We start from the raw sequence: 55,423 nt of genomic DNA, 5'->3' as shown, positions 1-55,423 counted from the left end.
AGTCCGTTTTCAAACATCTGGCCACCGCCTGTCGGCGCCTTGCGCGCGACAATCGCGGAAACACGATGGCGATCGTTGCCGGAGCGATCATCCCGCTGACGGCGGTGATCGGGGGCGGGCTCGATATCGCCCGCGCTCATCTCGCCCAGTCGCGCCTCAGCCAAGCTTGTGATGCCGCCGCCTTGGCGGGCCGTCGCGCGATGTCCAACGAGGACATTGAGACCGCGAAACCCGAGGCGACGAAATTCTTCAATTTCAATTTCCCGCAGGGTTACATGGGAACTGCGGCATTCACGCCGACCATCACGCATCCCGATGTGGGAACGGTAAAAGTCGTGGCCGCAACGACTGTCCCGACAACCATCATGAAGATCTTCAGCCGCGCCAGCATTCCGATCAATGTCGACTGCGACGCGACCCAGAACTTCGACAACATTGATATTGTTTTGGTTCTCGACGTGACCGGTTCGATGGATAATTCCATCAGCGGCGAAAAGAAGATCGTATCACTGCGCAAAGCGGTGATGGCACTTTATGACGAACTAGCTGCTGCCCAGGCGCAATTGACGTCTCAGGGACTTCGCCTTCGCTATGCTATCGTTCCGTATTCTACGAACGTGAACGTCGGCAAGCTCGTTTACGCGGCGAACCCAAGCTACTTCCAAACGTCGCCGAGCTATCAAACGCGCTGGCCGAAATCGGGCGGTGGATACAACTACGGCTCCAAATCGTGGGACGTGACCAGCTATCTCGCTGGCACCAGCGTCAACGTGAAGAACTACATTGGCGGAAGCAATAATAACGCCACCTGGAACGGCTGTATTGAAGAACGACAAACGGTGAGCACGATAACGCCGACTTCGAGCACGGCCTATCCCGACATTCCGACAGGCGCGATCGACCTCAATATCGACAAGGTTCCTGATGGGAATGCGAATACCAAATGGGTCCCATCCTTTCCTAAGGTCATCTATGATCCAGACGGGAGCTATCTGGGCGACAATCACTATTGTCCGGTGGAAGCGAAGCGTCTCAACACGATGAGCCGCACTGACATGCAGAATTACGTTAATGGCCTGACGCCGACCGGTAACACCTATCACGACATCGGGATGATTTGGGGAGCGCGGTTCATTTCGCGCGGTGGCATCTTCGCTGCTGACAATCCCAGCACTTTCAACGACCGTCCGGTCAACCGCTACGTCATCTTCATGACGGACGGAATCTTGGAGCCGGATTCAGCCGGCTACTATTCCTATGGCGTGGAGAAGCTCGATCGCCGGATCGTTGGCGGAACGTACAATACCAACGTCACCGACGGAAACGGCAGCAACCTGGAGAAGCGGCATACTGCCCGCTGGCTGATGGCCTGTAATGCGGCCAAGCAGGGCGGAGCATCGATCTGGTCGATAGGCTTCGGCAGCAGCGTTCCATCCGCGCTGGCCGATTGCGCAAGCAATGATGACCAGGTCGCAGTGAGCACGAACAGCACCGAGCTGATCGCGAAGTTCAAGGAGATCGGCAAGAACATCGGCGCGCTAAGGCTATCAAAATGATCTGTCGATCTGATGCCTATTCGCTCAAGTTTTGCGAGCGTGGTGCGGCGCTTGTCGAATTTGCGATGCTGCTGCCTGTGTTGTGCCTTCTGATCATTGGCACACTTGAGGTCGGCTATCGGATTTATGCGGTCTCGGTCTCCAATGGCGCGATCCGTGCGGCGGCCAGAATGGCATCAACCGGCCAATATACCGGAACGCAAATTGATGCTGAGGTCGTCAAGCAGATCCGCTCGTTTCGCAAGGACGCCACGGTTTCGATCGTCAAAAAGAGTTATTCGGACTTCACTGGTGTCGGTCTTCCGGAACCGGTGACGTCTGGAAGCATCGCCAGCGGAACTTACTGCTTCGATGACATCAACAACAACGGCACTTGGGATGCGGATCGGGGGAAAAACGGTCTCGGGGGGGCCGAGGACGTGATCTATTACGAGGTGACGGCGAGCTACCCAACTTTGTTCAAGTTCAGCGAAAAGATGCTGAAGTTCAGCCCGACGACCAAGGTCATCGAGAACACGATCGTCAGCAATGAGCCATATGCGGCAGTGGTGAGCACTCCGCCGCCGAAGGTCTGCAAGTAAGATGGTAGCGATGGTTGAAACTCGCCGCAAAGCGAAAGCCAAAACCGGCCTACTCGTGGCCGACCGAGGCGTGGCCATGATGGAATTCGGCCTTGCCCTGCCGCTGTTGATGACGCTCATCCTTGTTGGGCTCGAGATGACGAATTACGTCCTCGCGAACCATCGTGTGCGTCAGATCGCGGCGATGACGGCCGACAATGCCAGTCGTCTTCGAACGCCGATGAGCGAGGCCTATATCAACCAACTCTTTGTCGGTGTGCAGAAGTCGGGCGCGGGAATCGACTTCCAAAATCGAGGCCGGGTAATCCTGAGCTCTGTTCAAAACAATGCGGCGTCGACTGGGCAATGGATCCGGTGGCAGCGCTGCTATGGAGGCCTTGCCAAGGTTTCCAAGTACGGGACTCAGGATAAGGGAAAATCCGACGCATCGTTGCCAAATATCAACGGACTTACTGCTCAAGCCGGAAGCGCCATCATGTATGCCGAGGCGGAGTATCAGTATAAGCCGCTGATCGCCTCGTCGATTCTCAACAACCGCCGGCTGACCAGCGAGGTTGCCTTCATCGTCCGCCAACGGACCGACTTCTCGATTTCCGGCTCCAGCCCGTCGACCTGCTGACATGCTTCACAACCGCATGCTCGATGGCGAGCCCTCAGACCTTTCCAGTGACGACGAGGTCGCGATCCTCCGCGCTGAGAACCAATCGCTTCAATCCTTGCTGTTCGGCTTGTGCGTCAGCCTTGCCCAGATGAGCGAGGTGCATCGCGAAGTCGTGATCCAGGCGCTCGACATGGCGGGGAGGACGCCCGGCGCCCGTCCGCACGAGCCTGGGAAATTGTGCGAGGCGATCCTCGCAATCATCCAGCCCGTGGGATTGTCGACGCGCTATTAGGACTGGCGGCGGTCGGTCTGTCGCCGGTCGCTTTGCCGACGGTCCGGAGCCTCATCGTCCCGTCCGGACTGGCGTCGATCGGCCTTGCGCCGGTCGTCGTCCCTGCGATCGCTCCCCGTTCGGTTGTCCGTCATGGCGCTTCCCCCTTCTGACGTCGGAAAGGTGGATCCGGCAGACTCTTCAATGACTTCCGCGCGCCGCCCGGTCTTCCCTTATGACAATAAAAGTTGACAAAGCTAACTTTCGATAAGGTTCGGTCGGTACGCGAAGCAACTAAAGATATGGGCGGTCCGGTGCCGAGTGGGTGCTCTTCCAGACCGCCCGTCCCTTGGGGCATTTGGGGCGCCTTGATCCAAGGGGCAAATGTTCAAGCGCCTTCCCAAACAGCAGCGCCAAACATCCTCGGGTCCGCCATACGCGTCGCTCAACGGTGGCGGCGGGCCCTTCCCGTTCTTACCACAATTTGATGGCCATTTGTAAAGTCTACTTCACGAGCGGGCAATCTCAGGCGAAATCGGCCGTCCGTTGAATGGCTGCGATTCCCCGCTGGCCGCCCTGCCGGTCGAGCTGCACGATCAGGTCTACGACCGATCGGACGTAAGCGATGGTGTCCATGCGCGAGAGGCCGAGGCCGCTTTGCATTACCATCAGCGCCAACTGCTCAAGCGCTCCCGACGGCGAGTTGGCGTGGATCGTGCTGAACGAGCCCGGATGGCCGGTGTTGATCGCGCGAAGGAAGCTGACCGCCTCCCCGCCGCGAAGTTCACCGAGAACGATGCGATCGGGGCGCAGGCGCAGCGCTGCCTGAAGCAGGTCGTCGGTGGTGACCCGTGCTTGGCCAGTCTCGCCCTTGACCGCGATCAGGCCGACGCCGTTGCGGTTGCCGAGCCGGATTTCCGGCGTGTCCTCGACCAGGATGACGCGCTCATGTTCCGGGATTTCGCGCAGCAAGGCATTGAGAAAGGTCGTCTTGCCGCTCGACGTTCCGCCAGAGATCAGGATCGTCGCGCCGCCGCGAACCGCCTGGCGAAGAAATTCGATGTCGCTCACACCGTGGGGGCGCTCTTGCCACGACTTGGTCGTTTCGCCCTTCGCTTCGCGCTCGTAAGCCGTGAGCGGCACGTCCAGCAATCGATGGCGCCGTATCGACAAGGCGAAATGCCGCCGCGTTGCCGGAGGGCTGACGATCTGGATACGCTCCCCGGTCGGCAGCGTGGCGGATAGCAATGGCCGCTCGCGATTGATCCCCTGATGGCTGAAACGGGCAACCTGCGCCGCAAGCCGGCTCAGCAGGACGTCGTCGATGCCCGGCGCTTCGTGCTGCGCCATCCCGGCCGCGCCGGCGCTTTCAGTCCAAACCTCGCCCGGCTGGTTGACGAGGATCTCGGTGACGCTTTCGTCGTCGAGCCATTGCTGGAACGGCGCCAGGTAAGCGGAAAGGTAGACGCCTAGCTGAGCGACTTCCGCCGTTGCGTTCATCCCGCCACCGTCGAGAAGTCGAGGTCCTTCGCCGTGAACACGCGAATGGGTTGGCCCTGCCTGACCTTGATGGTCGGCGGGATCGTCCCGTTCTGTTGCGCAGCGACCGAAGCGGCGCTCTGGCCGCCGGAGACGAGAAGGGCACTGCCTCCGGTTCCGACCGTCGAAGCCGCGCCAACAATCGACAGGAGAAGAGCCGACCCGAACCGCTTCATGAAATGCGTGTCGACAGTGCCGGTGAGGCCGGTCTGGCCGGCGGCGTCCACCGCCGGCGAGCCAAGCGCCACGGAAACGCCATCAGGACGAATGACGCGCGTCCACATCACGTAGGCCCGCGTCTGCCCATTGGCGACGCCGCTCTTGTATTGGCCGATCAGCCGCGATGATCGCGGGACAAGGACGCGGCTGCCGTCGAAGCTACGGACATCGCTGCTGACGACCGCCCGGACATAACCGGGCAAATCGCTGTTGATCGCTGTCTCCAGCACCGCTGGGATAAGAGTGCCTTGAGAAACCGTCTGGCCCGGATTCTTCATGCGCGTCGCCTTCGCGACGTCGCCCGACGAAGCTCCGAATGGATCGAGCGGCGACGCCGTGGCGCTCGATGGGTTCGAGCTCGTATCGACGATCAGCGCCGGTCCACCGTGCGGGTTAACTGCCTCAGCCGGCGGCAGGATCTGCCCCGTCGCGCCCACCGGCGGAACGCCAGTGATGCCCGGAACGTCAGTCGGAGCGGCGCCGGGCGCGATAGCCGGCACCGGCGTCAAGGCGTCGGCCGGAACCACGATCCCGCCCGGCTTGGCGGTCTGCGGAAGCGAGGCTGCCTGGGGCGGCTTGGCGGGTTGGACTTCTCGCGATCCGGACATCGTTGCAAAGGTTGCCACGCCCAGCAGCAAGACGCCGCCAACACCGACAGCCATGCCCATGCCGTCCTTTTTCGACGAGCGCTGAGCGACCAAAGGGAAAGCGTTGCGCTTGGCCAGCGCCAGCGTTTCCGGCTCCAGCTCGATCCGGGGATCCGATTGCTGCTGCTTTTCCAGCAGGACGAGTGAGTTGTTCATCCTAGCGCTCCGCGACACGAAGGGGCTGTTCCTTGGTAGGGTGACGATTGACGAGCAAAGCGATGTCCTTGCCGAGCCGCATCACCAGCGTGTTCGGCACGCTGTCGACAACGACGAACGAGCCCTGCTGGCGATAATTCAGCAGGCCTTCGCGGCCATCCTCGTCGCGCTCGAACAAGGCCGGCATGGCAGCGCCCGCAGCCCATTGCAGATAGAGCGAGCGGCCATCGTCATAAACGCGCGACGGCTGGATTTCCTTGTCGCCCTTTTGCTTCCAATCGTAATTGATCTTCGGTGCCACGACCGCAGGCGGGCTCGATGGTGCGCTGGCGAGAAGCGTCGGATAGCCGATCCGCTGAGGCTGGCTCTGCGTCGGTGCAGGCGGCGTCGCGCCGTAGGTGAAGCGCAGGTTGTACATCGGTGTTGCGCCGGCCTTGGCCACGCTCAAGTCGAACAAGTAGGTCCGCTGGTCAGTGACCACGGTCATGTTGGTCTGGGCGCTCGGCATCAGCGGCTTCAGGAACAGCAGGTTGGCGCGCTTGTTCGGCGTCACCTGCCAGGCGCTGGAATCGCCGACGGCGACATTCTCGATCGATTCACCCGAAGCGAATTCGATCATCGATTGGTAGCCAAGGCGCCCCTGCACCTTCACCACCGTGTCGGGCTGGTAATGGACGCTCTGCAGTCGCGGGTCGGCGGCATAAACGGGCGTGGAGAGAAGCGCGAAAGCCAGAGCGGCGGCCGGGATCCTCATCATGAACTGGTCCTTTGAAACTGTACTGTGCGTGGTCGATAAAGGCGGCTCAGGCTCCCGAGGCGGGGGTCGGAGCGCGACGAAACTGTGGGCTGCGCGGATTCGACCGAGCTGCCTGATGCCGAATGAAGCGGATAGGACGGTGCAGGCCGGTCGTACGACGCTGACGTGCCGCCCGAGGCGGCGCTGATGATCGCTCGCATGCGCGGATCGCTGCTGCCAGCCGCTGCGGGAGCGAGTTCAAGTCCGGTGGCTGTAACCTGAGTCTGCTGAGCCTGAGCCGATGCAGCGTCCAGCGCCTTGCGGTCGCGGCTGGTGCTGAAAGGTAGCCGCCACCCGGCCACCATCGTTCCCGCGATCTTCAAGCAGACGATCATCAGCGCGCAATAGACCGCGGCTGCGAGGAACAAGGTCGTCGTCAACCGCAACGGCACCTGACCGCCAGCAGCGGCGAGCGAATCCAGCATCGGAGAGAGCAGGGCAATCGTGCCGCCTCCGATCAGAACCGCAAGCAGTGGGGTCAGCGCGAAAAGCACCGCCGCTTTGAGCCAGCCCTCGAACAGCCCGCGGCTGCCTTCGAAAAGGCCGCAGATGATGAAGATCGGTCCCAGCGCCAGCATTGCCGCAAGCGCGATCCGTGCGACCAGCAAGACTCCGACGGTTCCCAGAAGCAAAAGGAGTGCCGAGAGCCAGAGCAGATCCGGTCCGGATGCTAACGAGGTCGCATGCTGCGGCAATTGTCCGGTCGCGGCCTCCGTCGCCGCCGCCGCCTGGGCTACCACCGCGAAGATCGTGTCGAGTCGGTCGGCGAACAGCGACGTCGCGCTGCCTTGCGTGCCGATCAGCAGGCTGGCGATCTGGTCGGGCGCTCCGACGAGCAGGTTCCAGATCACCGACTGATAGGCGACCCAGGACGTTGCGAAAGTCAGCGCGACGCCCATTGTCATCATGCGCGGCGTCAGGCTCGACACCGTCAGCGACGTGCGTCCGGTCAGGAGCCCGATCGCATACCAGGCTATGTAAAGAGTAAGAGCGGCAGTCAGCGCCTGGCCGAGCAATGCGCTCGAACCGAACAGGCGCGAGAAAGCGAACGACGCCGCTTCGCCGCTCATGCAATCGACGACGCGCAGCGCCTCGGCGATGCCGGAAGGCCCGCCGTCGCTGAATGTCGGGCAGGAGCTCACTCGGCAGCCTCGAGGTACATGCCGTCGCCGCTCGCTTCGTCGCCCGGCCAGGCCGCGCGGGTGAGCAGCTGGTACCAGTGGGCGGGATCGTCGCCGACGCTGGCGCGAATGGAATCGAGCCGGCGAACGGTTGCTTCACGTCCTGACAGGATCATCAGCAGCTCGGGCATTCCCGAAAGATCGAGCCGGACGACGACGCTGTGGTTGGCGTGGCGGATCAGGAAGCACCGGCTGTGCGCCGGAAGCGAGCGGATCAGCTCAAGTTCGTGTGCGGAAAGGCCGAAACCCGCGCAATAATCTTCCGCCTTCGCTTTCGGGTTCGGCATAAAGATCATGGTAGCGGTCTGTTCGACCAGCGCCGCCGAAATGCGGCTGTCGAGCGCGTCGCGTGCCGACTGCGTCGCGAAGCCGACGACGGCGTTGCGCTTTCGAAGCGTCTTCAGCCAGTCGCGGATGCGAGCGGCGAAGACAGGGTCATCGAGCGCCTTCCAGCCTTCGTCGATCAAAACAGCGGTCGGCGAACCGTCGAGCCGTTCGTCGATGCGGTGGAAGAGGTACATCATGGCCGGCGTGCGTAAGCGAGGACTGTCGAGCAGCGCCGTCATGTCGAAGCCAACGATGCGAGAGGTCAGGTTGAGCTGATCCTCGTCATTGTCGAAAAGCCAGGCGTGCTCGCCATTGTTGACCCAAGGGTCGAGCCGCGAAACGAGATCGCCCGATTCCGGACGGCTGCGACCGCCGAGAAGTTCCTGGAAATAGCGGAGGCGACGGAACGACGGGTCTTGGTCGAAGCAGGCATCGACCGCCGAAGCGATCGTCGCCAGCTCTTCCGGACCTTCGGCGCCAAGGAGAACGCCGAGCCAGTCGCGGATGAACGCCTTGTTGATCGCATTGTTCGGGAGCCGCAGCGGATTGAAGCCGGTCGGCTCACCCGGGCGAAGGACCGAGTAATGGCCGCCCGCCGCGCGAAGGAAGATCTCGGCGCCGCGATCCTTGTCGAAGAAGATCGTGCGCGGTCCGAACTTTTGCGCCTGTGCGGTGAGGAAGTTGAGGACGACGGTCTTGCCCGAACCCGACGGGCCGATGATCGAAAAATGGCCGAGATCGCCCTCGTGAAAATTGAAGAAGTAGGGCGTTGAGCTGGTCGTTTCCAACACGGTGATTGCATCGCCCCAGTGGTTGCCTTCCGGCTTGCCGACCGGGAAGCCGTGAAGCGACATGAAGCCGGCAGCATTGGCGGTTGAAATCAGCGCGCGGCGGACGAGGTAGCCCTCGTTCCCCGGGAACTGGCCCCAGAAAAGAGGCTCCAGGTTCACGTCTTCCCGAACCGAAATCGCCCCGATGTCCGCGATGGCCGCTGAAGCGGTTGCCATGGCCGCGTCGAGCTCGGCGAGATCGGCGGCGCGCACCATGACGCTGAAATGATGATCGCCGAATCCCGCCTGGCCCGCCCCGAGCGCATCGCGGGCGGCGAGCATCTCTCGGCGCTCCGTGCCGCTATCCTCTTCGCTCGCTTTCTGGCGGCGCAGGGCAAGGTCGATGCGCTCTCGAGCGATCTGGCGATCGGCCGGAGCGAAGGTCTCGGTCAGCACCAGCTCGCACGGCAGGCGAAGGACGTTGTCGATCAGGCCCGGGCGGGTCTCTGCGGGATACTCCTTGATCGAAAGCATCGCCGCAAAGTTGCGGCCGCCGGCTCCTGCGGTCTCGAGCGCGTCTAGGCCGAAGCTGATGCGCTTGTAGGGCAAATGATGGCCAAGGTCGGCATCTTCCGAGGGAAGGACCACCGGGCGCATCTCGCCGTTGTAAATGCTGGACAGGAATTCCAGCGGCTCCGAGAGTTCGCCGGCGTCCGTCCGGTAAGTGGACAGCAGCCGGGCTTCGTAGGGCTCGAGCGCGGCGAGAAGCGACGTGGTCGCCGCTTCGAGATCGCGGATTGCGCCGGTGTCGTCGGTACTGTCGCCACCAAAACGGCGCGCCAGCTTCTCCGGCCAGCCGGTCTTGCCGCGGGCCGGTCGGCGGACGATGGTCAGGAATTGCTCGTTCACGAACAGGCGGCGCTCAGCCAGCCGCGCGTCCCATTGCTTGCCTATCGCTGCGCAGAACGGACTGTCGAACTCGCCGCCCGAAGCTACGGTCACGCGACGGCGGACGACGTGGTGATAGAGCACGAACCGCGCATCGAGCACGCTCCGGAGCAAGACCTCGCGCACGGCCAGCGCATGGTCGAGCTGGTCCGCGTCCTGCGTCTCGAACTCCATCCCGCCGATGTGCAGGGTGCGCATGACTGCGCCGTCGCGAAGGCGAATGGTCGCGTCGTCGATGTGGCGCTCATAGGGAAGGCGGTCGCCGGCCTGGGCTTCCTTCTTCATCCACTGCGCTGCGCCGGTCCACTTCATCAGCGAGTCCTCACGGCAAATAGCTGTTGCAGCCCCAGCGCTTGTAATTACGCACGCGGGGGCACTTGCTGACCTTGGTCAGCCAAAGGTCGAACACCCGCGGCTCGCGCAGGCACAGGAAGTATCCCACGCCGTGGATCGCCACGGCGGCGGGAAGAGCGAGGAACGACCGTGTGAGGAGGAACAGCTCCGTCGTCACGGCCGCGTTGATCACGAAGAAATTGAACGTAACCCCCGCGAACATCTGCGGCCTGGTGAGGGCGCGGAAGAGCGGTGCCCGCATCGGCTAGCCGGAGACCGCAGCGGTCGACTGGATGCCGGACACGATGGCAGCCGACCCGAACAGGATGAAGCAGCCGATGATCACGGTCGCGCCGACGCGCCAGTTGAGGCGGCCGGTCAGCATCATGAAGCCGACCATGGCGACGGCGATGACCGCGACCGAGGTTGCCACATTGCCGAGCAAGGTGCCCTGAAGCCAGCTGAGCGCGGACACGATCGGGCCCGAGCCCTGCGGATTGGCCTGAGCCATGGCCGCTGACGGCATGACTGCAGCGACGGATGCGATTGCGAAGCCCAGCTTCCTCACTGGCGCTCTCCTTCCAAGGTTGAATTGGCCGCTAGGCGCGCGACAATGGCGCGCACATAGGCCTGTGTTTCAGGAATTGACGGAATACCCCCAGCCGTCATGACGCGTCCCGGACCCGCGTTATAAGCCGCTAGTGCCTTCTCAACGTTCCCGTCGAAACGGTTCAGCTGTTGACGAAGGTACCGCGCACCACCCGACAGATTTTGTAGTGGGTCATTGGGGTCGACGCCAAGGTCCCGCGCCGTTCCGGGCATCAATTGCGCCAAACCGATGGCACCGGCCCGCGAACGGGCCGCCGGGTTCCATCGGCTCTCCTGCCAGACGACGGCTTCGAGCAGGTACGGGCTGATGTCGTTCGCCTTTGCGATCTCCACCATGGCTTGTGCGTAGCCACCCGACCAGCCGCGGTCGGCAAGGACGGTCACCGCCTTGTCGGGGATAACGATGTCATCACTCGCTTCAGCAGTAACCTCCTGCTGGTCGTCCGTCGTCCACGTCGCGCCGGGCGTGTCGCCCAGCGTCTTGACCGTGCCGTCGTCGCCGATTTCGAGAACCCCGGCCTGCGCCGGTCCTGCCACGGCAAGACCCGACGCAAGCGCGAAGGTCGCGATCAGTTTCACGGCTGCGGGACCAGGTGCGGGTTGGCGACGTAGCTGAAGCCCGCGAACTGCTTCATCTGCAAGCCGTTGCCGAGGTCGCCGCCCGAGCAGTTGAGCTTCTTGTTGATGCAGTTGTCGTGCCACATCTTCTTCACCGTCGGATCCCACGCCATGAAGAAGTCGGCGTGGAAGGTGCTTCCGTGCGGGAGGCTTGGCTGCATCGCGTCGGACGAGAAGGTCCATTTGGTGAGATCGTCACCGGCCGAGATGCCGTACCACGCCTGCAGCGTGAATTCCGGGATGACGTACGGATGGGTCGCCGGGCACTTCAGGTAGCCCTGCGTCCCGTAGGACGGGTAGGCCACGTGATCGCGATGGTTCGAACTGTCGAGGTTCTTGCCATCCCAGCAAGCCGGAGCACTGACGATTGCGCCAATGCGCGATCCCGCCGGGCAAGTCTTGATGGCTGCGGGTATCGACGCATAATGACCTTGCGTCGCGCCGGGCCCGTCGCAGTTGAAGTATAGCGAACCCGTCGGCGATTTTCCGGTCAGCATGTCGTAGCCGAAAATGAACTTCAGGCCGTTAGGTAGGTCCACCGCCTGGCCCTGATATTGAGCGTTGTTGGGATCGGAGACCACGGGGTCGCTTGCCGGTCGCCGCTTGTAGTAGATGGCGACATAATCCGGGCGGACCACGTTGCCCCTCCCGTCGAGCATGGCGGGCATCCAGTACGCCGACCGGTTCAGCGGCGACATGCAGGTGGAAGCACCGCCTCCGCGAAGTGAATTGTAAGTCGAATTCGCGTTGGCCGACGTGTTTCCGTAGAACTGATGCAGGTGCGATTTGCCTGCTTGCCCGGGGTAGACGATCGGGTCGTCGTAAAGCAGCTGGCCCGCGTTGCAGATGAAGCGGAACGCGCCGACAACGTCCGGGCTGGCCGATGGCGGGATTGCACCCGTCCCCCAAGCCGGCACCAGTTCCGAGTTCGGATCGAAGTTGGACGAGATCGCCGCCAGACCGGCTAGCGTCGGGCTAGGGGTCGGCGTGGTCGTTGGCGGCGGCGAGGAAGGAGTGGGAGTCGGAGTGGTCGGCGTGGGAGTTTCGGCCGCGGGAGCCTCCGCACCTGTCTGGTGAGGTTTGGAGACTTTGCAGCCAGAAAGAATCGCAAGCAGAATCAGCGGCGCAAGCGCCTTCGTTTTGAACCTCAACTTTTGGATGACCCTCCCAGGGTCTGCTTATTTAGTGATGACCCCTCGAACCGGACTTTCGCCCCGAAAGACTCTGTCAACAAGAGTCGCGACTCCTCGGCACGACGTGTCGGTGTTTTTTACAGGCGAATTGAGGAACAACGGAAGAGTAACGTAAACAAAACGTTAAGTACTGACTCAACTTCATGCGAATAGCCGGAATTTACCGGATTCCGTCGTGCGATCGGGCGCGAATTGCATTGAACGGATGAACGGCTAGACAAGCCTGACTATCGGCCGGGGGAATTCGGGAAAATGGACGCTTGGGGCCATTGGATTTCGGCCTTGCTCTTTCACGATCGCACTCCGCTCGCCTGGATTGTCGTCGCCGCCTACTTCATCGGCGCAGCGGCTGCCTTCTGGGCCAGCTCCAGCGTCCGACGCCAGGACCGGCGCTTCTGGATCGCGACCGCGCTGACGCTCATCTTCCTCGGGCTCAACAAGGAACTCGATCTCCAGACCTTCCTGACGACGGAGGGTCGCTCATTGGCGCAGCAGGGAGGCTGGTACGAGCAGCGGCGTTTGATCCAGGGCCTGTTCCTGCTGGGGCTTGCCGTCATCGGTTTCCTGGTCAGTGCGGCCCTCGTCACCTGGCTCCGCAAGTCGCCACGCTCGGTCAAGACCGCGGCTGTCGGTCTGGTTATTCTGTTCGTCTTCATCCTGATGCGCGCGGGGTCGTTCCATCACATCGACAATTGGGTGACGATCAACGTCGCAGGCTTGCGCAGTGGATGGTGGCTGGAACTGACCGGGATCGTGACGATCGCGTTGTCCGCACTGGCGTATCGGCGGCGGCCGAAACGGCATTCTCGCTAACGCAAATCAGCTATTTGAACCGCTGTTTCGAGGGGGCGTTTTCGGGCGGCTACTGTTGGTAGCGTTGTGTTGCGTAAAAAGGAGGAAAAGCATGGCCGGAACGAAGAGTGGCGGCTCGAAACGCGGATTTGCAGCGATGGACCCCGCCAAGCAGCGGGAGATTGCAAGCAAGGGCGGTCGGGCAAGTCATGGCGGCGGTCGCAGAAGCTCGAACAGCACGAGCCGGTAAGCCAAGCAAGTCGACTTCAAGCGCCGGACGGTCTGATCCGTCCGGCGCTTTCCTAAAGGTGGGTGACAGCGCGGCAACCCTGCACCAATAGGGTCGTTGAACAGCCGTAATGTACCGTTCCGACCTGAAGACGCGCGACAAGAGCGGCGCCGTTGCTGCGGTGATCGCCATCCATGCCGGGCTTCTGTTCGCCTTCCTGCATCTCTCCGGAAAGATGAATCTCGCGGATCCGCAGACCGTGCTGCGGGTGTTCGAAATCACTGAAGCCGAACTGCCACCGCCGACCCCGGACCTTCCTCAACCCGCTGAGCAAAAGCAGAAGCCGAAGGAGCAAGAAGGGGCCGCCTCCGAAAAGAACCTCAAGAGCGAGGCTACACCCATCGTCGCACCAACGCCGAAGATCGAACTGCCGGTCCCCGTTCCAGTGAATGCCAGCGAAACCCCCAACCAGGGTACGGCGCCAACGCAGGGCGCGTCCAACGTTGCTGGACCGGGCACCGGCGCTGGCGGCACGGGCAGTGGAACAGGATCAGGCGGTTCCGGCAGTGGGACCGGCGGAGGCGGGGACGGCATCGTCTCCCGCGCGCAACTGCTGACGCCGAGCCTGCGCAGTCGCGACTATCCGCCCGAGCTTCGGCAGAGGCTGTCCAACGGCGCATCGCCGTTCGTCATGTTCACGGTCTTGCCGAACGGACGCGTCGCGGGGTGCAAAATCTACCAGTCGAGCGGCGATCCGGCTGTCGACGACATGACTTGCCGATTGGTCAGCGCGAGATTCGTGTATAGGCCCGCCTACAATCGGCGCGGCGAGCCCGTGCCTTCTCAAATGGCATACAGGCAGGCGAACTAGGATGATTGAAGCCGAATGGTGGGACTATGATGACGCTGCGGAGCTGGCGGAGGCCGTTGCCGGCGACATTGGTTTCATCATCGAAAGCGCGCTGGACGCGCGCGGCTCCTCGCTGATCGCCGTCCCCGGTGGCGGCACTGCAAAGCCGATCCTTCAGGCGCTCGCCGCGAAGAAGCTGCCGTGGAAGCAGGTGACGATCATTCCGACCGATGAGCGGCTGGTACCGATGGACGATGAGCGAAGTAACGTCCGCGCCATCGCGCAGACATTTCTGCCCGTCGGCGCACGTGTGATCCCGATCACTGGCGACATCCCCGACTACCGCCTTGCCGGCAATTCCGCGGACGCGCGTCTGCAGGACCTGCCCTGGCCACCCGACCTCGTGTGGCTTGGTGTTGGCGAGGATGGCCATACCGCGTCGATCTTCGCAGGACCCGATCTCCAGGACGCGCTCGACGCTCCGAAAGCTCGGCGTGCGGTCGGCGTCATGCCCGACCCCCTGCCTGAGGATGCGCCGGTCGCTCGTGTCACGCTGACTCGCGCCGCGATCCTTTCGGCGCGGACCGTGCTGATCACGCTCGTCGGCAACGACAAGCGCGAAATGCTCGAGGGGGCCATCGAAGATGGACAAAGCTCGAAGCTCCCGATCGGCCGCGTGCTGGCCGAGGCCGAGCAGCCGATCGACATTCACTGGGCGCCGTAAGCAAGCTCGCGCGCCCTCGCGGGCGGCATCAATCATTTCTCAAGTGTTCGGCGGCACAATGCCGGCATGCGAGAGAGACTATCCGTCGCGACCAAATTGCTCGTCAAGGCGGGCCTGGCGCTGTTCGTCGCCAACGAAGTCCGCGGCTTCGTTCTCGCGGCGCCGGTGCTTTACGCGATGTACGAAGCTGGCGGGACGGCCATGGCAATCTGGCTTGGGTTCTGTTCGCTCGCCGGTATCGCCCTGACAGTGGTGGGACCGATCTTCGTCGCCAGGAAGCTCAAGCTGGTCTGACGGGCTAAATCTCGTCCAGCGGCTTGCCGCGCGTTTCCCGGATAAACAGCAGCGCGACCACCACCGAAATCAAGGTGAAGACGGCCGGATACCACAGGCTGGCGTAGACATTCCCTGTTATGGTCGCGAGCGCGAAGCTGGTGACTGGCAAGAAGCCCCCGACCCAGCCCGTTCCCACGTGATAGGGCAGGGACATTGCCGTGTAGCGGATATTCGTCGGGAACATCTCGACCAGCGCGGCCGCCTGCGGTCCGTACAAGGCGGTCGAAGCCACGGCGAAAACCATCAGCCAGAAGAACATCACCGGGATGTTCATTCGCGCCGGGTCGGCTTTTGCCGGATAACCTTCGGCTGTTAGCGCCGCCTTCAGCGTCTTGCCCGTGTCGTCCTTGAGCGCCTTGAGCTCCGGTCCGGACAGCGCGCCACCGTCCGGAATTTCGATCCTCTCATCGCCCACCGCGACGACGGTGCGGCCGTCGTCAGATCGCGTTTCGCGGTAGGAAATCCCCGTTCCGGCGAGCAGGCTTTTGCCGATGTCGCAAGCTGTCTTGAACTGCCGCGTCCCCGCAGGGTCGAATTGGACCGAGCAGGTCGAAGGATCCGTGTACACGACGACCGGCTGCGCCCTCTGCGCCTCGACCAATGCCGGGTTCGCCGCTGCCGCCATGCCATGGAAACCTGGCAGATAGGCCACCAGGGCCAAAAGCATTCCGCCGATCATCACCGGCTTGCGGCCGATCCGGTCGCTGAGCCAGCCGAAGAAGACGTAAAGCGGCGCGCTGACGACGGTCATCGCCAGCACCAGCGCGTCCTTGGTTGGCTCCGGCACACCGAGCGACTTGGTCAGGAACACCTGGATGTAGAAAAAGCTGAGGTACCAGACGGCACCCTGCGCGCACATGATACCGAAGAAGGCGATGAGCACGCGCCTCAGATTTTCCCAGCGGCCGAACGCCTCGCGCAGCGGCGCATGGCAGATCTCGCCTTCTTCCTTGAGCTTCGCGAAGGCGGGGCTCTCCGACAGCTTGAAGCGGAGCCAGACCGAGACGATCAGCAGCAGCACCGAGAAGAGGAACGGTATCCGCCATCCCCAGGCCAGGAACGCGTCTTCACCGACGGCGCTGCGGGTGCCGAGGATGACGAGCAAGCCCGCGATCAGTCCGAGCGATGCCGTGATCTGGATCCAGCCCGTCATCTCTCCGCGTCGGTCGTCCGGCGAATGCTCGGCTACGTAGATCGCGGCGCCGCCATATTCGCCCCCGAGCGCGACGCCCTGAAGGATGCGGAGCAGGATCAGCAGGAGAGGCGCAATGATGCCGGCCGTCGCATAGGTCGGCAGGATGCCGATCAGGAAAGTCGACGCGCCCATTAGGCTGACGGTGGCGAGGAAGGCACCTTTCCGCCCAAGCCGATCGCCGACGACGCCGAAGATCAGGGCACCGAGGGGCCGGAACGCGAAGCCCGCCGCAAAGAGGCCGAGCGCAGCGACCAGTCCCGCGGTCGGGTCGAGCCCGGCGAAGAAGACCTTCTGGATGGTCGTCGCAAGCGAACCGAAGATGAAGAAGTCGTACCATTCGAACGCGGTCCCCGCCGAAGAGGCGGCGACGACGCGCTTCATCGTCCAGGGCTTTTGTTCCGACATCCTGCTCCCCCTACGGATGTAGGGTTAGCGCCTGCACGCGGAGCCGCAAGCGCTTAGGCGGGGGTCTTCGAGAACTCCCGCGCTCCGGCAAGCAGTTGATCGACGACGGTCGGGTCGGCCAGCGTCGACGTGTCCCCGAAGCCCGCCGTTTCGCCCTCTGCGATCTTGCGCAGGATGCGGCGCATGATCTTCCCCGATCGAGTCTTCGGCAGCGCCGGCGTGAACTGGATTCGCTCGGGCGCGGCCAGCGCGCCGATCTCGCGCCGGACTTGTTGGTTCAGCTCGCGCCGAAGCTCGTCATTGCCCTCCTCGCCAGCATTCAGCGTCACGTAGGCGTGAATGGCCTGACCCTTGATGTCGTGCGGAAAGGCGACGACCGCGGCCTCGGCGACCAGCTCGTGGGCGACCAAGGCGCTTTCGACTTCTGCCGACCCGACGCGGTGGCCGGACACGTTGATCACATCGTCCACGCGGCCGGTGATCCAGTAATAGCCGTCCTCGTCCCGGCGGCAGCCGTCGCCGGTGAAATACTTGCCGGGATAAGTGGTGAAATAGGTCTCGAAGAAGCGGCGGTGGTCGTTCCAAACCGTGCGCATCTGCCCTGGCCAGGACGCCGTGATGCACAGGTTGCCGCTAGTCGCGCCGTGCAATTCCGTGCCTTCGGCGTCGACGAGCATCGGGCGAATGCCGGGCAGGGGCCTGGTCGCCGAGCCGGGCTTGAGCGCGGTCACTCCGGGAAGCGGCGAGATCAGCGCCGCGCCGGTCTCAGTCTGCCACCAGGTGTCGACGACGGGGCAGCGACCGTCGCCGACCGTGCGCCAATACCATTCCCAGGCTTCCGGGTTGATCGGCTCGCCGACCGTGCCGATCAGGCGCAGCGACTTGCGGCTGTGCCGCTTCACCGGCTCGTCGCCCTCGCGCATCAGCGCCCGGATGGCTGTCGGCGCCGTATAAAAGATGGTGACGCCGAGCCGGTCCACCGTCTCCCAGAATCGACCGAAGTCCGGATAGTTCGGCACCCCGTCGAACATCACGCTGGTCGCGCCATTCATCAGCGGGCCGTAGACCACATAGGTATGCCCGGTGATCCACCCGACGTCGGCGGTACACCAGAAGATATCATTGTCGCGGTGATCGAAGATCCAGTCGAAAGTGGTCGCCGCCCACACGGAATAGCCGCCGGTGGTGTGGACCACGCCTTTCGGCTTTCCCGTCGATCCCGAAGTATAGAGGATGAATAGCGGGTCCTCCGCGTCCATCACTTCCGGCTCGCACTCGGACGAAAGTTCGTCGCGCATCGCCGAAAAACTGACGTCGCGGCCATCCTTCATGGGAACATCGGCGCCGGTTCTCGTGACCACGATCACAGACTGAACGTCACGGTGCTCGAGTGCGGCATCGACGTTCCGCTTCAAGGGAATGATCTTGCCGCTGCGCACGCCCTCGTCGGCCGTGATCACCGCGCAGGCATCGCAATCCGCGATGCGGCCGGCGAGGCTTTCCGGCGAGAAGCCGCCGAATACGACCGAGTGGATCGCGCCGATCCGCGCGCAGGCGAGCATCGCCGCCGCCGCCTCGGGGATCATCGGCATGTAGATCATGACGCGATTGCCGCGCCGGACGCCGCGCTGTTTCAGCAAGTTCGCGAAGCGGCAGGTCTCTTCGTAAAGCTCGCGATAAGTGATCGACCGGCCCTCGCCGGGTTCGTCCGCCTCGAAGATGATGGCGGTGCGGTCCCCATGCTCGGCGAGGTGCCGGTCGAGGCAATTGACGGAGAGGTTGAGCTTTCCGTCGGCGTACCAGCGGATGTGGAAATCGTCCTCGTTGAACGACCAGTCCCCCGATTGTTCGGGCGCCTGATACCAATCCAGCCGGTTTGCCTGCTCCATCCAGTGCCGATGGGGGTCGGCGTCTGCGATCGCGTAAAGTGCGTCGAGCTCGGCCGGGCCGATCCTTGCACCAAACCCTTCGGGAACTGGATGGATCGCTTCACTCATAGGCCGTGGCTCATGTCGATGACGAAGCGGTAGCGGACGTCGTTCTTGAGCAGCCGCTCATAGGCCTCGTTCACCTGGTTCATGCGGATGAATTCGACGTCCGGGTAGATGTCCTTCGCGGCGCAGAAATCGAGCATCTCCTGCGTCTCGGGAATGCCGCCGATGGCCGAACCGCCGACCGCGCGGTTCCACCAGATGATATTGAACCCCGTGAAGCCGGGCATCGGCGTCAGCGCGCCGACGATCACCATTCGCCCCGATCGGCCGAGCAGCTGGAGATAGCCGTCGATCTCGTGGCTGACCGGGATGGTGTTGAGGATGAAGTCGAAGCGCGTCGCCGCCGCCTTCATCTGCTCGGCATCCGTCGAGATGATCACGTCGTGGGCGCCCAGGGCGCGAGCGTCCTCGCCCTTGCTCGGGGTAGTAGTGATCATGGTCACATGCGCCCCCATCGCCGCCGCCAGCTTCACGCCCATGTGGCCGAGTCCGCCGAGGCCGACGACGGCGACCTTCGTGGTCGGCCCAACGTTGTATTGGCGCAACGGCGAATAGGTCGTGATGCCTGCGCACAGCAAGGGCGCCACCTTGGTGACGTCCATGCCTTCCGGCACCTTGCAGCAGAAGTGATCGCGGACGACGATGTGGTCGGTGTAGCCGCCCTTCGTGATCGTGCCGTCGTGGTAGTCGGCGCTGTTGTAGGTCTGGACGCAGCCCTTGCGGCAGAAGACTTCCCAACCTTCGAGGCACTGGTCGCACTCCATGCAGCTATCGACCATGCAGCCTACCGCAACCGTGTCGCCGACGCGGTGGCGGGTGACTTCGTCGCCGATGGCCGTGACCTCTCCGACGATCTCGTGACCGGGGATCACCGGGTAGCGGCTTCCGCCCCAGTCGTTGCGGCAGGTGTGGAGGTCGGAGTGGCAAATGCCGGCGTAGGTGATCTTGATCGCGACATCGTTCGGCCGAAGCGCGCGACGCTCGAACTCCATCGGGCGGAGCGGCTGATCGGGCGCGTCCGTGCCCCATCCCTTCGCGGTCGTTGGGGCATGACTATGTGGCGAAGTGGTGTTGGGTTCAGCTGTCGTCGCCATATCGGCCTCCTTTAACGTGCCCGGTCGAGAACTCTCCGCGCTTGAACGAGATGCGGCCGGTCGACCATCCGGCCACTGATGGACAAGACGCCGGCATCGGGGTCGGCGTCGAACGCATCGACAATAGCGCGCGCGTGCGACACTTCGTCGGCAGTTGGGGTGAAAGCGGCATTGATCACGCCGACCTGAGCGGGGTGGATGGCAAGCTTGCCGGTGAAGCCTTCGCGCGCCGCTGCCTGGGCCTCCGCCAGCAGGCCGGCGTCGTCGCGGAAGTCAGAGAAAACGCCGTCAACCGGCTGCACTCCTGCCGCAACGGCTCCGGCCAGGCACAGCGAGCGGGCGAGCTTGTAGGTGTAGCTGAGAGTGCCGTCCGCGTCATACTTCGACGAAGCGCCCAACGCGGCCGAAAGGTCTTCCGCGCCCCAGCTCATGGCCGCGAGCGAAGACTTGGGATCGCGATAGCTCAGCATTCCGAACAGGCTTGCCGCCGTCTCGGTCACGATGGCGTGGATCGGGATGTTGCCGGTGCGATGTGCAAGCTCCGCGACATCTGCTCCGCCTTCGGCCTTAGGCAGGACGATGCCGTGGATGTCGGCGATGCCAATGACGTCGAGATCCTTGCGATGCTCGTCCGTGCGGAGCGGGTTGATCCGGACCCACCATTGCGGGCCGCCGGAGCGTTTCCCGAGGTCCTTCAGGATCTGGCGCGCGGCTGACTTCTGGGCCGGTGCAACACTGTCCTCGAGGTCGAAGATGACGGCGTCGGCCTCGCTTTCGATCGCCTTGCCGATCTTTTTCTCGCTGTCCGCCGGCACGAACAGCCAGCTGCGAGGTTCGCTCATTGCGGAGTCTTCAGGATCAAGGCGGAGCGAGTGCATTCGCAGACGATTTCGTCACGCTGGTTGAAGCTGCGATGCGCCCAGGTGACGATGCCTGCGTTCGGCCGCGACTTGCTTTCGCGAAGGTCGATGCACTCCGTCTCCGACCGCAGCGTATCGCCGACGAACACCGGTTTCGGAAAAGTCAGTTTGTCGTAGCCAAGATTGGCGACAAGCGTCCCCAGCGTCGTGTCGCTGACGCTGACCCCGACCATCAGCCCAAACGTGAACACAGAGTTCACCAACGGCTGGCCAAACTCGGTCCTTGCGGCCGCCTCGTGATCGATGTGCAGCGGCTGCGGGTTGTAGGTGAGGGCGGAGATAAGAAGGTTGTCGGTCTCGGTGACCGTCCGGGACACCGCATGCTCGACGCGGTCTCCGACCTGCCATTCGTCAAAATAGCGTCCTGCCATGTCGCCGCTCTACGAAGCAGCCGCGCACTTGCCAAGCTAGAGAGCACCTGTCCGGGTAAGCCGAGCCTTGAGGTCGCCCATGCCAATCTCTTCGATCGTGGCAGTCGGATCGCTCCACCGGACGATGTTGGCGATATGGCCGAGCATCTGGCCGACCTTGTCGAGATACTGGAGGGACACCGTATGGCGAGCGACGGCGACCGGATCCGCCGAAAGCGCATCGCCCGTGATGTCGAGCATCCGGCGGGCACAGTCTAACTCTTCACCCAAGCGGATACGAAGTTCGCAATCGGTCCGCACCGGAACCACGCGGAGGGCGGGCGGATCGCGGCGGAGCGGCTTGCGCGGCGCTTCAACGCGCTCGTCCGCGCCCCAAACCTGCCGAACGCTATCGCCCTGGATGGCAATATCGCCCTTCGCATACCCGTGCTTCTGGCTGAACGGCCGCATGGGAAGGAAATGGCCGCCAAGGCCTTTCCAAGCCGTGGCTCGTTCATCCGTTCTGGAGCAGAATCTCCGCGGCCGCCTCGGTGATTGCGGCCCCGTCGAGGCGGTAGGCAGCGAATAGGTCAGCGAGATTGCCGGTCTGGCCGAAGCGCTCGACACCCAACGGCGCAACCCGCTGGCCAAGGACGCCTCCGAGCCACGAGAGCGAGGCAGGGGAAGCGTCGGCGATGGTGACAAGGCCGGCGCCGCGCCCTAGCTTCGACAACAGTCGTTCAACGTGGCTCGGCTCGCCGCCGCCGGCCCAGCGCGACGCCTGCGATGCACTCCATCCGCGGTGAAGCAGGTCGGGCGACGTGACCGAAAGTAGGCCGAGGCCCGGGATGTCGTCTCGAAGCTCTTCCCACGCTGCAAGAGCCTCCGGCATGACGGCGCCCATGGCGACGATTGCCGCCTCCGCGCCGTCGGCCGGCGTGCACAGCCAATAGCCGCCCTTCAAAGCGCCGTCCCGCCACTCGTCATCCTCGCGCGAAACTTGGCGGACATTGCGGGTCGAAAGGCGAAGGTACGTGCTCTCGCCGTCCGGATTGTCGATCAGCTTGAAGGCCAGCTCCATCATTGCTGCCAGTTCATCGGCGAAGGCCGGCTCGTAGTGCCGGATGCCCGGCTGCCCGAGCGCGATGAGCGGAGGATTGATGGATTGGTGTGCGCCCCCCTCCGGACCGAGCGTCAGGCCGCTCGGTGTCGCCACGAGGATAAAGCGGGCGTCCTGGTAGCAAGCGTAATTCAACGCATCGAGGCCGCGGGCGATAAAGGGATCGTAGAGAGTGCCGACCGGGGCCAGACGAGCGCCGAACTGGTCACCAGCAAGCCCTGCCGCCGCCAGCATCAGGAAGAGGTTGTTCTCCGCGATGCCTAGCTCGATGTGCTGGCCTCTGTTTGCCGAAGACCATTTTTGTGCTGACGCAATCTTTTCTCTTGCAAAAACGTCGGCAATCTCCTCGCGTCGGAAGAGACCGCGCTGATTGACCCAGGCACCGAGATTGGTCGAGACCGTGACATCGGGGGACGTCGTCACGATCCGGTCGGCAAGCGAACCCCCTGACTTCGCGAGGTCGAGGAGGATGCGTCCGAAGGCCGCCTGCGTGGATTGTTCGTCACCGGCGGGAGTGGGAATGGCGGGAACTTCCAACTGTCCGAACGATCGCGGTCGCTTTTCACGGGCGATCCGGCTTCGCTCCAGCACAGTGTCTACGCCCGGGCGGGCATTTTCCCCGACCCCTTCCAGCCGCTCCCACTCCTTGCCTTCGGCCACGCCCATCGCCTCGCGCCAGGCAGCCATCTGGGTCGGGTTCATCAGGCCGGAATGGTTATCCTTGTGGCCGGCAAACGGCAGGCCGAAGCCCTTGATCGTATACGCGATGAACAGCGTCGGTTGATCGTCGTCGCAGCGGTCGAATGCCTCGATCATGCTTTCGATGTCGTGTCCGGCGAGGTTGGTCATCAGCCGCTGAAGCTCGTCGTCGCTCCGGCGGTCCAGGATCGGCTTGGACTTCGGCGCATCGGCGAGGAGGCGGTCCCGCCACGCCTTTCCGCCGAGGTATGTCAGCGCCGCATAATCGGCGTTGCTGGCCTCATCGATCCAGCGCTGCAACTCCGCACCGCCCTTTTCCGCGAACGCAGCCTGCTGCAGCTTGCCGTACTTCAGCGTCTGGACACGCCATCCGCAGCTGGCGAAAATTTCGTCGAATCGGCCGAACATTCGGTCGGCGGTCGTCGCGTCGAGGCTCTGGCGGTTGTAGTCGATGATCCACCACAGGTTGCGGACGTCGTGCTTCGATCCCTCGATAAGCGCTTCGTAGATGTTGCCCTCATCGAGCTCCGCGTCGCCGACCAGCGCGACAAAGCGACCGCGATCCTGTTCGTTCATCAGGCCGTGAGCAGTCAGGTAATCCTGCACGATGCTGGAGAAGAGGGTGATGGCGACGCCGAGACCTACCGAGCCGGTGGAGAAATCGACAGGAATGCTGTCCTTCGTCCGGCTGGGATAGCTTTGCGCCCCGCCAAAGCCGCGAAAGTTCTCCAGGGATTCGCGGCTCTGCGATCCGAGCAGATAGTGGACGGCGTGCAGCACCGGCCCCGCATGGGGCTTCACCGCGACGCGGTCGTTGGGTCCCAGCGCGTGGAAATACAGCGCCGTCATGATGCTCGTCATCGACGCGCAGCTCGCCTGATGCCCGCCGACTTTCAGGCCGTCGGTATTCTCGCGAATGTGATTGGCGTGATGAATCGTCCACGCGGACAGCCAGCGCAGGCGGTCGTCGATGATCTTCAGCGCTTCAATGTCGGTCGTGACGGGCTTCAGCATTCGACCGGACTAGACCAGCCGGAGGTTGTCGAAAAGCTGCCCCCTAGCGCAGGACCATCTTGTCGCCCTTGATCTCCACCGTGTCGAACTGGCGGAGGAAGCTCTGGCCGAGCAGCGACATCTGCCCGCCGTCGAGAACGATGGCAGGCACCTCGCGGGCGGTCTGCTTGCCGAGGCGTACGGTGTCGAGCTTTACGAACTCGCCTTTAACGTCACCGCCAGCACCTTCGCCGACGACGTCGTACATGCCGATGGACGTCGCGAGTCCGGCCTTGCGGGCGTCGTCACGGCTGAGCGCGATCCCGCTTGCGCCGGTATCGACCAGGACGTGAATCGGGATGTTGTTGATCTCGACGTCGGCATAGAAATGGCCGTCCGGCTGGCGTTCGAGTTCCACGACATCCTGCCCGGCATAGCTGTCGTCGTTGACCTCATAACCTTTCTGGAGGACTTCAGCCTGATAGGCCTTCTCTTTTTCGAAGGCATTGGGTTCGCTGCTGCTGGCGCCTGTTGCCGTGCGCGACCCGCAATTGCTCAACAGGGCGCCGAACATCCCGGCGACGAGCAGGAAGATGAAGTATGCCCGGACCATCGCCGAATGATTACGGCAGCCCGGTAAAGAAACGTCTAAATCGCAAGCCCTTGCCGGTTGGCGTCTACGTTTTCGTAACCGTGCCCGATTATTTTCCGTTCTGCTGAGTGTGGCTCAACGGGGGTAATGATGAGCTATTTTTCGTACGGCGCGATTGCCGCCGTGGGTTTTGTTGCGGTGGTCGGTGGCTTCGCCGTCGCGGATCGTGGGATGAACTACAAGCCGGCCAAGGCCAACATATTCCTGATCGACCGCGAATGCCGGTACGATCGCGTTTGGACGGACGGTAAGCGCGAAACCGTGACCGACTCGTGCAGCTCGACGGACGAGTTCAAGGAGCTTGCCGCACAAAGCCCGGCGCAGCGCAAGAAAGCCGTGGACGGCACCGCCGTGGTGAAGGTCAGCTACACGGCCCCTCAGGACGGCAGCTACCAGACCTCCCAGCTAAAGTTCACCGGCCGCGACGAGGAATTCTACAAGTTGAAGGCCGGCGACGAGATGAAAATCCTCGTCAGCAACAAGGACCATAGCAAGATCATCAAGGGCTGATTGCCTTCGGTCCCGACTTCCCGCATCCCCAGACTGCGTGGCGCTCGGCCAGCGCTCACCAAGTTTGCGTACGATTCGGCCGCAGGGGATCGTGCATGAGGGGATTATTCTTGCTCGCGGCGTCGGCCGCGCTCGTGTTTGCGTCACCGGTTCAGGCTGGGCCGGCGGAGGACGCCGCGGCAGCCGTTACCACCTGGCTCGACAAGTTCAACGCCGGCGACATGAACGCCTTCCTGTCGGGACACGCCGCCAATGCCGTGATCGTCGATGAGTTCGCTCCGCATATCTGGACCGGCCCGGACGTCGCCAAGCGCTGGCTGGAGGATTACGGCAAGGACTCAGCGGCGCGCGGAATCAGCGATGGCAGCCTGGGATATGCGTCGCCGATCCGCTCGGTCTCGGACGGGAAATCCGCCTACGTCGTCGTTCCGACCATCTATCGCTTCAAGCAAGGCGGAAAGGCGAAATCGGCCGCGGGGACGATGACCTTCGTTCTCGATCAGGGAGATGGCGGCTGGAAGATCGCCAGTTGGACCTATTCCGGGCCGGAACCTCACTGATCGGAAAATCAAGGAAAACAGCGAATTAACCAGCCATATTCAACGGGGTGCAGGGCTTTGTCGGCATAGTTGCTCGGGTATTGACCAGAGGAATTATGTGATGAGGCTCTGCAAACTGCTGATCGCGGCTGGGCTCGCCGCGTCCGCGACGCCGGCCGTCGCGGCGCCGGTCGCGCCTCCGCAGCCAGCGACGGGCCGCGCGCTGATCCTGGTTCCGCTGCAGTTGACCAAGATCGACGACCTGAGTTTCGGGACGGTGGTCCCCTCGCCATTGTCCGGCGCCGTTTCCGTCAACGCCACGACCGGCAACCGGACGACAATCGGCGGAGTGACCGGCGTCGCCAGCGATCCGGGCAATCGCGGCTATTTCGCCACCGCCGGTTCGCCCAACCAGCAGGTCATCGTCACCATCACCCAGCCGCTCGCGCTCGACAACGGCCTTGGCGACACGATCCCGGTCCTGGCGCTTACGCTGGATGGCCCGAACGTGCGCACGATCGATCCGGTGACCCGCAATTTCTTCTTCGGGGTCGGCGGCATCATCTTCGTGAATGCGAACCAGCCGGAAGGGCTCTATCAGGCGACTTTCGACGTGACCGCGACCTATCTCTAGGCCGAAGGGCTCGGACTAGCTCAGCAGCCGCAGCGGGTTCTCGATAAGCGGCTTCAGCGCCTGCATGAAGCTGGCGGCATCCCACCCGTCGACGACGCGATGGTCGCACGAGAGCGAGAGGTTCATCCGCTTCCGGATCTCGATCTCGTCGTCGATCGGGACCAGCTTTTCCTCGATCTTGTTCACGGCGACGATCGCGACCTGAGGAGGATTGACCACCGGCGTCGATGTGATGCCGCCCATCGGGCCGAGGCTGGAAATGGTGAAGGTTGCGCCGCTCAGTTCCTCGCGGGACGCCTTTCCGGTCCTCGCAGCTTCGGACAGGCGCGTGATCTCGGCAGCGAGCTCCCAGATCGATTTGCCCTGCGCGTCGCGAATGGTTGCGACCATCAAGCCGTTGGGCGTCTGCGTCGCCATGCCCATGTGAACCGGCCCGTGCCGGGTCACGACCATCGCCTCGTCATCGAAAGTCGCGTTGAGCATCGGCCAATCGGCCAGGGCCCGCGACATGGCCGTGATGAGGAAGGGCAGAAGTGTCAGCTTTGGATTGTTGCCGCGATCGCGGTTCATGATCTGCCGCGCTTCCTCAAGCGCAGTGACGTCGAACTCCTCGACCAAGGTAAAGTGCTGAATCCGCCGGTTCGCCTCGGCCATGTTCTCGGCGATCTTGCGGCGAAGGCCGACGACCTTGATCGTCTCGTCGGTACGCGGAGCGCTGGTGCTTCCTCGAGCCGCCACGGTGCCGCCGTTGTAAAGCAGATATGCGTCGAGATCGGAGTGGCGAACCCGGTCGCCGGTCGTCTTCACCTGCGACAGATCGATACCGAGGTCGCGGGCACGCGCGCGGACCGCCGGGGATGTCAGCACCTTGCCGTGAGAAGGCTCCTTCTCGGCGACTTCGGGCTCGACCCGCGGCGAAGGCGGCGGTGGTGCCTGCTCCGCGACCTTGGTCACCGGGATATTCTCTTCCTGCGCTTCGGTCGGAGCCACTGCACCATCGGCGAGCGGCACTTCCTCTTCGACCGGCTCGGCCTTGGCAGGCGCGTCGGCCGCGGCAGCGCCTTCCGTTTCGATCACCGCGAGGATCGATCCGATCGGGATCTGCTCACCGACCTCGCCCGCAAGCTGCAGGATCTTGCCCGCGACCGGCGATTCCATTTCGACTGTCGCCTTGTCGGTCATCAAGTCGGCAAGCTGCTGGTCTTCCTCGATCGTGTCGCCGACCTTGACGTGCCAGGCGACGATCTCTGCTTCGGCAATGCCTTCGCCGATGTCCGGAAGCCTGAATTCGAAACGGGCCATGCGCCTTAGGCCTCCACTGCTTTTCTGATGGCTGTGCCGATGCGCACAGGGCCCGGGAAATAGGCCCACTCGAGCGAGTGGGGGTAGGGCGTGTCGAAGCCGGTCGCCCGCTGCACGGGGGCTTCGAGATGATAGAAGCAGCGCTCCTGCACCAGCGCCGCCAGCTCGGCTCCAAAGCCGTTTGTTCGCGTGGCTTCGTGGACGACGACGCAACGGCCGGTCTTCTTTACCGATTCCTCGATGGTCTCGATGTCGAGCGGCACGATCGAACGAAGGTCGATGACTTCCGCGTCGATGTCCAGCTCGCGAACCGTCGCCAGCGTCACGTGCACCATGGTCCCGTAGGAGAGGATGGTGACTTCCTCACCCTCGCGTACGACTGCCGCCTTGCCGAGCGGGACCTTGTAATAGCCTTCGGGAACATCGGCCGCGTCGGTCTTGGCCCAAGGGGTCAGCGGGCGGTCGAAGAAGCCGTCGAACGGGCCGTTGTAGATGCGCTTCGGCTCGAAGAAGAGGACAGGGTCGTTGTCCTCGATGGCGGAGATCAGCAGGCCCTTGGCATCGTAGGGGTTTGACGGGATGACCGTCTTCACGCCGGAGACGTGGGCGAACAGCGCCTCGGTCGACTGGCTATGGGTCTGTCCGCCGAAGATGCCGCCGCCATAGGGGGAGCGGATGACAAGCGGCACCGTCCATTCGCCTGAGGTGCGGTAACGGATGCGCGCAGCCTCGGAAACGATCTGGTCGTAGGCCGGGTAGATGTAGTCGGCGAACTGGATCTCGGCGACGGGACGAAGGCCGTAGGTCGCCATGCCGATCGCGGTCGCGACGATGCCGTTCTCGGCGATCGGTGTGTCGAACACGCGCTGCTTGCCGTACTTCTTCTGCAGGCCCTCAGTGACGCGGAAGACGCCACCGAAGAAGCCGACGTCCTCGCCGAGCACGACCATGTCCGGGTCACGCTCCATCATCACATCATGGGCGCTGTTGAGCGCCTGGATCATGTTCATCGAGGCCATTGGCGCTTCGCCTCCAGCTCATCGACCATGGCCTGCTGTTGTTCCTGCAAGTTCCAGGGCATTTCCTCGTAGACGTCGCTGAACATGGTGCGGACGTCCTGGGGGAAGTCGATCGTCGCTGTCGCGAGCGTGCCCTTCTTCTCCGCTTCCTTTTGTGCGTTGCGAACCTGGGCGGCCGCCTCATCCACCAATGCCGCGTGGCGCTCCTCGTCCCACTCGCCCAGCTTGATCAGGTGCCCTTTGAGACGTTCGATCGGATCGCCGAGCGGCCAGGCCTTCGCCTCGTCCGACGGGCGATATCCGGATGGATCGTCGGACGTCGAATGACCCTCTGCGCGATATGTGAAGAACTCAATCAGCGTTGGCCCATTGTTGGATCGAGCCCGGTCGGCCGCCCATCGGACTGCGGCGAATACGGCGAGCGCATCGTTACCATCGACGCGAAGACCGGCAACGCCGTAACCTAGCGCCCGCTGGGCGAAGGTCGCGCGCTCACCCCCGGCGATGCCGGAGTAGCTGGAGATCGCCCACTGATTGTTGACCACGGCGAGGATGACCGGCGCGTTGTAAACCGTCGCGAAGGTCAATGCCGCGTGGAAGTCACCTTCCGCCGTCGCGCCTTCGCCGGTCCAGCCCATGGCGATGCGGCTGTCGCCCTTGATCGCGCTGCCCATCGCCCATCCCACGGCCTGTGGATATTGCGTGCCGAGGTTGCCGGAGATCGAGAAGAAGCCGTGCGCCTTGTCCGAATACATGATCGGCAGCTGGCGGCCCTGTAGCTTGTCGCCCTTGTTCGAGTAGATCTGGTTCATCATCTCGACCATCGGATAGCCGCGAGCGATCAACAGGCCCTGCTGCCGGTAGGTCGGGAAGTTCATGTCCTCGCGGTCGAGCGCGTTGGCAGCCGAGACCGCGATCGCCTCTTCGCCCGTGCACTTCATGTAGAAGCTGGTCTTGCCCTGCCGCTGAGCGCGGTACATGCGGTCGTCGAAGACGCGGACCGTGACCATGTCCCGGAGCATCTTGCGCAGCGTCTCGGGATCCAGCTTCGGATCCCACGGACCGACCGCGTTGTTTTCCTCATCGAGCACGCGCACCAGCGACATGGTCAGCGGATGCGTTTCAATTGCGGGAGCTGCCACGTCCGGGCGCGGCGCGGTACCCGCTGCAGGAACCTGGATTTTCGAGAAGTCGGGAATCTCTCCCGGTCGCGCCGGCGGCTCGGGCACGTACAGCGAAAGCTTGGGCCGGTTCGACTTCAGCGGGGCAGGGTCCTTGTCGCTCATCTGGTTGAGGCGCTTAGTCCGGAGTCACGGACGCGGCAACTGGCGTGCGTTGACCTTGGAAGGCACGCAAGGCTAGGGCGCGCGCCATGCCTGACGATACGCCTTCCGCCGAGCTTCCCGACCGCTTGTCGCTCGATCCCCGCAGCCCACACTTCAACGAGGACATCCTCAAGCAAGGCGTCGGCATCAAGTTCAATGGGAACGAGAAGACCAACGTCGAGGAATATTGCGTGTCGGAAGGCTGGATCAAAGTTGCGGCCGGCCGCAGCCGCGACCGGTACGGCAACCCGATGACCTTGAAGCTCAAGGGCAAGGTCGAACCCTACATCCAGCCTGTCAACGGCGCGGATGGTCAGGAAGGCGAAGCTTCCGAAGGGTAAGCCTGGCTGCGGCCCTGCCGCTTGTCCCACACCTTCTTCGCCGCCCAACCGGCGCCTAGGGCGAGCGCCAGCGGTCCAAATCCACGCCGAGCGACTGCGGCTACGCCGGCGCCGATCAGCGCTCCCCGAACGCCGCGGTTACGGCCGGCGAGCTTCTCTCCAATGAATGCTCCCGCAAGCTTGCCCAACATTCTTTTGATCCTTTCGAACTGCGTTTGACCTCTCAACGCGGAACTTACCAACCGGCTCCCGACGGACAGGTTGGGATTCTTCACCAAGCGTAGGTGGCAATTCCCGCCAACTCCCCCTCTTAGCCGAGCTTCCTGAGCCATTTTTCGCAGTTTTGCGGGATTGGCACGCCCTTTGAATAGTATCTGGCACCGGCCCGCAGCTGTTGAAGCGGACCGGCGAAAAGGGAGATTAGAAATGTCCGGTCAGTCGCAATTCACTCGTACGCTTACTGCTCTGGCAGCAGCGCTTTTCCTGAGCTCCGTCGCGGTCTCCGCCGCGGTTGGCCCGGCTTCGGTCGCGAGCCCCGTCGCAGTCTCGGCCAATGCCTGAACTCGAAATCATCCAAGCAAAGGCACCGGTTAGGACGCCACGGCTCGTGAAGGAAACCGAGGTTATGAATTCCGGCAGCACCCCGCTCGCCACCTGGTTCAACGGACCGGTCTTTACTCGCGCAAGAGACATCTTCGCAGCGAACATGGCCGAGTTGCTGGAGCGGGCGGAGGATCCCGCCCGGATGATCCGCATGATCATCCTGGAGATGGAGGAAACGCTCGTCGAGCTCCGGGCGAGTGCAGCACGCTCGATCGCGGACGCCAAGGAAATGAAGCGCGCGATCGGCCGGCTGGACGAGCTGCAGATCGGCTGGACCGACAAGGCCGAACTGGCGCTGTCGAAGGGCCGCGAGGACCTGGCGAAGCAGGCGCTCGTCGAGAAGCAGAAGGCGGCTGAAATGGCCGACGGCCTCCGCTCGGAGATGGACCAGATTGAGACCGTCCTGCGCAGCTACGAAGCCGATATCACCAAGCTTCAGACCAAGCTTCGGGAAGCCCGCGCCCGGCAGAACGCCATTTCGGCGCGGATCGAAAGCGCGGTTGCCCGCGCCAAGGCTCGCGAAGTGATGCACGGCAGCCGCACGCTCGACGCATTCGCCAAGTTCGAGGTGCTGGAGCGCCACGCCGATTTCGCCGAAGGCCGCGCGGAAGCGCTGGGGATGACCGGCCCCAAGAGCCTCGAGGAAGAGATCGCTGAGCTTCGCGCCAATGAAAAGGTCGATGCCGAACTGGAAGCCATGAAGGCCGCTCTCGCGGCTCGCACCAAGTAAACGAAAGGGGAAGGGATATGTCCCGCTACAACTACCGCTATTCGATGGATCGCCATGACAAGAAGCTTGCAGGCGTGTGCTCGACGATCGGCGAAACGCTCAACGTCGACCCGACTTTCATCCGCGTTGGCTTCGTCGCCGCAGCGATCCTGATTAGCTGGAAGCTCGCTCTGATCGCCTACGTCGGCGCCGGCATCTACCTGCACCTGCAGCGCAACCAGGCCGTCCGTGGATACGAGCGCCGGCAGCGCAGCGACTTCGACCGAATGGAAGATGTCAGCCGCGTCCGTCCGACTACTCACGCGCTACGGACCCAGCTGGACGAAACCGACCGCCGCCTGATGGCGATCGACGACCACATCAATTCAACCAATGACGAGCTGGCGCGCGAAATCGAAGCGCTCCGGGAGGAGAAGTGATGGAACCGCTGACGATTGGCATTCTTGCAGGTGGTGTCTTCGCCGGACTGTCCGGAGCAAGCCTTGCTGCTCTCAAGGGATGGAACGGCTGGCTCGAGCTGAAGCGCATGGAGCTGACCCACGACATCGGCGACCGGCACCTTCCGCCCGCAGGCAACCGGATCGAAATGGCCGACCTTCGCGAACGGGTCCGCAAGCTGGAAGCGATCGCCGCAGGGATCGACCTCTAAAGACAGTTTCCCCCGCCGCTCTCCCCAGATCAGCGGCAGGCGGCCCGGCTATCCCCTTGGCCGGGCCGCCTTCCTTTTGCCGAAGTGCTAGAAGCCCAGCCGGGCCGTCAGTCGAATGTCGCGGCCGCCAAGCGGGGCATAATCCTTGAGCATACTCGTGCTGCGCCGGGCGACGACATCGAAGATGTTGTTCGCTACCAGCGACAGCGAGAATTCCGGGTTGGCAGAAAAGACGTGCCAGTCCACCGAGGCGTTCACCAAGGTGTAGCCGGGCGTGTCGGTCTCGATCGGCGCAGTGCGGGTGTGCGCGAAGGCATGCTCGACCTCAAGCCGCCCGTCGACTTCGCCCCGCGTTCCCTCCAGCGCGCCCAAGATTCGGAAAGGCGGAATGAACGGCGCCGGACCATAATTCTTCACCGTGGCATGGACTGCATCGGCCTGGATCTCGCCCTTCCAGCGCACACCGAGCGCTTCGCCGAGCTTTGCACTCGCCTGGGCTTCGAACCCGTAATAGTTCGCCGCGCCCTCGCGGGTCTGGAACACCGGCAGGTCGTCGAGGACAGCCCCCGTCGGTGCCTGGAAAATGAAGTTCGAGAAGTGACTGTAGTAGACGTTTGCCGACAGGTTCACCGGTCCAGCGTCTCCATTCAAAGAGCCTTCGACGCTGAGGCTGGTTTCCGGATCGAGGTTCGGGTCGCCGATTTCGAACGACTGGCTGCCGCCGTGCGGGCCGTTGGCGAAGAGTTCGTCGATCGATGGTGCACGCGCGCTTCGCGATACCGTCAGACCCGCACGCCAGCCCGGCGTGAATTCGTACTTGCCGCCGAGCGATCCGGACCAGGTCGTGAAGTTCCGAGACAGGTCCGGCGTTCCGAGTTGCACGTCCGCGTCGGCGGTGAGCTTGCTGAACTCGATGCGGGCGCCGCCTTCCAGCCGAAGTGGGCCGCGAACCAAGGTCTGCAGTGTGAACAGCCCCGTTTGCCTCTGGTCGCTGTCCGGAAGGAATTTCTCGTCGCCGCGGATCCTGGCATTGCGGTCGAGATACTGGATGCCGGACGTTCCGCCCCAGCCCTGGCGTTCCGATTGCACCAGTTCAAAGCGGCCTTCACCGCCCTTGCTGAAGAAGCTGGAGCCGACGTCGCCATTCTCCTCCAGTTCATCGTGGTGATAGTCGGCATAGCCGGCCCGTGCGCGCACCTGGTTGAAAAAGCCGGAGATCGGCACTTCGGCGCGGAAGTCGTAGCGCGTCTGCTCCTGGTCGATGGTCGGCGCTTCCGCCTCGATCCCAGGGACGAGCGAATAACGGATCGGCACTTCATACTTGGCGGTGTGCCGGGTGACCGAGGCGCCGACGTTCAGGCCGCCGTCGATATAAGCGAAACCGATCGCCCCTTCCTTCGATTCCGATGCGGAATTGGGGAGATCGCCTTTCAGATCGGCAAGGGCCTGAATGTCCGGATCGGGACTGGCTGCTGCCTGCTCGCGGAGGTCTTTCGACAAGATGAAGCCGCCGGTGCGAAGATCGTCGGTCTTGGTCCAGTTGCCGTCGACATGAAAGACGAACTTCCCGGCAACCGGCACGTCGAACGCTCCGTTGAGCAACCGCTCGTCAGCGGCGGACCCGTAGCCTGCGAGAACGTTTACTCCGACTACGTTCTTAGGGACGCGACGCGGAATGCGCGTGTCGATGACATTGACGACGCCGCCAATCGCGGAAGATCCGAACATCAGGGCCGAGGGTCCGCGAAGGACCTCGATGCGATCGGCGGTGATCGGGTTGATGGAAATCGCATGGTCGGGCCCCGAAGACGATACGTCCAGGCTGCCGATGCCGTCGGTCAGAACCCGGACGCGATCTCCGGACAAGCCGCGAAGGACCGGAGCCGACGCCGTCGGGCCGAAGCTGGTCGCGCTGACGCCCGGCTGCCGCGCCAGTGTCTCGCCGATGCTGACCCGCAACTCCCGGGTGAGGTCGCCTGCATCCAGCACGGAAATGCCGCCAATGACATCGCTCGACTTCTTGCGGATGCCGGTGACGATGATCTCATCCGATTGCGCGTGGTGCGCGTCTTCGGCGCTTCCCGGTACGGGATCGGCGGTCGCCGCGGCCGCGGCCGCAGAGGAATCCGCATTCGTGCTCGCCGTTTCGGCGGCCAGAGCGGGGGATGCAAGGAGGGTGAGGGCTGCCGCAAGGGCCAGTCGCGAGGTTTCCATCAGTCCTGATTGGCTACGTAACGAAGCGTGCCGCGTAGAGCGGATGTTATACTGTTACAAGCGATTCTCGACGAACGGAGGGTTTTAAAGGCATCCCTCGTTGTGGTGGCCTTCGTGACAATGGTGTTCGGCTTCGGCCCCGAGATGTTCGACCTGGATGGTCGAATGAGAAATCCCGAACAGCTGATGCACATAAGCCCGCGCCTGGCGGAGGATGACGTCGCGGTTTACATCATGGCCGACCACCAGATGGACCGTCAGTGCGGTCTCGGTCGTGCTCAGTGCCCAGATGTGCAGATGGTGTGTGTCCTCGACTCCGGGCAGCTTCGATAGAGCGCTCGAAACCTGGTCCGGGTCGATTCCCTTGGGAACGCCGGCAAGGGTCATCGAAACGGACTCGGTCAGCAGGCTCCATGTGCCCCACAAGATGAAAGCGGCCACGAGCAGGCTGATGATCGGGTCGATCCAGAGCGCTCCCGTCATGATCATCAGATAGCCCGCGACGACGACCGCGGCCGAAACCGCGGCGTCGGCGGTCATGTGAAGGAAGGCTCCGCGGATGTTGATGTCGTCATGGCGGCCCTTGGCAAACAGCCAGGCCGTGATCCCGTTCACCAGGATGCCGACGGCAGCCACGATCATCACCAAGCGGCCGTTGGACGGTTCCGGATGCGACAGCCGTTGCAGAGCCTCCGCAATTATCGCGCCGACGGCGACCAGGAGGACCAGCGCATTGATCAGAGCAGCGAGGATCGAGCTTTTCTTAAGTCCGTAGGAAAAGCGCGCCGACGGCTTCCGCTTGACCAGCGCAGCGCCTGCCCAGGCCACGAGCAGACCGAAGACGTCGGAAAGATTGTGCCCCGCGTCCGCCAGCAAGGCAGTGGAATTGGCGATCAGGCCGAAGACTGCCTCGACCACGACGAAGGTCAGATTGAGCACCGTCCCGATGAGGAAAGCCCAACCGAAGTCCGCGGGGGAATGGCTATGGTCGTGGTTGTGGCCTGCCATGCGGCCGAAAGCCTAATGTCGCGCGGAGTCGGGAGCAAGCAGGCTTGCCAGCGAGGCCGCGAAGGCTAGTGCGTCGGCATGTTCGTCTCCCATCTCGAATGCTCGCTTACCGGTGAGCACTATCCCGCAGGCCAGCCGCACAACCTAAGCAAGGCGGGAAAGCCGCTGCTGGTCCGCTACGATAGCGATCGGGCTCGCCAGACGATGACCCGCCAAAGCCTTGCCGCGCGCCAACCGGGGATGTGGAAATGGCGCGAGCTGCTGCCATTGGCGGAGGAAGTTGAGCCGGTCAGCCTCGGTGAGCCGGAAACTCCGATCATCCCGCTCCGGGTCACGGCTTCAAAGGCGGGGACGAAAAGCCTGCTAGTGAAGGACGAGGGGCGTTTGCCGACGGGCTCGTTCAAGGCACGCGGGCTCACGATGGCCGTATCGATGGCGAAGCAATTCGGGATCCGCAGCGTCGCGCTCCCTACCAACGGCAATGCGGGTGCTGCGCTGGCGGCTTATGCAGCGCGGGCGGGGATGGAAGCGGTCGTCGTCTGTCCCGCGGAAACGCCGGAAATCAATGTTCGCGAAACCGCGGCCTACGGCGCTCGGGTGTGGGTGGCGGACGGGCAGATCGACGAATGCGGCCGACTGATCCGCGAGGGCGCCGCCGAAGGGCGGTGGTTCGACTGCTCGACGTTGAAGGAGCCCTACCGCCTGGAAGGCAAGAAGGTCATGGGCTTCGAACTGGTCGAGCAGCTCGGCTGGAAAATTCCAGACGCAATCTTCTACCCGACCGGCGGCGGCACCGGCCTCATCGGGATGTGGAAGGCGTTCGACGAACTGGAAGCGGTCGGGCTGATCGGGCCGGAGCGACCGCGCATGTACGCCATCCAGGCGGCCGGCTGCGCGCCGATGGTCCGGGCGTTTGAGCGAGGCGACGAGTTCGCGGAGCGGTGGGAAGGCGCGGCGACGGTCGCTACCGGCATCCGCGTACCCAGCGCGGTCGGCGACTTCCTGATCCTGCGCGCGGTCCGCGAAAGCGGCGGAACGGCAATCGCCGTCGAAGAACAGGACATCCTGCGGGCCGTCGAAGACGTTGCTCGCGACGATGGACTGCTGCTTTGCCCTGAAGGCGGAGCGGTGCTGGCCGGCTGGCGGATGGCGCTAGGAAGCGGCCTGGTCGGACGCGGCGAGACGGCTTTGCTTTTCAATTGCGCGAACGGGAACAAGTATCCGCTGCCGGATGCGTCGCGACGACTGGAGTTGGGAAGTGCGGAGGCGAGCGCGCTCTAACGCACAAAAAAGTAAACCCCGGCAACCGAAGCTGCCGGGGTTCCATGCTTCCTTTCCCTTTCGGGTCGTGAAGCACAAAGCAACAATACTTCACCCCGCCGATTGTTCCAGATTAATCTTGCATGTGACCGATCAAAACTGTGGATGCACCAGTGGATAAACCTGTGGGACTCGGCATTCCAATGTCCGAGCCCTGGAAACCGATTGTCGCGGTCAGGGGTTCGTGGCGCCGATGACCAAAAAGCAGACGCTTCGAATCGCGACCTACAACATCAACGGAATCAATTCCCGACTCCCCGTCTTGCTTCGCTGGCTCGAAGAAGCTCGTCCCCATGTCGTCGGCCTTCAGGAGTTGAAATGCACTGATGAGGCATTTCCGGCGAAAGACATCGAAGCCTTTGGCTATTCGGCGATCTGGCACGGACAAAAGAGCTGGAACGGCGTCGCCTTGCTCAGCCGGGTCGGCGAACCGGTCGAAACGGGCCGCGGCCTTCCCGGCGATCCGAACGATGAGCAGAGCCGCTATATCGAAGCTGCGATTTGCGGGATCCTGATCGGCAATCTCTACCTCCCGAACGGCAATCCATGGCCGGGTCCCAAATTCGACTACAAGCTCGCCTGGATGGACCGGCTGGACGCCTATGCGCGGCACCTGCTGGATAGTGGCTTGCCGGCGATGCTGATGGGCGATTTCAACGTCATCCCGACGGAGCAGGACGTCTACAAGCCGGAGCGCTGGGCGAAGGACGCGCTCTTCTCACCGCAGGCGCGGGAGAAATTCAAAGTGCTTGTTGCGCAAGGGTGGACCGACGCGCTCCGCTCCTTGCACCCGGACGAGCGCATCTACACCTTCTGGCATTACTGGCGGAACTCGTTCCAGCGCGACGCGGGCATCCGCATCGACCACCTCCTGCTCAGCCCGCCGCTGGCCGAGAAGCTGGTAAAAGCCGGCGTCGATCGCGAACCGCGCGGCTGGGACAAGACCAGCGACCACGCGCCGACCTGGATCGAGCTGAAGGTCTAAGGAGAAGCTGGTGCCGGATGCAGGATTCATATTCTGGCTCCTAAACAACTGCGAACACATGAGATTAGTCGGACTTGCACTGAGCGCTACCCCCGTTCTTACCCCCACATGATTAGTCATTGGCCGCGACCCCTGTCGGACGATGATTGCTTTTCCACACGACTAGGTCTCTTTCGCGCCAGCGGACCGCGTTCCCACCCAAGTCAAATGGCCGAGGAAAGGTGCCTCGGTCGATTCGGCGATAGATCGTCGAACGGCTGAGGCCCGTTACCTTCTCCACTTCTCTACGCCGAAGATATTTATCGTTGTTCATGATTGCTCCGTGATGTTTAGGCGCGGGCGCCAGCTCAACCTGTTCAGACCTTCATGTCCGCTCCCGTGCATTCCTGCACGTGCCCACTGTTGTAGCGGCGGCGTTCACAACAGGACCCGTCGGCTGTTGTAAGGGGCGAGGTTACAACAGCAGCGACGAATTGAGCGGACCTGGGGTCACCGAATTGTCGGTCGGTTGAGCTTTGCTAGAATTCAGCGGGCAGCCGCGTGCGCTCGTGGGGTGAATGCCCCCGCTTCGCCGTCAGGCAAAAAGGGGCCGAAGTTCGAATCCTGTCCGGTGCGCCACCTCGCCAGAATCGCCTTACATTCGGTTGAGAGCGAGGCACCTGACACGCCGAGCGTCCGCCCAGTAACGCCCAAAAGGGAGATGGAAGAGGCCGCTTGAGCGAGCTGGAATAGCCCGCATCCGAGCTCACGATTGCTGGCCGCAAGATCAAAGAGCCACAGACCAGAAAAATGCGGCTTGCGCGAGCTTGGTGCCGATCTCTGACGCAACAGGCGCGCAATCGAGGCGAACTTCGCTAGGTAGACAGGCCCATCTCGAATGTTTCAGAAGGTGGAACGGGGACGTTGACGCACCGACGCGTGGACCTATATGTTCTTATAATGTTCCGGGGTTAACGGGTGACACAGTCGAACTCACAAGCGCCGAACTCGGGTTGGTGGCTGAAGGCGCTAGGTGTCGCCGTGCTCTGCCTCGTGTCCGGCGTTCTCGGTGGGGCGCTCACTCGAAACTTTGGCACAAGCAGCTATTCCTTGTCCTACGCTGACTTCATCTCGATCATGCTGACGGCCGTGTCGCTGCTCATGACGGTGCTCGCGATATTCCTGGCTGTGTTCGGCGTCATCGGTTGGAACGCAATTCAGGGTCGAGTGCATCAGCGCACCGAAGAGTTTTTGAACGAGGGCTTCAAGGAAGGTCGGCCGCTCTACCAGATGCTGGAAACGCGAGCGACGGAGATCATCTACGAAGGCATTATTCCGGTCGTCGGGGCCGAGGACGATGAAGAAAATAAGGAAGACGGAGAAGAATGACGGCTGCTCTTTGGAGCCGCGTGGACGCTGATAAGGCCGCGATCGCGCGGCGATACCTTACCACGTATCCAGTAAAGGTGGGTGAGCTGGCCGAAGAACTCGGCCTCAAGGTTGTGCGCGCGCCGCTCCCGCCGAAAATCTCGGGTCTAATCCAGCCTTCGGCCGATGCGCCTGCGGGCTTTGAAATCAAGGTGAACAAATACGAAGTTCCGGAGCGACAACGCTTCACAGTAGCTCACGAAGTGGCCCATTACCTGCTTCATCGTGGCGACATTGGCGCGGGCGTTGTGGACAGCATTATGTATCGATCGAGCCTCACTTCGCGAAAGGAAACTGAAGCCAACAGGCTAGCGGCAGAGATCATAATGCCGGCCAATGAAGTCTCGAAAGAACTAAGACGACTGGGCGGTGTCCGCTCCGATAGTGTTGCGGAAGAGCTTGCGGCTATTTTCAGAGTTTCCGTGCCTGCTATGAAGGTAAGGTTGGGGGTCGCGTAGAAAGCTCTGAATGCTTCAGAACATCGCTTATTGTCCCATCCTCCAAACGAGGGTCGCGGAGATCAAGGCGCTGTTCCAGTTGCCGGCGACAACGAAGGATCGCATTTTCCCTCTCATTCTCGCCGCACCGTGGCCGAATGCCAAAGAGCTCAGCCGAACTTGGGAAAAGATCGTCGAAGCGATGGGCGGGCGTCGGTTCGCGCTGGATCTCGATCGCGCGCGCCAAGGAATGTCCAGCGGCAAGGAAGCTGCAGCGCAATTCGACGCGCTGTTCGACCCCAACGATGGCTTCACCAACTACTACGAAGTACTGCGGTCGATACCTTCGGCTATCCCAGTGCTGCGAATACTAGGTGGCAACCTGCTAGAGCTGGACGCACAGACCGCGCACATTAACAACTTGGACCGCGGCTTGGTTGTGCACCTTGAACACGGCGCGATCATCAATCCGCTCACGGCTGTAGATGAGGTGCTTCAGCGCTTCGAGGACGTGACGTTTTTCGTGGATGCCGGATGGTCGAATGATTTGCTCGGAAGGGAGCTGTGGGCTTCGCAAATTATCGAGCGCATCACAGACGGGAAGCCCGAAGCCGAACTGGTTGTCGGTGGCAGCAGCTTCCCGGACTCCTTCAGGAACATCGGCGCTCGCGGAGTGATCCCTATGAAGGAACGCTCGCTCTACAGTAACCTCGTTCGCCGCCATAACGCGGCGCACCTGACTTACGGCGACTGGGGCAGCACTCGACCGCGGTCGGGCCCGGCTCCGATGAAGAACATTCCCCGACTGGACGTGCCCACGACCACCGAGTGGGTGTCGTTTCGACAGGACGGCGGCTCGGCAACCCCGGAGACCTACGCGGCGATTGCGCGGAGGGTCATTGCCGATGCCGTGTGGCCGGGCGATCTAGGCATTTGGGGAACATACGTCATCGAAACCACTGCGAACGAACTACCGGGAGCGATTGGGAGTCCGGCGGTCGCAGCGGCCGCACGCATCAACATTCACATGCACCGACAAGCATTCTTCGGTGAGCCGGATGCGATCGGGGATACAGAAGAGCCATTCGTCGACATCTGATCAGTCACACCCGGTAGGTTGTTAGGGGGAGGCATAACATGAACCCTGAGGTCGCTTCGCTTCACGAACGCATGGCCCAGGGCGGCGACTGGCGAGCCTTCCAGCAAGAGATTGCGCGGCTGAACAAGGAAGCGCGCACACAGGAAGAATATGTGACGGTGCTCGAAGCGCACCGGAACCTGATCGCAGTCGCCGAACATTGCTTCCCGCCAGAGATCGCAGCCGAGATTCAGCGCATCGGCGAAGGCGAATACCAGCTCTTCCTCAACGTCGAAGCCATGGAAGGCGATATGATCAACCCTGTCATGCTCGATCGGATAACAGCGCGGGAAGTGGCGGCAGGGCGGCTCGATCCGGAAAGCGACTTCAGGAAGCTCGCGGAAGCTGGCAGCACTGTCCTCGGTGATAGCGCGGACATGCGTTACGATCGCAAGCTAGGAGATAGTATCGGCGTGGCTGGACTTGTGGTGGGCACGCTGGCCTTCTTCCTAATCAGCAAGGGCATCGGGATGGTGATTTTTGTAGCCGGCATGGCGGCTGGTTGGATCATCAATGAACAGCGGAAGAGGCAAGCGATGGAGGCTACGCAGGTCGATCGCATTGGTCGCGGATACAAGTAGGAGCACGAACGATGGTCGGTGAAGCAACGATCCGTCACCGCGAGCTGCAACGGCAAGCGAAAGAGCTTCGGCAACTCGCGGAGGATTACCAGAAGGCCGACCCGTCCGGCCCCGAAGAACGCGTGGCGAGAAATGCACTTCGGGAGTTCGCGGAAAACCTAACGAGCAGCCGAATGTCCGAAGTGTATGACGTCGCCTACGAGACCTACGGACCCCATGCGATGCGCGGCGTGAGTGCTTGTTGGACCCTAGTGCACAACTGGAACGCCTAGCCATGCTGCCACCTACATGCCTCGATTTGGTTGTGAGGCGCAGGCCATTGCACTCCTGGGAATCGCGGAGTGCATGAACGAGTCAGACTTCTTCAGTTGCTCTGCTCGCGCGACACTGTGAAGGGTCTCCGCGCGAGGGCTTTGACGTGAAGATCGAACGACTGACCATCGAGGGTTTCCGCTGCTTCGGACCGGATGGTGTCACCATTCCGTTTGAGCCAACTGTCACGGCCCTGATCGGGCCTAACGGCTCCGGCAAGACGGCAGTCTTCCACGCGCTCGCCAGACTGTTCGGAACGTCTACCGCGCAGCGCGCTGTCCGGAAGTCGGATTTCCATATAGCCGCCGACGACGCAGAGATTGCCGATGGCGCCGTGCTTGCAATCGACTGCGTCCTCTCATTCCCGGAGCTCGACGAGGGCGAAGAGGAAGATGCTGTTCCGGACGTCTTCCAACACATGTGCGCAACCGAGGAGGGCGCTCCGCTCAAGGCGCGAATCAGGCTTCAGGCGACATGGGAAGACGATGCGACTCCGGAAGGCACAATCACCGAGGAGGTTCGCTGGGTCCGAACGCTCCGCGATGAGTACGACTGGGACGAATGCCCGCGAGTGCAGCCGGTCGAGCGCGCTTTCGTCCAGCTCGTCTACGTTCCCGCTACCCGCAATGCGGTCGACCAGGTCACCGGACTCCTGAAGAGCCGGCTTTGGCGGGCGGCGCAATGGTCCGAACGCTTGGCGGAGGTCACGCTAGATGCTGGCAACAGGCTTCAGGCGCAGTTTGCCGACGAGGATCCGGTCGAGTTCGTCTCTGAGCGCCTTGAGCGACGCTGGGCCGAAGTCCGACAGGCGGACACCCACGCGCGCCCAGTTCTCCGGCTGATTGAGAACAAGATCGACGCCCTACTGCGCCGCGCGGAGTTCCACTTCCTGCCCGATCATACCGAACAGCCGAGGCGCCTCGAAGACCTGAGCGACGGTCAGCGATCCCTGTTCCATATCGCCCTGACCGCGGCCACGCTCGAGATGGAAAGGGACGCTCTTGCTGCCAACGCCGAGGACTCGGCATTCGACCAACAACGGCTCAAGCGAACCTACCTGACCCTGCTCGCAATCGAGGAGCCGGAGAACAGCTTATCGCCGTTCTTCCTCTCGAAGATCATGGGTCAAGCGAGGAGCATCGGCGAGATGCAGGGGGCGCAATCGATGATATCGAGCCATAGCGCTAGCATCCTCAGTCGCATCGAGCCGGAGGAGGTACGTCATACTCGCATCAACCTCGACACTGGGGCATCATCGGTCCGGGCGCTGACCCTTCCGCCCGAGGGTAGCGAAGCGCGCAGCTACATCCGCCTTGCGGTTCGCTCCTATCCGGAGCTCTATTTTGCGCGTTTCGTGATCCTTGCGGAAGGCGAGTCCGAAGCGATCGTTTTGCCTCGCCTTGCGGAGGCGATGGGCTTCCCGCTCGACCGGTCATTTGTTCCGATCGTTCCGCTCGGTGGGCGGTTCGTGCGCTATTTCTGGCGGCTCCTGAACGATCTCGACATTCCCTTTGCGACGCTCCTCGACCTTGATCTCGGCCGTGCTCATGGCGGTGCTGCCGTGATCGCGGCCATCGTGGGTCAACTCCGCCGGATTGGTAACGACCTGTCGCACAATGCGGCCGTCCTCTCGGAGGAAATCGATCCCGACAACGTAGCCGACATCGACGATGCGGAGCTTCTCGAGGAGGATCAGGATCACGTTTGGCTGAAGGCGCTTCAGGATGAAAACGTGTTCTTCTCGTCGCCGATCGACCTCGACTTCGTGATGCTGTGCAAGTTCGACGACGAATATATGATCGCGCGAGCTGGTGGACGTGGCCCGCAGACGGGCGAACGAGCAGCCGAGCGCGCCAAGGACGCTACGCTCAAGACGGGCGGCAATCCGGAATTGTACGACGACTCATGGGACAGCCGGTTTCGTTGGTACCCGTACCTCTTTCTCGGCGAGAGTAAGCCCGAAGCACACCTTCGGGCGCTGGCCGGTATGTCGAACCGAAGGCTGCGGAGTGGCGCCCCGCCCGAGCTAAAGGCTCTCCTAACAAGAGTTCGCGAGACGCTCGACCAGTGACGCTCGTCGCTCCTGAGGAGTGGCGGCCGCAGGGGATCGACGATCTCGAGCCGCGCGCCTGGGAGGCGCTCCGCGAGGTGGAGCGAAGCGTTTGCGTGACCGCAGGGGCAGGCGCCGGGAAGACGGAATTTCTCGCCCAAAAGGGAAGTTATCTACTGGAGACGGGTCTCTGTCCGGCGCCGAAACGCATCCTTGCGATCAGCTTCAAGCGAGATGCTGCGCGCAACCTCTCCGACCGGATCGTGGCGCGGTGCGCACCGGATCAGGCCCGGCGATTCGTGTCGATGACCTTCGATGGATTCACCAAGCATATGCTCGACCAGTTCCGCGAGGCCGTTCCGGAGGATTTCCGACCTCCGGCAAATTATGCCATCGCGATGGACACGCGGGACGAACGCAATGACTTCATTCGGCGACACAGCTTCGGGGTGGCGGCTGATCGTCTCGGACGCGCCGTCGCCGAATGCCCTCTACCGATCGTGGAAGTTGAGAACGAGCGTGCCCGCGAAATCCTCGGCCCCTACTGGCGCGACCAGTACGAGCATTTCGACAGGGCCTATCTGACGTTCGCGATGATCAATCGCCTCGTCGACTATATGCTTCGAACGAATCCCGGCATCCGCCAGGCCCTGATCAGTACCTACCCTTATGTATTCCTCGACGAATTCCAAGACACGACCACAGCGCAGTACGACCTCGTTCGCACGGCATTTGGCCGCAGCGATAGCGTGTTCACGGCCGTCGGCGATGACAAGCAAAAGATCATGGGATGGGCGGGCGCGATGGACGCGGCCTTCGTTCGTTTCACCGCCGATTTTCGTGCCCGATGCACTGCGCTTCAATCCAACTGGCGCTCGCATGAGGATCTGGTCGCCATCCAGCACGCCGTGGCCACTCGGATCGATCCGGCAGTCGAGCACGCCATTGCGCGCGGTCGTAGAACTGTCGACGGCACGATCGCGGCGATTTGGGAATTCCCGACTCGCGAGGATGAAGTCGAAGGCCTCGCGGAATGGATCGCGGGCAAGGTCGAGGGCGGCTCGGTCGAGCCGCACGACGTCGCAATCTTGGTCCGGATGCTCGCCAATAATGTTGAGGACGAGCTCGCACCTGCCTTCACGAGGCACGGCCTGATTCTCCGCAACGTTGCGCGAAATGTCGGGACGATCGCGATCCAGGATCTGCTTGCCGAAGAGCTGACGCAGAGCCTGCTACCCTTCCTTCGGCTGGGTGCGGCTCGGCGGAATGCCGATGCATGGGCGGCTGCGCGATCCGTCCTGCAATGGCTCGAATCTCCGGACGGGGAGGACGAGATCGCCCAGGAACGGGCGATCGCGAGGGTGGAAGAAATCTCGAAAAGGCTCCGGGTCCGGATGGGGCGACAGGCTCCCGACGCCGCCGCCAACGTGCGCGGCGTAGGCCGACTGGCGCTGCGCGAAATTGGTGAGCCGCTCATTCGTAGAGCCACGCCTTCCTATCAGCGTGATGCCGACTTCGAGCGAGTTCTCGAGGGCTTTCTGCTGCTGCTGGAGGAATCCGCCGAACTCGGCGGGACATGGAATGAAGTGCTCGACCGTTTCGAAGGTATTGGTCAGGTGCCGCTGATGACGGTCCATAAAAGCAAGGGCCTTGAGTTCCACACCGTCATCTTTTTCGGCCTGGACTCCCGATCGTGGCGCAGCCTGCAGCCAGGCGCCGAGGAAGAACTTAAGGCCTTTTTCGTGGCTCTGACCCGCGCGAAGCAGCGCGCCTTCTTCACGTATTGCCGCGGTCGCGGCCAACCGATCGAATGGCTCGAAGAGCTGCTTGGCGACCTACTTCCGCGCGTCTTTTTTGTTTGATGACGCGATGGTTGACTTCAGCTCGCACGACGTAGCAGTGAGTAGCCGAGTGTGTGCAACGGGCCGAAAGCGACCGAAGGCAGAATTTCTCCGAACGGCCAACAACCAACGCCCATCTTCATCTTGTCGGGTGAGAGCGAAGAATCACGGTGTTCTGGGGATCTGAGTAAGTGGCGCACCGGACATAACAATGATGGGCACTCAAATCATTGGGAAGTCTGTGTGCCGCTAAGCGGCTAACTTCAGCTTCGCACCGTGCCTAGGGTGCCAAACTCGAGACGTAAGCGGACTATTCTCAGCATATTTCTTAGCTGCGGGTGGCGGTCGCCAAAACTTGACCAGCAGCCCGCTGCTCAGCGTCGCGCTTGCAAAATTTGCCTTAGACCTGAACATTATGGACCTCATCGGCAACCGGCTGACGATCTGCTCATGCGGTCTCATTGCTGATCGGCTGTTGTGGAGGGCATGGGTATCGTGGCGGGCGAAGAACCGGCAACAGGCGAGTTCGCAGACTTTGCGCTTGGCGGAACCGGCGATGTCTACAGCCTGCTCGATGCGAATGAAGAGCGCAGCGGGGATGCGCTGCGTGCAAGCGAGCGCGAACTCCGCCTGATCATCCAAAGTCTTGCCGGCATGATCTGTATCTTCTCGCCGGCTGGCGAGCTCATCAGCGGCAACCAGCAGCTTCTCGATTATTTCCGGGAACCGCTCGAGGAGATCGGGCGGTGGGCGACCAACGGCACGACGCATCCCGACGATCTCGAGCATTGCATCGCCTGCTTCACCAAATCCCTCGCGTCCGGTGAACCCTACGACTTCGAAACGCGGTTCCGGCGCTTCGATGGCGCCTTTCGCTGGTTCCAGGTGCGCGGGCATCCGCTCCGCCGGCCGGACGGGGAGATCATCCGCTGGTACGGGCTGCTGACCGACATCGACGACCGCAAACGCGCCGAGGAAGCGCTCCGCGCGAGCGAGATCGACTTGCGCCTGACCCTCGACAGCCTGCCTGGCCTGGTCTGCACCTTTTCCGCAGACGGGCGGTTCGAAGGGGGCAACCAGCGCTTCTACGATTATCTCGATATCGACCGGGACTCCGCCGAAGCCTGGGCAAGCAAGGGGCCGGCGCACCCCGACGACAAGGATCGCGCGATCGCCGTCTTCCGCGAGGCCATGATCACCGGCGAGCCCTACATGTACGAGGCCCGGGCGCGCTGCTTCGACGGCGTGTATCGCTGGTTCCAGGTGGTTGGACGTCCGCACCGCGACGACGAAGGCCGCCTCGTTCGCTGGTACAGCCTGCTTGTCGAGGTCGACGACCGCAAGCGCGCGGAACGCGAGCTTGAAGCCAGCGAGCGCAATCTGCGGCTGACCATCGACACCATTCCGGCGCTGGCTTGGTCAGCCCGCCCGGACGGCAGCACGGATTTCCTCAACCAGCATTATCTCGACTATGTCGGACAGCCACTTGAGCGCCTGCTGGAATGGCAGTGGATCAGCTTTATCCATCCTGACGATCTTCCGTCACTGACGGCCGCATGGACCGGATTCAGATCGCGCGGGCAAGGCGGGGAGGCCGAGGCGCGGATCCGGCGTCATGACGGCCAATATCGCTGGTTCCTGTTCCGCGTCGACGCGCTCCGCGACGAGGCCGGCGACATCGTCAAATGGTACGGCGTCAACACCGATATCGAGGACCGGAAACTGGCCGAGGCGGCGCTGCAGCGGAGCGAGACCTTCCTTGCCGAGGGTCAGCGCATCAGCGCTACCGGCAGCTTCTCCTGGCAAGTCGACTCGGACGAGCTTACCTTCTCCGCAGAACTCTACCGCATCTTCGAATTCCGGCCGGGCGATGTCGTGACCCTCGACGACATCGCCGCCCGTGTGCATCCTGAGGACCAAGCCCTGCTTGCGGCGAGGATGGCGGAAATCCGCTCCGGCTCAGACAATCCCGAATATGAGATCCGTCTCGTGATGCCGAGCGATCGAGTGAAACATGTGAGCGTGTTCGGGCGCATTGTGCGGCATGATGACGGGCGCACCGAGTGCTTCGGTGCCGTCCAGGACGTCACCTTGCGAAAGCAGGCCGAGGAAGGACTGCACGAGGTCCGGTCCGAGCTTGCGCACGTCACCCGGGTCCTGAGCTTCAGCGCGCTGACGGCGTCGATCGCGCACGAAATCAACCAGCCCTTGTCGGGCATCATCACCAACGCCAACACATGCCTGCGGATGCTTGCCGCCGATCCGCCCAGGATCGATACCGCGCTCGAGACCGTGCAGCGCACGATCCGCGACGGTCGCCGGGCGGCCGATATCGTTGCCCGCTTGCGCAAGCTCTATTCGAAGAAGACCGAGCGGAGCGACAGTGTCGATATCAACGACGCCGCGGCCGAAGTCGTCGCGCTGCTCTCCGCTGACCTTCAGCGCAAGAGGGTCATCGTTCGGACCGAGTTCAGCGCGGATCTGCCGCCAATCCCCGCCGACCGCGTGCAGTTGCAGCAGGTGATCCTCAATATGATCACCAATGCCGCGGAGGCGATGTCCGGCGTCGAGGGACGGGAACGCGCGCTGACGATCAGGACCGATCGCGACGGCTCGGGGGGCATTATCCTCAGTGTTCAGGATGTCGGGATCGGCCTTGGGGGTGACAGCCCGGAAGACGTCTTCCGCCCGTTCTTCACGACCAAGCCCACCGGCATGGGCATCGGCCTATCCGTCAGCCGCTCGATCGTTGAAAGCCACGGCGGGCGGCTCTGGGCAGTGCCCAATGAAGGGGAGGGCGCGACCTTTTCCTTCGCGATCCCCCAAAGCGCCGAAACCTTGGAGGGATCGGCGCCCGCCCTGGACGGCGCAGGCTCCTGAACTCCACTAGCCACCACGGCCCCGCGCTGGACCAGGGTCCTCTCAGGGCGGCTCCAGAACCGATACTAAAGTGCAGTTGGCTTGCCGATCACCGCTGCCTAGCCAAAGCCGGAGGGCGCGTCGGCATGGTTAGAGTTGGTCTGCTCATCTTGAGTGAAGTTGCAGCAGGGGCATTGGCCGCCACGCCCGCATCCGCCCAGGAGGCGCGCACCCCCGATCGAGACGAGATCATCGTCACTGCCCAGAAGCGAAAGCAGACTGACGATAGTGTCGGCATGTCGATCACCGTCGCAACCAAAGACCCTCTCCGGTTGCGGGGCATCGATGCGGTTGCCGACCTGCCGCGGCTCGTTCCAGGGCTGACCCTTCAGGACAGCACCTTCGCTTCCACGTCGTTCACGCTACGCGGCGTTGGGTTCTTCAACAGCGACCTGTCCACCCCGCCGGCGGTCACCGTGTATGTCGACGAGGCGCCGCTGCCGTATCCGGCAATGACCAGGCTGGCGGCGTTCGACCTCGAGCGGGTCGAAGTCCTGAAAGGGCCACAGGGCACGTTGTTCGGCCAGAATGCCACCGGGGGCGCGATCAATTATATCGCCTCCGCGCCGTCATCGGTGCTTCACTCGGGCGCTGATCTGACCTTCGGCCGCTTCGACCGACTCCAGGTCGGCGGCTTTGTCTCCGGACCGCTGGCAAAGGGACTGACGGCACGTGTGGCGGTCCAGGCGCGCTGGGGCGACGGCTGGCAAAAGAGCATCACCCGGCCCGATGACCGGCTCGGGGGCATCGAGGAATATCAGGGACGGGCGACCCTGGAGTGGATGGCGAGCGACCGGTTATCGAGCCGCCTCGTCCTAACCTTCACACATGACGGTTCGGAAAGGCCTGCCGGCCAGTTCATCGCTGCCGTTCCGCCGCGGCCGGCGCTAGCGGTTCCAGGCCTCTTGACCTTTCCGGTCATTGAAAGGCCACGCTCGGCCGACTGGAACCTGTACCGGGCCGATACTGGCGAGCGCATTTCCTATGCGGGCAATACCAATCTCTTCCACACCCGCTGGCGCAGCGACTATGAGCTTGGGGATCGGCTGACGCTGACCTCGCTGACCTCCTTTGGGCGCTTCCATCTTGCTTATGCCCAGGATCCCAACGGAACGCCGTTCAGCCTCAACGAAGTGATCGACAAGGCAGGAAAGGTCTCATCCTTCTTCCAGGAGTTCAGGCTCGCCGGACATGAGGGCCGTCTCAATTGGTTGGCGGGTCTCAATTATACGCGTGACCGCATCTCCGATGCACCTCGCCAGCTTTTTCGCGACGTCGACTCCTCGCATCTGTTCCAGGCTGTCGACCCGCTCGCTTATGTCGACGCCAACCAGCTGCGCAACCGCACCCGCGTCCAGACCTACGCCGCGTTCGGGCGGGTCGAATATGCCTTGTCGAGCAGGCTGACGGCGGAGGGCGCCTTGCGCTTCACAATCGACCGTCGGACCTTCGACAGTTGCGCGCTTGCCGTGACCGATCACTTCGCGCGATTCTGGAACCTGTTCCGGCGTGGCCGGCAGCCCCTCACCCAAGTCGGGGACTGCTATGTCCTTGATCCGGCCAACGACCTGCAGCCGGTCGACAATGTGCACAACAAGCTTAACGAGAATAGTCTCTCGTGGCGGTTCGGCCTGAACTGGACGGCAAGGCCGGGCCTGCTCGTCTATGCCAACGCCAGTCGGGGCTACAAAGCGGGGACGTCGCCGGTCGCTGCCGTCTCCACGGTCAACCAATATAAGCCGATCGGGCAGGAATCGGTCCTCGCGTACGAGGCCGGACTCAAGGGCTCGTTCTTCGATCGCCGCCTCCACCTCGCGGCCTCCGGATTTTATTACGATTATCGCGACAAGCAGCTGCGGAGCGCCCGGCTCGACCCTCCGTTCGGGCCGCTGGAGGCCTTGGCCTCGATCCCGAAATCCCATGTGATAGGAGCCGAGGTTCAGGTCATCGCGCGACCATTTGACGGACTGACGCTTGATACCGCCGCGACCTACACGCACAGCGAGATCGATAGGTTCGTCGGCTACGATGGGTTGACCAACTTCGGCAATCAGTCGGGGACGCCCTTTCCGTTCTCGCCAAAGTGGCAATCGATCACCAACCTCGACTATGAATTTCCGCTTGGGCGGGGCGTTCGCGCGTTTGTCGGCGGCTCGCTGACCTATCGCAGCGGCACGTATGCCGGCGTCGGCAGAAGGCCGGCGCTCCGCATCGATCCCTATACCCTGATCGACCTCCGGGCAGGCGTTGCGATCGGTGAGCGCTATCGGGCGTGGCTCTGGGCGCGCAACGTCACGAACGAATATTACTGGACCAACGTATTCTCAAACGCGAACGCCGTGTCCCGCTTCGTCGGCCAGCCGGCCACTTATGGGATCGCGCTGTCGCAGCGAATGTAGGGTCCAGCACGCGGACGGATCCCGCGGAGCGCAGCGCCGGCAAGGGTCGCTTCGCGACCTTATGTAGCCACGGGGAACTTCAGTCCGCGCGGCCGGTGGAATTCCGGATCGCGCTTCAGCGCGGCGATTTGCTCGAGATAAGGGACATAGAGTTCCCGTGCAAAGTCGGCGCGGGTTGACTTCCAGTCGCGGAACCACTCCGAGATAATGGAAAGTGCACTGTTGGGAATCGCGCCGGCCTGGACCATGCGCAGGACAGCCGTGTCGTGAAGATGCTTGAACCTGTCGCCTACCGCATCCTCGACGAACATGACCTCGAAGCCGTTGGCGATTGCATCGACTGCAGGGAAGGCCAGGCACGTCGAGGTGACGATGCCGGCCATGACCAAGCGTTTCCGGCCGGTCGCTTTCACCGCCTGCACGAATGCCGCATCGTCCCACGCGTTCATCGAAGACCGGTCGATTTCCGTGACGTCCGGGAGTGCTGCTTTCAACGACGGGATTGTCGGACCATCCACTTTCATCTCCACGCCGACAGTGCTCAGCACCACGGGAATATCGAAAGCGAGAGCGGTCTTCGCGAGTGACAGTGCATTGAGTTCGATGACCCTCCGATCTTGTTCGAAAATGAGGTCGAGTACGTTCTCCTGGTAATCGATCAGCACCAGCGCGCAATCGGAGGCGTCCCACACGGCACGCGGGTCCGGATGGGGTGCTGGGATCGTTTCGGTTGTGGACATCGGGATGTTCCTCTCTCGGCATGCACTCGAAGCCCGCGCGATGGCGCCGGCTTGCCGAACAGATGGTCTCCGGAACGCGAGGCCGACATCGCACCAAGGTATTGTCGACACCAAAGTCTCCGGTATGCCGCCTGTCCACGAGATCATGCTTCCTGGCTGCAGGGAAGTGCGGGGCATCAACCTGTTCGCGGATCATTTTCAAAGGCCGGGAACGCAGCCGGTCTCCGTCGGCTGAGGTGTCCGCCTTGTTACCTGGTATCGCTTGAGTGCCCTCTTGCTGCTCTCGGGTCCCGTTCCTTACCTACCTTTCCTGACGACTGGACCCGACGGGACTTCGATCGTCGACGCCTCGGATGTCATCGCAGCAACGGAGCACAGAATGCATTCTCAACAACTGACCGACGCCGCCCAGCCGCCGTCTGACGTTCGCCGCCTGGTTCACATCGGCAACGGCCGGGGGAACCGGGAGATGCTGCGGCTGATGAGTCCGTCGGATCTTGGTGAACATCTCAAGCCTTTTGTGTTCCTTGATCTGTTCGCCGCCGACATGCGCCTTATGCAGCAGTCGATGTCGATGCATCCCCATTCGGGCATTGCGACCGTCACCGTGATCACCGAAGGCGACATGGTCTATGACGATCCGCAGTCGGGAAGGGGCACCCTCGAATACGGCGGTGTCGAATGGCTGCGCGCCGGCGGCGGGGTCTGGCACGGAAAGGAACTGGCTGCCGGGGAATCACGTCTGACGCGCGGTTTCCAGCTTTGGCTGGCGCTTCCGCCCGAGCTTGAGAATGGAACGGTCGACAGCCAGTATATCGGGGCGCGAGACATGCCTCGGGTCGGACCGGCGACTGTGATCCTCGGCCGACACGCGAGCGCTGTTAGTCCCGTCCGCGCACCTGAGGGCATAACCTACCTGCAGGTGCGGCTTTCTCCGGGCGAGCAATGGGCCTTTACCCCGGAAGATGGGCAGAGTGTCGGCTGGTTCGCAGTGGCTGAAGGCGAGGTTGACGCCGGCGGACGGGTCTCTGCGGGCCAGATCGCATTTTTCGAGGACGGGGCCGGACCGATGTCGTTCCGGGCGCACTCGACCTCCGGAGCCACCTTTGTCCTTGGCGCTGCGATCCCGCACGATCATCCGCTCTATCTGGGATATTATTCAGTCCACACCACGGCAGAAGCCCTCGCGGCAGGCGAGCGGCGGATTGCCGAACTCGGTGCCAGGCTGATGGCATCGGGCGACCGACGGACGGCCTCCGGCAACGTTCCCGTCTTCCGGTGAGCTTCGAGCGTCCAGTTGAGATGCGGACGAGGCTCGATGGGCCTGAAGGAAGTCCTCCGGCGGATCTCTTAGGCCCGCTCGGTTACTTCTTCGGTGAGAGAGGGTCGGCTGTCGGAATGCCACGGCAGGATGATGTTGAACCGAGCCCCGCCAAGCTCCCGGTCAGGCTCGAACCAGAGCTTTCCGTTGTGCCGCTCCACGATCGACTTGCTGACGGATAGCCCCATCCCCATCCCGTCTGCCTTGGTCGAATAGAACGCCTCGAAGATCCGGCCAGCTTCCGGCGCCGCAATGCCGCGTCCGCTGTCGGCGACCGTCAGCAGGGCGCCGCCGTCTCTGGCGACGGTCCTGATTACGATCCGCCGGGGGCGATCGTCGGGATCGCCGATCGCGTCGGCGGCATTGAGACACAGGTTGAGGATGACCTGTTGGAGCTGGACGCGATCGCCGGGGACCTGCGGCAGGTCGGGGGCGAACTCGGTGGACAGCGAGATTCGCCGTCGCTGCAGCTCCGTCGTGCAGAGTGCGACCACCTCGCGCGCGGCCTCATTGAGGTCGATCGCCTCGAGGGTGAATTCCTGCCGGCTGAAGAGCCCGCGTAGCCGCTTGATGACTTCCGAGGCGCGGTTCCCATCGCGCAGGCTGCGCTGCGCGGTATTGATGGCGCCGGCGATGTCCGGCGGATCTGCTGACAACAGCCGGATACAGATGCTGGCGTTGGTGATGATGCCGGTGAGCGGCTGATTGACCTCGTGCGCGATCGAAGCGGTCAGTTCGCCGAGGCTCATCGCGCGGGTGACGTGGGCAAGCTCCGAGCGCAGTTCATCGAGAGCATCCCCGATCTTTTTTCTCTCGCTGATGTCCTGGATCGAGCCCATGACCACCGGGCGGTCGTCCGGCTCGTTGAGGAAGTGCGCAACGGCATGGAGGTAGACAATCTCGCCGTCGGGCCGGATGAAACGGAACGTCTCGTCGAAAGCGCTCCTGTCCGCCATCGCTCGGGCGAAGCCTTCATCGAACAGGTCGAGATCGGCCGGATGGACGTGGTCGCGAAACTCGCGCAGCTTGGCCGGCGCGCATCCGAGGATGCGATAAAGCTCGTCGGACTGGATGTGCGCGTCGGTGAGAACGTCGGTCCTGAAGCTTCCCGTATGCGTCAGGCGCTGGGCTTGGTTGAGATGCTCATGCGCCTCGCGCAAGTTGCGCTCGCGCTCGGCAAGTTCCTCCTCGGCGCGCTTCCGGTCCTCGATATCGGTGTTGATGCCGTACCACTGGACCACCTTGCCCTGCTCGTCGCGAAGCGGCCTCGTCTGGAAGCGGAACCAGCGGTAGACTCCGTCGTGGCGAAGCAGGCGCGCTTCCACTTCCGCGCCCGAGCCCGTGTCCCGGCATGCGGCCCAGGTGGTCCCGATCGTTTCCAGATCGTCCGGGTGGACGAGGCTGGTCCACTGCCAGTCGGCGAGATCGTCATGGGAGCGACCGACGAATTCGAGATATTGCTTGTTGAAGAAGTTGGCAGTTCCGTCGGCGCGCGCCGACCAGGCCATGGCCGGAACGGTGTCGATGATGAGGCGCAGGTTCCGCTCCCGCGCGGCAAGCGCCGCCTCGGCGATTTTGCGGTCGTGGACGTCGGTCAGGAGCACGTGCCAGGCGAGGATCTCGCCGCGCTCGTCGCGAAGCGGCAGGCCGCGATTGCCGAACCAGCGATATTCTCCGTCGTGCCGGCGCAGGCGCTGCTCGATGTCGTAGGGCGTCCCGCTCGCCATCGAGCGTCCGAATTGCTCGGCGACATGGGGCATATCGTCGGGATGAACGATCCCGTTCGTCCCCCAGTCCTGCAGGACATCGATATGGGCCCCGCAATAGTCGATGATCCGTTGATTGACGCGCTCGACCCGTCCCGCCGGACCCAGCACGGCAACAAAGCCGGGAATTCCCTCCACCAGCGAATTGGCGTTGAGCTCGCTGATCCGGAGTGCGGCCTCGACGCGCTTGCGCTCACTGACCTCGGCCTCGAGCGAGGCATTGGCCGCAGCAAGTTCCGCCGTCCGCTCGGCAACGCGGCGATCGAGTTCGAGCGCGTTCTCGCGCTGGTTCCGGTCAAGTTGCGCCTGTTGCAGGGCCGCCAAGGCCAGGTTCGAGGCGACATTCAGGAGCAGGCGCTCATTTTCCTCCGGAAATCCGGGGCGCGAGGCGCCGACGACCAGACTGCCATATTCCCCTCGCATCCCAAGCGGGCTGTGCGCGAGCAGCAGCCTGATTCCAGACCTCTCGAGGGTCACCTCACGCGGCCAGGAGGAGTTGTTCTGACCTTCGTGTCGAGACAGGAAGGTCAGGACCTCATCGGCAACCGTACCGGCCAGGTGGGGTCCCAATTCGATCGAGGCGCCGCCGCTTGAGTCTCCGGCGGCCTTTGGGCAGGTGAAGGCAAAGTCCAGCT

The 55,423-nt window shown here is 62.8% G+C and carries 55 protein-coding genes (2 of these 55 running past the window's edge); 28 read left to right on the top strand and 27 right to left on the bottom strand.

Annotated features, from left to right (window positions below; all coding sequences use genetic code 11):
- The 4 genes in view from ABD928_RS04810 to ABD928_RS04795 are tightly spaced (at most 10 nt apart) and all read left to right on the top strand, a layout consistent with a single transcriptional unit that may run on beyond the window.
- Positions 1-1,556, top strand: partial view of a pilus assembly protein gene (locus ABD928_RS04810; protein ID WP_187714643.1) — the 3' portion only. The gene continues 7 nt to the left of window position 1, outside the view; the window shows 1,556 of its 1,563 coding nt (coding positions 8-1,563); the start codon falls outside the window, past its left edge; its stop codon occupies positions 1,554-1,556.
- Positions 1,553-2,137, top strand: a complete 585-nt coding sequence (locus ABD928_RS04805; protein ID WP_345166624.1) for a TadE/TadG family type IV pilus assembly protein — start codon at positions 1,553-1,555, stop codon at positions 2,135-2,137. Before ABD928_RS04810 ends, ABD928_RS04805 begins: the two co-directional genes overlap by 4 nt.
- Before the next feature lie 10 nt (positions 2,138-2,147).
- The gene (locus tag ABD928_RS04800; protein ID WP_345166621.1) at positions 2,148-2,756 is read left to right on the top strand and encodes a TadE/TadG family type IV pilus assembly protein; all 609 of its coding nucleotides are present in this window, start codon (positions 2,148-2,150) and stop codon (positions 2,754-2,756) included.
- Position 2,757: 1 nt separating this feature from the next.
- Positions 2,758-3,030 (top strand): hypothetical protein, encoded by a 273-nt coding sequence (locus ABD928_RS04795; RefSeq protein WP_187714640.1) that lies wholly within the window; start codon positions 2,758-2,760, stop codon positions 3,028-3,030.
- On the opposite strand, the gene ABD928_RS04790 is transcribed toward ABD928_RS04795, so the two are convergent.
- The 10 genes from ABD928_RS04790 to ABD928_RS04745 all read right to left on the bottom strand — a co-directional run bounded on the left by ABD928_RS04790 (position 3,027) and on the right by ABD928_RS04745 (position 12,303).
- Entirely contained in the window at positions 3,027-3,164 is a 138-nt protein-coding gene (locus ABD928_RS04790) for a hypothetical protein (RefSeq protein ID WP_187714639.1), read from the bottom strand. The two genes, ABD928_RS04795 and ABD928_RS04790, sit on opposite strands and share 4 nt — an antisense overlap.
- A gap of 370 nt (positions 3,165-3,534) precedes the next feature.
- Positions 3,535-4,509, bottom strand: coding sequence for a P-type DNA transfer ATPase VirB11 (gene virB11 / locus ABD928_RS04785; RefSeq protein ID WP_187714638.1), 975 nt, complete (start codon positions 4,507-4,509; stop codon positions 3,535-3,537).
- The gene (locus ABD928_RS04780) at positions 4,506-5,570 is read right to left on the bottom strand and encodes a TrbI/VirB10 family protein (RefSeq protein WP_187714637.1); all 1,065 of its coding nucleotides are present in this window, start codon (positions 5,568-5,570) and stop codon (positions 4,506-4,508) included. Before ABD928_RS04780 ends, virB11 begins: the two co-directional genes overlap by 4 nt.
- 1 nt (position 5,571) lies before the next feature.
- Positions 5,572-6,327 (bottom strand): TrbG/VirB9 family P-type conjugative transfer protein, encoded by a 756-nt coding sequence (locus ABD928_RS04775; RefSeq protein ID WP_223276324.1) that lies wholly within the window; start codon positions 6,325-6,327, stop codon positions 5,572-5,574.
- Positions 6,324-7,508: a TrbL/VirB6 family protein gene (locus ABD928_RS04770; protein ID WP_345166616.1), complete on the bottom strand. Its 1,185-nt coding sequence runs from the start codon at positions 7,506-7,508 to the stop codon at positions 6,324-6,326. The genes ABD928_RS04775 and ABD928_RS04770 overlap by 4 nt, the downstream gene beginning before the upstream one ends.
- Entirely contained in the window at positions 7,505-9,904 is a 2,400-nt protein-coding gene (locus ABD928_RS04765) for a VirB4 family type IV secretion/conjugal transfer ATPase (protein WP_345166614.1), read from the bottom strand. Before ABD928_RS04765 ends, ABD928_RS04770 begins: the two co-directional genes overlap by 4 nt.
- 10 nt (positions 9,905-9,914) lie before the next feature.
- Positions 9,915-10,187, bottom strand: coding sequence for a VirB3 family type IV secretion system protein (locus ABD928_RS04760; protein ID WP_345166611.1), 273 nt, complete (start codon positions 10,185-10,187; stop codon positions 9,915-9,917).
- Between the two features lie 3 nt (positions 10,188-10,190).
- Positions 10,191-10,484, bottom strand: coding sequence for a TrbC/VirB2 family type IV secretion system protein (locus ABD928_RS04755; RefSeq protein ID WP_345170147.1), 294 nt, complete (start codon positions 10,482-10,484; stop codon positions 10,191-10,193).
- Positions 10,485-10,489: 5 nt separating this feature from the next.
- Positions 10,490-11,113 carry a lytic transglycosylase domain-containing protein gene (locus tag ABD928_RS04750; protein ID WP_223276322.1) on the bottom strand — a complete coding sequence of 208 codons (624 nt, stop codon included), beginning with the start codon at positions 11,111-11,113 and terminating at the stop codon, positions 10,490-10,492.
- The gene (locus tag ABD928_RS04745; protein WP_345166605.1) at positions 11,110-12,303 is read right to left on the bottom strand and encodes a DUF1996 domain-containing protein; all 1,194 of its coding nucleotides are present in this window, start codon (positions 12,301-12,303) and stop codon (positions 11,110-11,112) included. The genes ABD928_RS04750 and ABD928_RS04745 overlap by 4 nt, the downstream gene beginning before the upstream one ends.
- A 294-nt stretch (positions 12,304-12,597) precedes the next feature.
- Between ABD928_RS04745 and ABD928_RS04740 the strand changes: the two genes are divergently transcribed.
- The 5 genes from ABD928_RS04740 to ABD928_RS04720 all read left to right on the top strand — a co-directional run bounded on the left by ABD928_RS04740 (position 12,598) and on the right by ABD928_RS04720 (position 15,234).
- Positions 12,598-13,158 (top strand): isopropylmalate isomerase, encoded by a 561-nt coding sequence (locus ABD928_RS04740; protein WP_187714634.1) that lies wholly within the window; start codon positions 12,598-12,600, stop codon positions 13,156-13,158.
- Between the two features lie 91 nt (positions 13,159-13,249).
- The gene (locus ABD928_RS04735) at positions 13,250-13,387 is read left to right on the top strand and encodes a KGG domain-containing protein (protein WP_187714633.1); all 138 of its coding nucleotides are present in this window, start codon (positions 13,250-13,252) and stop codon (positions 13,385-13,387) included.
- Positions 13,388-13,496: 109 nt separating this feature from the next.
- Positions 13,497-14,237 (top strand): energy transducer TonB, encoded by a 741-nt coding sequence (locus ABD928_RS04730; protein WP_187714632.1) that lies wholly within the window; start codon positions 13,497-13,499, stop codon positions 14,235-14,237.
- A 1-nt stretch (position 14,238) separates the two neighbouring features.
- Positions 14,239-14,940 (top strand): 6-phosphogluconolactonase, encoded by a 702-nt coding sequence (pgl, locus tag ABD928_RS04725; RefSeq protein ID WP_345166597.1) that lies wholly within the window; start codon positions 14,239-14,241, stop codon positions 14,938-14,940.
- Positions 14,941-15,006: 66 nt separating this feature from the next.
- Positions 15,007-15,234, top strand: a complete 228-nt coding sequence (locus ABD928_RS04720) for a hypothetical protein (protein ID WP_187714631.1) — start codon at positions 15,007-15,009, stop codon at positions 15,232-15,234.
- 4 nt (positions 15,235-15,238) lie between these two features.
- Here ABD928_RS04720 and ABD928_RS04715 read toward each other — a convergent pair whose 3' ends face one another.
- From ABD928_RS04715 to ABD928_RS04680, 8 genes are read right to left on the bottom strand one after another with little or no spacing between them, the layout of a single operon-like run.
- On the bottom strand, positions 15,239-16,876 hold the full coding sequence (locus ABD928_RS04715) for an MFS transporter (protein ID WP_345166593.1): 1,638 nt from the start codon (positions 16,874-16,876) through the stop codon (positions 15,239-15,241).
- 53 nt (positions 16,877-16,929) lie between these two features.
- Entirely contained in the window at positions 16,930-18,873 is a 1,944-nt protein-coding gene (gene acs / locus ABD928_RS04710; protein WP_345166590.1) for an acetate--CoA ligase, read from the bottom strand.
- The gene (locus ABD928_RS04705; protein ID WP_345166587.1) at positions 18,870-19,964 is read right to left on the bottom strand and encodes an NAD(P)-dependent alcohol dehydrogenase; all 1,095 of its coding nucleotides are present in this window, start codon (positions 19,962-19,964) and stop codon (positions 18,870-18,872) included. The genes acs and ABD928_RS04705 overlap by 4 nt, the downstream gene beginning before the upstream one ends.
- An 11-nt stretch (positions 19,965-19,975) precedes the next feature.
- Positions 19,976-20,806 carry an HpcH/HpaI aldolase/citrate lyase family protein gene (locus ABD928_RS04700; protein ID WP_187714630.1) on the bottom strand — a complete coding sequence of 277 codons (831 nt, stop codon included), beginning with the start codon at positions 20,804-20,806 and terminating at the stop codon, positions 19,976-19,978.
- Complete coding sequence (locus ABD928_RS04695) at positions 20,803-21,255, bottom strand: MaoC family dehydratase (RefSeq protein ID WP_187714629.1); 453 nt, start codon at positions 21,253-21,255, stop codon at positions 20,803-20,805. Before ABD928_RS04695 ends, ABD928_RS04700 begins: the two co-directional genes overlap by 4 nt.
- Before the next feature lie 36 nt (positions 21,256-21,291).
- Positions 21,292-21,705, bottom strand: coding sequence for a hypothetical protein (locus tag ABD928_RS04690; RefSeq protein ID WP_187714628.1), 414 nt, complete (start codon positions 21,703-21,705; stop codon positions 21,292-21,294).
- Positions 21,706-21,748: 43 nt separating this feature from the next.
- Positions 21,749-24,067: a transketolase family protein gene (locus ABD928_RS04685; RefSeq protein ID WP_345166578.1), complete on the bottom strand. Its 2,319-nt coding sequence runs from the start codon at positions 24,065-24,067 to the stop codon at positions 21,749-21,751.
- A gap of 43 nt (positions 24,068-24,110) precedes the next feature.
- Positions 24,111-24,659: a retropepsin-like aspartic protease family protein gene (locus ABD928_RS04680; RefSeq protein WP_187714627.1), complete on the bottom strand. Its 549-nt coding sequence runs from the start codon at positions 24,657-24,659 to the stop codon at positions 24,111-24,113.
- A gap of 129 nt (positions 24,660-24,788) precedes the next feature.
- On the opposite strand from ABD928_RS04680, the gene ABD928_RS04675 reads away from it, so the two are divergent.
- The 3 genes from ABD928_RS04675 (at position 24,789) to ABD928_RS04665 (ending at position 26,381) form a co-directional block, all read left to right on the top strand.
- Positions 24,789-25,208 (top strand): hypothetical protein, encoded by a 420-nt coding sequence (locus ABD928_RS04675; protein WP_345166575.1) that lies wholly within the window; start codon positions 24,789-24,791, stop codon positions 25,206-25,208.
- A gap of 95 nt (positions 25,209-25,303) precedes the next feature.
- On the top strand, positions 25,304-25,768 hold the full coding sequence (locus ABD928_RS04670) for a nuclear transport factor 2 family protein (RefSeq protein WP_345166572.1): 465 nt from the start codon (positions 25,304-25,306) through the stop codon (positions 25,766-25,768).
- 100 nt (positions 25,769-25,868) lie between these two features.
- Positions 25,869-26,381, top strand: a complete 513-nt coding sequence (locus tag ABD928_RS04665; RefSeq protein ID WP_187714624.1) for a DUF4402 domain-containing protein — start codon at positions 25,869-25,871, stop codon at positions 26,379-26,381.
- Positions 26,382-26,396: 15 nt separating this feature from the next.
- Here ABD928_RS04665 and ABD928_RS04660 read toward each other — a convergent pair whose 3' ends face one another.
- From ABD928_RS04660 to ABD928_RS04650, 3 genes are read right to left on the bottom strand one after another with little or no spacing between them, the layout of a single operon-like run.
- Entirely contained in the window at positions 26,397-27,683 is a 1,287-nt protein-coding gene (locus ABD928_RS04660; RefSeq protein ID WP_187714623.1) for a dihydrolipoamide acetyltransferase family protein, read from the bottom strand.
- Between the two features lie 5 nt (positions 27,684-27,688).
- Positions 27,689-28,693 carry an alpha-ketoacid dehydrogenase subunit beta gene (locus ABD928_RS04655; protein ID WP_345170145.1) on the bottom strand — a complete coding sequence of 335 codons (1,005 nt, stop codon included), beginning with the start codon at positions 28,691-28,693 and terminating at the stop codon, positions 27,689-27,691.
- Positions 28,690-29,988 (bottom strand): thiamine pyrophosphate-dependent enzyme, encoded by a 1,299-nt coding sequence (locus ABD928_RS04650; RefSeq protein WP_187714622.1) that lies wholly within the window; start codon positions 29,986-29,988, stop codon positions 28,690-28,692. The genes ABD928_RS04655 and ABD928_RS04650 overlap by 4 nt, the downstream gene beginning before the upstream one ends.
- 86 nt (positions 29,989-30,074) lie before the next feature.
- On the opposite strand from ABD928_RS04650, the gene ABD928_RS04645 reads away from it, so the two are divergent.
- Positions 30,075-30,368 carry a DUF3297 family protein gene (locus ABD928_RS04645; protein WP_187714621.1) on the top strand — a complete coding sequence of 98 codons (294 nt, stop codon included), beginning with the start codon at positions 30,075-30,077 and terminating at the stop codon, positions 30,366-30,368.
- Here the strand turns inward: ABD928_RS04645 and ABD928_RS04640 are convergent.
- Positions 30,341-30,559: a hypothetical protein gene (locus ABD928_RS04640; RefSeq protein WP_187714620.1), complete on the bottom strand. Its 219-nt coding sequence runs from the start codon at positions 30,557-30,559 to the stop codon at positions 30,341-30,343. The genes ABD928_RS04645 and ABD928_RS04640 overlap by 28 nt on opposite strands.
- Before the next feature lie 434 nt (positions 30,560-30,993).
- Here ABD928_RS04640 and ABD928_RS04635 point away from each other — a divergent pair, with 434 nt between their 5' ends.
- From ABD928_RS04635 to ABD928_RS04625, 3 genes are read left to right on the top strand one after another with little or no spacing between them, the layout of a single operon-like run.
- A complete protein-coding gene (locus ABD928_RS04635; RefSeq protein WP_187714619.1) occupies positions 30,994-31,701 on the top strand; it encodes a PspA/IM30 family protein in 708 nt (235 codons plus the stop codon).
- 17 nt (positions 31,702-31,718) lie between these two features.
- Entirely contained in the window at positions 31,719-32,120 is a 402-nt protein-coding gene (locus ABD928_RS04630) for a PspC domain-containing protein (protein WP_187714618.1), read from the top strand.
- Entirely contained in the window at positions 32,117-32,350 is a 234-nt protein-coding gene (locus ABD928_RS04625) for a hypothetical protein (protein WP_395622088.1), read from the top strand. The genes ABD928_RS04630 and ABD928_RS04625 overlap by 4 nt, the downstream gene beginning before the upstream one ends.
- 87 nt (positions 32,351-32,437) lie before the next feature.
- On the opposite strand, the gene ABD928_RS04620 is transcribed toward ABD928_RS04625, so the two are convergent.
- Both ABD928_RS04620 and ABD928_RS04615 read right to left on the bottom strand, forming a co-directional pair.
- The gene (locus ABD928_RS04620; protein WP_187714616.1) at positions 32,438-34,564 is read right to left on the bottom strand and encodes a TonB-dependent receptor; all 2,127 of its coding nucleotides are present in this window, start codon (positions 34,562-34,564) and stop codon (positions 32,438-32,440) included.
- Between the two features lie 84 nt (positions 34,565-34,648).
- A complete protein-coding gene (locus ABD928_RS04615; protein WP_345166561.1) occupies positions 34,649-35,572 on the bottom strand; it encodes a cation diffusion facilitator family transporter in 924 nt (307 codons plus the stop codon).
- A 78-nt stretch (positions 35,573-35,650) separates the two neighbouring features.
- On the opposite strand from ABD928_RS04615, the gene ABD928_RS04610 reads away from it, so the two are divergent.
- Both ABD928_RS04610 and xth read left to right on the top strand, forming a co-directional pair.
- Positions 35,651-36,853, top strand: a complete 1,203-nt coding sequence (locus ABD928_RS04610; RefSeq protein ID WP_345166558.1) for a threonine synthase — start codon at positions 35,651-35,653, stop codon at positions 36,851-36,853.
- A gap of 232 nt (positions 36,854-37,085) precedes the next feature.
- Positions 37,086-37,877, top strand: coding sequence for an exodeoxyribonuclease III (gene xth / locus ABD928_RS04605; protein WP_187714614.1), 792 nt, complete (start codon positions 37,086-37,088; stop codon positions 37,875-37,877).
- Positions 37,878-37,989: 112 nt separating this feature from the next.
- On the opposite strand, the gene ABD928_RS15370 is transcribed toward xth, so the two are convergent.
- Complete coding sequence (locus ABD928_RS15370) at positions 37,990-38,190, bottom strand: helix-turn-helix transcriptional regulator (RefSeq protein WP_187714613.1); 201 nt, start codon at positions 38,188-38,190, stop codon at positions 37,990-37,992.
- Positions 38,191-38,834: 644 nt separating this feature from the next.
- On the opposite strand from ABD928_RS15370, the gene ABD928_RS04600 reads away from it, so the two are divergent.
- From ABD928_RS04600 to ABD928_RS04560, 9 genes are all read left to right on the top strand, one after another.
- The gene (locus tag ABD928_RS04600; RefSeq protein ID WP_345166553.1) at positions 38,835-39,245 is read left to right on the top strand and encodes a hypothetical protein; all 411 of its coding nucleotides are present in this window, start codon (positions 38,835-38,837) and stop codon (positions 39,243-39,245) included.
- Positions 39,242-39,742: an ImmA/IrrE family metallo-endopeptidase gene (locus tag ABD928_RS04595; protein WP_345166550.1), complete on the top strand. Its 501-nt coding sequence runs from the start codon at positions 39,242-39,244 to the stop codon at positions 39,740-39,742. The genes ABD928_RS04600 and ABD928_RS04595 overlap by 4 nt, the downstream gene beginning before the upstream one ends.
- Positions 39,743-39,752: 10 nt before the next feature.
- The gene (locus ABD928_RS04590) at positions 39,753-40,820 is read left to right on the top strand and encodes a beta family protein (RefSeq protein WP_187714610.1); all 1,068 of its coding nucleotides are present in this window, start codon (positions 39,753-39,755) and stop codon (positions 40,818-40,820) included.
- Positions 40,821-40,858: 38 nt separating this feature from the next.
- On the top strand, positions 40,859-41,440 hold the full coding sequence (locus ABD928_RS04585) for a hypothetical protein (protein ID WP_187714609.1): 582 nt from the start codon (positions 40,859-40,861) through the stop codon (positions 41,438-41,440).
- Positions 41,441-41,451: 11 nt separating this feature from the next.
- Positions 41,452-41,712, top strand: a complete 261-nt coding sequence (locus ABD928_RS04580) for a hypothetical protein (RefSeq protein WP_187714608.1) — start codon at positions 41,452-41,454, stop codon at positions 41,710-41,712.
- Positions 41,713-41,858: 146 nt separating this feature from the next.
- Positions 41,859-43,823, top strand: coding sequence for an ATP-dependent nuclease (locus ABD928_RS04575; protein ID WP_187714607.1), 1,965 nt, complete (start codon positions 41,859-41,861; stop codon positions 43,821-43,823).
- A complete protein-coding gene (locus ABD928_RS04570) occupies positions 43,820-45,664 on the top strand; it encodes a UvrD-helicase domain-containing protein (RefSeq protein ID WP_187714606.1) in 1,845 nt (614 codons plus the stop codon). Before ABD928_RS04575 ends, ABD928_RS04570 begins: the two co-directional genes overlap by 4 nt.
- Before the next feature lie 474 nt (positions 45,665-46,138).
- Positions 46,139-48,523 carry a PAS domain-containing sensor histidine kinase gene (locus ABD928_RS04565; RefSeq protein ID WP_345166543.1) on the top strand — a complete coding sequence of 795 codons (2,385 nt, stop codon included), beginning with the start codon at positions 46,139-46,141 and terminating at the stop codon, positions 48,521-48,523.
- Between the two features lie 125 nt (positions 48,524-48,648).
- Positions 48,649-50,961, top strand: a complete 2,313-nt coding sequence (locus ABD928_RS04560) for a TonB-dependent receptor (RefSeq protein ID WP_345166540.1) — start codon at positions 48,649-48,651, stop codon at positions 50,959-50,961.
- A gap of 59 nt (positions 50,962-51,020) precedes the next feature.
- Here the strand turns inward: ABD928_RS04560 and ABD928_RS04555 are convergent, their stop codons facing one another.
- Positions 51,021-51,701 carry an isochorismatase family protein gene (locus tag ABD928_RS04555; RefSeq protein WP_345166537.1) on the bottom strand — a complete coding sequence of 227 codons (681 nt, stop codon included), beginning with the start codon at positions 51,699-51,701 and terminating at the stop codon, positions 51,021-51,023.
- Positions 51,702-52,080: 379 nt separating this feature from the next.
- Here ABD928_RS04555 and ABD928_RS04550 point away from each other — a divergent pair, with 379 nt between their 5' ends.
- Positions 52,081-52,983, top strand: coding sequence for a pirin family protein (locus tag ABD928_RS04550; RefSeq protein ID WP_345166534.1), 903 nt, complete (start codon positions 52,081-52,083; stop codon positions 52,981-52,983).
- A 68-nt stretch (positions 52,984-53,051) separates the two neighbouring features.
- Here the strand turns inward: ABD928_RS04550 and ABD928_RS04545 are convergent, their stop codons facing one another.
- Positions 53,052-55,423 carry the 3' portion of a PAS domain-containing sensor histidine kinase gene (locus ABD928_RS04545; RefSeq protein ID WP_345166531.1) on the bottom strand. The gene runs 157 nt beyond the window's last position, so only the last 2,372 of its 2,529 coding nucleotides appear in the window; its start codon lies beyond the right edge, outside the window; its stop codon occupies positions 53,052-53,054.

The organism is Sphingomonas daechungensis, assembly GCF_039543105.1.
Taxonomy (GTDB): domain Bacteria; phylum Pseudomonadota; class Alphaproteobacteria; order Sphingomonadales; family Sphingomonadaceae; genus Sphingomicrobium; species Sphingomicrobium daechungense.
Note: the sequence above shows the minus strand (reverse complement) of the source record. Positions and strands in the feature narration are given on the sequence as shown.

What these genes read in the sequence shown, in the direction of transcription:
- ABD928_RS04680 (WP_187714627.1), bottom strand. Translation starts at nt 24,659, where the DNA reads ATGGTCCGGGCATACTTCATCTTCCTGCTCGTCGCCGGGATGTTCGGC.
- ABD928_RS04635 (WP_187714619.1), top strand. Translation starts at nt 30,994, where the DNA reads ATGAATTCCGGCAGCACCCCGCTCGCCACCTGGTTCAACGGACCGGTC.
- virB11 (WP_187714638.1), bottom strand. Translation starts at nt 4,509, where the DNA reads ATGAACGCAACGGCGGAAGTCGCTCAGCTAGGCGTCTACCTTTCCGCT.
- ABD928_RS04660 (WP_187714623.1), bottom strand. Translation starts at nt 27,683, where the DNA reads ATGGCCCGTTTCGAATTCAGGCTTCCGGACATCGGCGAAGGCATTGCC.
- ABD928_RS04805 (WP_345166624.1), top strand. Translation starts at nt 1,553, where the DNA reads ATGATCTGTCGATCTGATGCCTATTCGCTCAAGTTTTGCGAGCGTGGT.
- pgl (WP_345166597.1), top strand. Translation starts at nt 14,239, where the DNA reads ATGATTGAAGCCGAATGGTGGGACTATGATGACGCTGCGGAGCTGGCG.
- ABD928_RS04550 (WP_345166534.1), top strand. Translation starts at nt 52,081, where the DNA reads ATGCATTCTCAACAACTGACCGACGCCGCCCAGCCGCCGTCTGACGTT.
- ABD928_RS04765 (WP_345166614.1), bottom strand. Translation starts at nt 9,904, where the DNA reads ATGAAGTGGACCGGCGCAGCGCAGTGGATGAAGAAGGAAGCCCAGGCC.
- ABD928_RS04690 (WP_187714628.1), bottom strand. Translation starts at nt 21,705, where the DNA reads ATGCGGCCGTTCAGCCAGAAGCACGGGTATGCGAAGGGCGATATTGCC.
- ABD928_RS04685 (WP_345166578.1), bottom strand. Translation starts at nt 24,067, where the DNA reads ATGCTGAAGCCCGTCACGACCGACATTGAAGCGCTGAAGATCATCGAC.
- ABD928_RS04610 (WP_345166558.1), top strand. Translation starts at nt 35,651, where the DNA reads ATGTTCGTCTCCCATCTCGAATGCTCGCTTACCGGTGAGCACTATCCC.
- ABD928_RS04595 (WP_345166550.1), top strand. Translation starts at nt 39,242, where the DNA reads ATGACGGCTGCTCTTTGGAGCCGCGTGGACGCTGATAAGGCCGCGATC.
- ABD928_RS04580 (WP_187714608.1), top strand. Translation starts at nt 41,452, where the DNA reads ATGGTCGGTGAAGCAACGATCCGTCACCGCGAGCTGCAACGGCAAGCG.
- ABD928_RS04695 (WP_187714629.1), bottom strand. Translation starts at nt 21,255, where the DNA reads ATGGCAGGACGCTATTTTGACGAATGGCAGGTCGGAGACCGCGTCGAG.
- acs (WP_345166590.1), bottom strand. Translation starts at nt 18,873, where the DNA reads ATGAGTGAAGCGATCCATCCAGTTCCCGAAGGGTTTGGTGCAAGGATC.
- ABD928_RS04700 (WP_187714630.1), bottom strand. Translation starts at nt 20,806, where the DNA reads ATGAGCGAACCTCGCAGCTGGCTGTTCGTGCCGGCGGACAGCGAGAAA.
- ABD928_RS04645 (WP_187714621.1), top strand. Translation starts at nt 30,075, where the DNA reads ATGCCTGACGATACGCCTTCCGCCGAGCTTCCCGACCGCTTGTCGCTC.
- ABD928_RS04670 (WP_345166572.1), top strand. Translation starts at nt 25,304, where the DNA reads ATGAGGGGATTATTCTTGCTCGCGGCGTCGGCCGCGCTCGTGTTTGCG.
- ABD928_RS04735 (WP_187714633.1), top strand. Translation starts at nt 13,250, where the DNA reads ATGGCCGGAACGAAGAGTGGCGGCTCGAAACGCGGATTTGCAGCGATG.
- ABD928_RS04800 (WP_345166621.1), top strand. Translation starts at nt 2,148, where the DNA reads ATGGTTGAAACTCGCCGCAAAGCGAAAGCCAAAACCGGCCTACTCGTG.
- ABD928_RS04555 (WP_345166537.1), bottom strand. Translation starts at nt 51,701, where the DNA reads ATGTCCACAACCGAAACGATCCCAGCACCCCATCCGGACCCGCGTGCC.
- ABD928_RS04740 (WP_187714634.1), top strand. Translation starts at nt 12,598, where the DNA reads ATGGACGCTTGGGGCCATTGGATTTCGGCCTTGCTCTTTCACGATCGC.
- ABD928_RS04640 (WP_187714620.1), bottom strand. Translation starts at nt 30,559, where the DNA reads ATGTTGGGCAAGCTTGCGGGAGCATTCATTGGAGAGAAGCTCGCCGGC.
- ABD928_RS04650 (WP_187714622.1), bottom strand. Translation starts at nt 29,988, where the DNA reads ATGAGCGACAAGGACCCTGCCCCGCTGAAGTCGAACCGGCCCAAGCTT.
- ABD928_RS04705 (WP_345166587.1), bottom strand. Translation starts at nt 19,964, where the DNA reads ATGGCGACGACAGCTGAACCCAACACCACTTCGCCACATAGTCATGCC.
- ABD928_RS04795 (WP_187714640.1), top strand. Translation starts at nt 2,758, where the DNA reads ATGCTTCACAACCGCATGCTCGATGGCGAGCCCTCAGACCTTTCCAGT.
- ABD928_RS04615 (WP_345166561.1), bottom strand. Translation starts at nt 35,572, where the DNA reads ATGGCAGGCCACAACCACGACCATAGCCATTCCCCCGCGGACTTCGGT.
- ABD928_RS04730 (WP_187714632.1), top strand. Translation starts at nt 13,497, where the DNA reads ATGTACCGTTCCGACCTGAAGACGCGCGACAAGAGCGGCGCCGTTGCT.
- ABD928_RS04675 (WP_345166575.1), top strand. Translation starts at nt 24,789, where the DNA reads ATGAGCTATTTTTCGTACGGCGCGATTGCCGCCGTGGGTTTTGTTGCG.
- ABD928_RS04665 (WP_187714624.1), top strand. Translation starts at nt 25,869, where the DNA reads ATGAGGCTCTGCAAACTGCTGATCGCGGCTGGGCTCGCCGCGTCCGCG.
- ABD928_RS04715 (WP_345166593.1), bottom strand. Translation starts at nt 16,876, where the DNA reads ATGTCGGAACAAAAGCCCTGGACGATGAAGCGCGTCGTCGCCGCCTCT.
- ABD928_RS04620 (WP_187714616.1), bottom strand. Translation starts at nt 34,564, where the DNA reads ATGGAAACCTCGCGACTGGCCCTTGCGGCAGCCCTCACCCTCCTTGCA.
- ABD928_RS04760 (WP_345166611.1), bottom strand. Translation starts at nt 10,187, where the DNA reads ATGCGGGCACCGCTCTTCCGCGCCCTCACCAGGCCGCAGATGTTCGCG.
- ABD928_RS04585 (WP_187714609.1), top strand. Translation starts at nt 40,859, where the DNA reads ATGAACCCTGAGGTCGCTTCGCTTCACGAACGCATGGCCCAGGGCGGC.
- ABD928_RS04780 (WP_187714637.1), bottom strand. Translation starts at nt 5,570, where the DNA reads ATGAACAACTCACTCGTCCTGCTGGAAAAGCAGCAGCAATCGGATCCC.
- ABD928_RS04655 (WP_345170145.1), bottom strand. Translation starts at nt 28,693, where the DNA reads ATGAACATGATCCAGGCGCTCAACAGCGCCCATGATGTGATGATGGAG.
- ABD928_RS04560 (WP_345166540.1), top strand. Translation starts at nt 48,649, where the DNA reads ATGGTTAGAGTTGGTCTGCTCATCTTGAGTGAAGTTGCAGCAGGGGCA.
- ABD928_RS04775 (WP_223276324.1), bottom strand. Translation starts at nt 6,327, where the DNA reads ATGATGAGGATCCCGGCCGCCGCTCTGGCTTTCGCGCTTCTCTCCACG.
- xth (WP_187714614.1), top strand. Translation starts at nt 37,086, where the DNA reads ATGACCAAAAAGCAGACGCTTCGAATCGCGACCTACAACATCAACGGA.
- ABD928_RS15370 (WP_187714613.1), bottom strand. Translation starts at nt 38,190, where the DNA reads ATGAACAACGATAAATATCTTCGGCGTAGAGAAGTGGAGAAGGTAACG.
- ABD928_RS04590 (WP_187714610.1), top strand. Translation starts at nt 39,753, where the DNA reads ATGCTTCAGAACATCGCTTATTGTCCCATCCTCCAAACGAGGGTCGCG.
- ABD928_RS04720 (WP_187714631.1), top strand. Translation starts at nt 15,007, where the DNA reads ATGCGAGAGAGACTATCCGTCGCGACCAAATTGCTCGTCAAGGCGGGC.
- ABD928_RS04630 (WP_187714618.1), top strand. Translation starts at nt 31,719, where the DNA reads ATGTCCCGCTACAACTACCGCTATTCGATGGATCGCCATGACAAGAAG.
- ABD928_RS04790 (WP_187714639.1), bottom strand. Translation starts at nt 3,164, where the DNA reads ATGACGGACAACCGAACGGGGAGCGATCGCAGGGACGACGACCGGCGC.